Source organism: Psychroflexus maritimus (assembly GCF_011089875.1).
Lineage (GTDB): Bacteria > Bacteroidota > Bacteroidia > Flavobacteriales > Flavobacteriaceae > Psychroflexus > Psychroflexus maritimus.
The window spans coordinates 173,015-230,685 of the sequence record NZ_JAANAS010000001.1 but is presented as its reverse complement, the minus strand read 5'-3'; the positions used below and the strand labels follow the sequence as shown (position 1 = coordinate 230,685).

At 34.1% G+C, this 57,671-nt stretch carries 52 protein-coding genes (2 of these 52 running past the window's edge); 43 read left to right on the top strand and 9 right to left on the bottom strand.

Annotated elements, in window-relative coordinates; all coding sequences use genetic code 11:
• The 12 genes from ftsZ to G7034_RS00965 all read left to right on the top strand — a co-directional run.
• A protein-coding gene (ftsZ, locus tag G7034_RS01020) for a cell division protein FtsZ (RefSeq protein ID WP_166399090.1) crosses the window boundary here: on the top strand, window positions 1–1,852 show its 3' portion. The gene continues 290 nt to the left of window position 1, outside the view; the window shows 1,852 of its 2,142 coding nt (coding positions 291–2,142); the start codon falls outside the window, past its left edge; the stop codon is at window positions 1,850–1,852.
• 178 nt (window positions 1,853–2,030) lie between these two features.
• The gene (gene porW / locus G7034_RS01015) at window positions 2,031–4,649 is read left to right on the top strand and encodes a type IX secretion system periplasmic lipoprotein PorW/SprE (protein WP_166399089.1); all 2,619 of its coding nucleotides are present in this window, start codon (window positions 2,031–2,033) and stop codon (window positions 4,647–4,649) included.
• A gap of 4 nt (window positions 4,650–4,653) precedes the next feature.
• Entirely contained in the window at window positions 4,654–5,067 is a 414-nt protein-coding gene (locus G7034_RS01010) for a bactofilin family protein (RefSeq protein ID WP_166399088.1), read from the top strand.
• Window positions 5,018–5,257, top strand: coding sequence for an AtpZ/AtpI family protein (locus tag G7034_RS01005; RefSeq protein ID WP_166399087.1), 240 nt, complete (start codon window positions 5,018–5,020; stop codon window positions 5,255–5,257). The genes G7034_RS01010 and G7034_RS01005 overlap by 50 nt, the downstream gene beginning before the upstream one ends.
• A 21-nt stretch (window positions 5,258–5,278) precedes the next feature.
• Window positions 5,279–5,662, top strand: coding sequence for a hypothetical protein (locus tag G7034_RS01000; protein ID WP_166399086.1), 384 nt, complete (start codon window positions 5,279–5,281; stop codon window positions 5,660–5,662).
• Window positions 5,663–6,004: 342 nt separating this feature from the next.
• Entirely contained in the window at window positions 6,005–7,072 is a 1,068-nt protein-coding gene (atpB, locus tag G7034_RS00995) for a F0F1 ATP synthase subunit A (RefSeq protein ID WP_166399085.1), read from the top strand.
• Between the two features lie 24 nt (window positions 7,073–7,096).
• Window positions 7,097–7,318, top strand: a complete 222-nt coding sequence (gene atpE / locus G7034_RS00990; RefSeq protein WP_166399084.1) for an ATP synthase F0 subunit C — start codon at window positions 7,097–7,099, stop codon at window positions 7,316–7,318.
• A gap of 79 nt (window positions 7,319–7,397) precedes the next feature.
• On the top strand, window positions 7,398–7,892 hold the full coding sequence (gene atpF, locus G7034_RS00985) for a F0F1 ATP synthase subunit B (RefSeq protein ID WP_166399083.1): 495 nt from the start codon (window positions 7,398–7,400) through the stop codon (window positions 7,890–7,892).
• Between the two features lie 3 nt (window positions 7,893–7,895).
• Complete coding sequence (gene atpH, locus G7034_RS00980; protein ID WP_166399082.1) at window positions 7,896–8,423, top strand: ATP synthase F1 subunit delta; 528 nt, start codon at window positions 7,896–7,898, stop codon at window positions 8,421–8,423.
• A 34-nt stretch (window positions 8,424–8,457) separates the two neighbouring features.
• Window positions 8,458–10,044: a F0F1 ATP synthase subunit alpha gene (atpA, locus tag G7034_RS00975; RefSeq protein WP_166399081.1), complete on the top strand. Its 1,587-nt coding sequence runs from the start codon at window positions 8,458–8,460 to the stop codon at window positions 10,042–10,044.
• 32 nt (window positions 10,045–10,076) lie between these two features.
• Window positions 10,077–10,946, top strand: a complete 870-nt coding sequence (gene atpG, locus G7034_RS00970; RefSeq protein ID WP_166399080.1) for an ATP synthase F1 subunit gamma — start codon at window positions 10,077–10,079, stop codon at window positions 10,944–10,946.
• A 244-nt stretch (window positions 10,947–11,190) separates the two neighbouring features.
• Window positions 11,191–11,682, top strand: a complete 492-nt coding sequence (locus G7034_RS00965; RefSeq protein ID WP_187349843.1) for a UpxY family transcription antiterminator — start codon at window positions 11,191–11,193, stop codon at window positions 11,680–11,682.
• A gap of 106 nt (window positions 11,683–11,788) precedes the next feature.
• On the opposite strand, the gene G7034_RS00960 is transcribed toward G7034_RS00965, so the two are convergent.
• The 8 genes from G7034_RS00960 to G7034_RS00925 all read right to left on the bottom strand — a co-directional run bounded on the left by G7034_RS00960 (window position 11,789) and on the right by G7034_RS00925 (window position 18,934).
• Complete coding sequence (locus G7034_RS00960) at window positions 11,789–13,900, bottom strand: helix-hairpin-helix domain-containing protein (protein ID WP_166399079.1); 2,112 nt, start codon at window positions 13,898–13,900, stop codon at window positions 11,789–11,791.
• 42 nt (window positions 13,901–13,942) lie between these two features.
• Complete coding sequence (locus G7034_RS00955; protein ID WP_166399078.1) at window positions 13,943–14,671, bottom strand: metallophosphoesterase family protein; 729 nt, start codon at window positions 14,669–14,671, stop codon at window positions 13,943–13,945.
• A gap of 37 nt (window positions 14,672–14,708) precedes the next feature.
• A complete protein-coding gene (locus G7034_RS00950; protein WP_166399077.1) occupies window positions 14,709–15,848 on the bottom strand; it encodes an ATP-binding protein in 1,140 nt (379 codons plus the stop codon).
• Between the two features lie 140 nt (window positions 15,849–15,988).
• Complete coding sequence (locus G7034_RS00945; protein WP_166399076.1) at window positions 15,989–16,594, bottom strand: TIGR04282 family arsenosugar biosynthesis glycosyltransferase; 606 nt, start codon at window positions 16,592–16,594, stop codon at window positions 15,989–15,991.
• The gene (locus G7034_RS00940; protein ID WP_166399075.1) at window positions 16,587–17,084 is read right to left on the bottom strand and encodes a rhodanese-like domain-containing protein; all 498 of its coding nucleotides are present in this window, start codon (window positions 17,082–17,084) and stop codon (window positions 16,587–16,589) included. The genes G7034_RS00945 and G7034_RS00940 overlap by 8 nt, the downstream gene beginning before the upstream one ends.
• A 1-nt stretch (window position 17,085) precedes the next feature.
• Window positions 17,086–18,138 (bottom strand): arsenosugar biosynthesis radical SAM (seleno)protein ArsS, encoded by a 1,053-nt coding sequence (arsS, locus tag G7034_RS00935; RefSeq protein ID WP_166399074.1) that lies wholly within the window; start codon window positions 18,136–18,138, stop codon window positions 17,086–17,088.
• A 4-nt stretch (window positions 18,139–18,142) separates the two neighbouring features.
• Complete coding sequence (locus tag G7034_RS00930) at window positions 18,143–18,475, bottom strand: arsenosugar biosynthesis-associated peroxidase-like protein (protein ID WP_166399073.1); 333 nt, start codon at window positions 18,473–18,475, stop codon at window positions 18,143–18,145.
• A gap of 87 nt (window positions 18,476–18,562) precedes the next feature.
• Window positions 18,563–18,934, bottom strand: coding sequence for an SPOR domain-containing protein (locus G7034_RS00925; RefSeq protein WP_166399072.1), 372 nt, complete (start codon window positions 18,932–18,934; stop codon window positions 18,563–18,565).
• A gap of 455 nt (window positions 18,935–19,389) precedes the next feature.
• Between G7034_RS00925 and G7034_RS00920 the strand changes: the two genes are divergently transcribed.
• The 31 genes from G7034_RS00920 to G7034_RS00770 all read left to right on the top strand — a co-directional run bounded on the left by G7034_RS00920 (window position 19,390) and on the right by G7034_RS00770 (window position 57,081).
• Window positions 19,390–20,712, top strand: a complete 1,323-nt coding sequence (locus tag G7034_RS00920) for a c-type cytochrome (protein WP_166399071.1) — start codon at window positions 19,390–19,392, stop codon at window positions 20,710–20,712.
• Window positions 20,713–20,746: 34 nt separating this feature from the next.
• Window positions 20,747–23,815, top strand: coding sequence for a TAT-variant-translocated molybdopterin oxidoreductase (locus tag G7034_RS00915; RefSeq protein ID WP_166399131.1), 3,069 nt, complete (start codon window positions 20,747–20,749; stop codon window positions 23,813–23,815).
• A 33-nt stretch (window positions 23,816–23,848) separates the two neighbouring features.
• Window positions 23,849–25,348 (top strand): NrfD/PsrC family molybdoenzyme membrane anchor subunit, encoded by a 1,500-nt coding sequence (nrfD, locus tag G7034_RS00910; RefSeq protein WP_166399070.1) that lies wholly within the window; start codon window positions 23,849–23,851, stop codon window positions 25,346–25,348.
• Window positions 25,349–25,350: 2 nt separating this feature from the next.
• Complete coding sequence (locus G7034_RS00905) at window positions 25,351–25,872, top strand: DUF3341 domain-containing protein (RefSeq protein ID WP_166399069.1); 522 nt, start codon at window positions 25,351–25,353, stop codon at window positions 25,870–25,872.
• Between the two features lie 108 nt (window positions 25,873–25,980).
• Window positions 25,981–26,487: a c-type cytochrome gene (locus tag G7034_RS00900; RefSeq protein WP_166399068.1), complete on the top strand. Its 507-nt coding sequence runs from the start codon at window positions 25,981–25,983 to the stop codon at window positions 26,485–26,487.
• Between the two features lie 25 nt (window positions 26,488–26,512).
• On the top strand, window positions 26,513–27,790 hold the full coding sequence (locus tag G7034_RS00895; RefSeq protein ID WP_166399067.1) for a quinol:cytochrome C oxidoreductase: 1,278 nt from the start codon (window positions 26,513–26,515) through the stop codon (window positions 27,788–27,790).
• A gap of 21 nt (window positions 27,791–27,811) precedes the next feature.
• Window positions 27,812–28,858, top strand: a complete 1,047-nt coding sequence (locus G7034_RS00890; protein ID WP_166399066.1) for a cytochrome c oxidase subunit II — start codon at window positions 27,812–27,814, stop codon at window positions 28,856–28,858.
• Window positions 28,859–28,876: 18 nt separating this feature from the next.
• On the top strand, window positions 28,877–30,694 hold the full coding sequence (locus tag G7034_RS00885) for a cytochrome c oxidase subunit I (protein WP_166399065.1): 1,818 nt from the start codon (window positions 28,877–28,879) through the stop codon (window positions 30,692–30,694).
• Between the two features lie 111 nt (window positions 30,695–30,805).
• On the top strand, window positions 30,806–31,831 hold the full coding sequence (gene ruvB / locus G7034_RS00880) for a Holliday junction branch migration DNA helicase RuvB (RefSeq protein ID WP_166399064.1): 1,026 nt from the start codon (window positions 30,806–30,808) through the stop codon (window positions 31,829–31,831).
• Window positions 31,832–31,833: 2 nt separating this feature from the next.
• Window positions 31,834–33,159 (top strand): cytochrome P450, encoded by a 1,326-nt coding sequence (locus G7034_RS00875; RefSeq protein WP_166399063.1) that lies wholly within the window; start codon window positions 31,834–31,836, stop codon window positions 33,157–33,159.
• Window position 33,160: 1 nt separating this feature from the next.
• Entirely contained in the window at window positions 33,161–34,093 is a 933-nt protein-coding gene (gene queG / locus G7034_RS00870) for a tRNA epoxyqueuosine(34) reductase QueG (protein ID WP_166399062.1), read from the top strand.
• 64 nt (window positions 34,094–34,157) lie between these two features.
• Window positions 34,158–36,455: an NADP-dependent malic enzyme gene (locus G7034_RS00865; protein ID WP_166399061.1), complete on the top strand. Its 2,298-nt coding sequence runs from the start codon at window positions 34,158–34,160 to the stop codon at window positions 36,453–36,455.
• A 76-nt stretch (window positions 36,456–36,531) separates the two neighbouring features.
• On the top strand, window positions 36,532–37,113 hold the full coding sequence (ruvA, locus tag G7034_RS00860) for a Holliday junction branch migration protein RuvA (RefSeq protein WP_166399060.1): 582 nt from the start codon (window positions 36,532–36,534) through the stop codon (window positions 37,111–37,113).
• A 7-nt stretch (window positions 37,114–37,120) separates the two neighbouring features.
• Complete coding sequence (sov, locus tag G7034_RS00855; protein ID WP_166399059.1) at window positions 37,121–44,395, top strand: T9SS outer membrane translocon Sov/SprA; 7,275 nt, start codon at window positions 37,121–37,123, stop codon at window positions 44,393–44,395.
• A 15-nt stretch (window positions 44,396–44,410) separates the two neighbouring features.
• Window positions 44,411–44,791: a glycine cleavage system protein GcvH gene (gene gcvH / locus G7034_RS00850; protein ID WP_166399058.1), complete on the top strand. Its 381-nt coding sequence runs from the start codon at window positions 44,411–44,413 to the stop codon at window positions 44,789–44,791.
• Entirely contained in the window at window positions 44,763–45,167 is a 405-nt protein-coding gene (locus G7034_RS00845; RefSeq protein ID WP_262886459.1) for a VanZ family protein, read from the top strand. Before gcvH ends, G7034_RS00845 begins: the two co-directional genes overlap by 29 nt.
• Before the next feature lie 37 nt (window positions 45,168–45,204).
• Entirely contained in the window at window positions 45,205–45,933 is a 729-nt protein-coding gene (locus tag G7034_RS00840) for an energy transducer TonB (RefSeq protein ID WP_166399056.1), read from the top strand.
• An 83-nt stretch (window positions 45,934–46,016) separates the two neighbouring features.
• Complete coding sequence (locus G7034_RS00835) at window positions 46,017–46,742, top strand: energy transducer TonB (protein WP_166399055.1); 726 nt, start codon at window positions 46,017–46,019, stop codon at window positions 46,740–46,742.
• 63 nt (window positions 46,743–46,805) lie between these two features.
• On the top strand, window positions 46,806–47,303 hold the full coding sequence (locus G7034_RS00830; RefSeq protein WP_166399054.1) for a hypothetical protein: 498 nt from the start codon (window positions 46,806–46,808) through the stop codon (window positions 47,301–47,303).
• Between the two features lie 275 nt (window positions 47,304–47,578).
• Window positions 47,579–48,499, top strand: coding sequence for a heme o synthase (gene cyoE, locus G7034_RS00825; protein WP_246166698.1), 921 nt, complete (start codon window positions 47,579–47,581; stop codon window positions 48,497–48,499).
• Entirely contained in the window at window positions 48,490–49,077 is a 588-nt protein-coding gene (locus G7034_RS00820) for a cytochrome c oxidase subunit 3 (RefSeq protein ID WP_166399053.1), read from the top strand. The genes cyoE and G7034_RS00820 overlap by 10 nt, the downstream gene beginning before the upstream one ends.
• A gap of 45 nt (window positions 49,078–49,122) precedes the next feature.
• Window positions 49,123–50,106, top strand: a complete 984-nt coding sequence (locus G7034_RS00815) for a cytochrome c oxidase subunit 3 (protein ID WP_166399052.1) — start codon at window positions 49,123–49,125, stop codon at window positions 50,104–50,106.
• A gap of 24 nt (window positions 50,107–50,130) precedes the next feature.
• Window positions 50,131–50,493: a cytochrome C oxidase subunit IV family protein gene (locus G7034_RS00810; protein ID WP_166399051.1), complete on the top strand. Its 363-nt coding sequence runs from the start codon at window positions 50,131–50,133 to the stop codon at window positions 50,491–50,493.
• Between the two features lie 70 nt (window positions 50,494–50,563).
• Window positions 50,564–51,223, top strand: coding sequence for a hypothetical protein (locus G7034_RS00805; RefSeq protein WP_166399050.1), 660 nt, complete (start codon window positions 50,564–50,566; stop codon window positions 51,221–51,223).
• 1 nt (window position 51,224) lies between these two features.
• On the top strand, window positions 51,225–51,908 hold the full coding sequence (locus tag G7034_RS00800; protein WP_166399049.1) for an SCO family protein: 684 nt from the start codon (window positions 51,225–51,227) through the stop codon (window positions 51,906–51,908).
• The gene (locus G7034_RS00795; protein WP_166399048.1) at window positions 51,905–52,432 is read left to right on the top strand and encodes a DUF420 domain-containing protein; all 528 of its coding nucleotides are present in this window, start codon (window positions 51,905–51,907) and stop codon (window positions 52,430–52,432) included. The genes G7034_RS00800 and G7034_RS00795 overlap by 4 nt, the downstream gene beginning before the upstream one ends.
• Window positions 52,425–52,658: a hypothetical protein gene (locus G7034_RS00790; protein WP_166399047.1), complete on the top strand. Its 234-nt coding sequence runs from the start codon at window positions 52,425–52,427 to the stop codon at window positions 52,656–52,658. Before G7034_RS00795 ends, G7034_RS00790 begins: the two co-directional genes overlap by 8 nt.
• A 5-nt stretch (window positions 52,659–52,663) precedes the next feature.
• Window positions 52,664–53,017, top strand: coding sequence for an arsenate reductase family protein (locus tag G7034_RS00785; RefSeq protein WP_166399046.1), 354 nt, complete (start codon window positions 52,664–52,666; stop codon window positions 53,015–53,017).
• Window positions 53,010–53,921: a DMT family transporter gene (locus tag G7034_RS00780; protein ID WP_166399045.1), complete on the top strand. Its 912-nt coding sequence runs from the start codon at window positions 53,010–53,012 to the stop codon at window positions 53,919–53,921. Before G7034_RS00785 ends, G7034_RS00780 begins: the two co-directional genes overlap by 8 nt.
• A gap of 263 nt (window positions 53,922–54,184) precedes the next feature.
• Window positions 54,185–55,498, top strand: coding sequence for an NAD(P)/FAD-dependent oxidoreductase (locus G7034_RS00775; protein WP_166399044.1), 1,314 nt, complete (start codon window positions 54,185–54,187; stop codon window positions 55,496–55,498).
• A gap of 2 nt (window positions 55,499–55,500) precedes the next feature.
• Window positions 55,501–57,081: a 4Fe-4S binding protein gene (locus G7034_RS00770; protein WP_166399043.1), complete on the top strand. Its 1,581-nt coding sequence runs from the start codon at window positions 55,501–55,503 to the stop codon at window positions 57,079–57,081.
• A gap of 83 nt (window positions 57,082–57,164) precedes the next feature.
• On the opposite strand, the gene ligA is transcribed toward G7034_RS00770, so the two are convergent.
• Window positions 57,165–57,671, bottom strand: partial view of an NAD-dependent DNA ligase LigA gene (gene ligA / locus G7034_RS00765; protein ID WP_166399042.1) — the 3' portion only. The gene runs 1,491 nt beyond the window's last position; 507 of the gene's 1,998 nt are visible here — the last part of the coding sequence; its start codon lies beyond the right edge, outside the window; it ends in the stop codon at window positions 57,165–57,167.

The following is a 57,671-nucleotide window of genomic DNA, read 5'->3' as shown; positions in this document are numbered from 1 at the left end:
TGATATCAAAAACCTATTAAGCACCAATACTAAAATGGTTTTCATTACCGCCGGTATGGGCGGTGGAACGGGTACAGGAGCGGCACCAATTATTGCTAAGCAAGCCAGAGAAATGGATATCCTTACTGTTGGAATTATTACCATTCCGTTTATGTTTGAAGGAAAAACAAGAAACGAACAAGCACAGCTTGGTGTAGAAAAACTAAGAGATGAAGTTGATTCATTAATTGTGATTAACAATAATAAGCTAAGGGAGGTGTATGGCAACCTTGGGTTTAAAGCTGGTTTTTCTAAAGCAGATGAGGTTTTAGCCACTGCTTCTAGAGGTATTGCAGAAGTAATTACGCATCATTATACCCAAAATATTGACCTGAAAGACGCCAAGACAGTATTGAGCAATAGTGGTACAGCTATTATGGGGTCTTCCGTAGCTTCTGGATCCAACCGAGCTATGGATGCTATTGAAAAAGCATTAGATTCTCCACTCCTAAATGATAACAAAATTAAAGGAGCTCAAAACGTTCTTTTATTAATCGTTTCGGGTACTGATGAAATTACCATTGATGAAATAGGAGAAATTAATGACCATATTCAAGCGGAAGCTGGAAATTCTGCCAACATTATTATGGGGGTAGGAGAAGATGAAAGCCTTGAAGATTCTATCTCAATAACCGTAATAGCCACGGGTTTTAATACGGAGCAGCAAGATGTGATTGTTAATACTGAAACAAAAAAAATTGTTCATACCCTTGAAGATGAACAGAAGGCTGAGTTGAAATTGGATCCTAAAAAGACTTCGGTTTCTTCTAATTTTAACAAGACTGCCAGACCTGCTCCAGAAAACAACTACCCCAAAAAGAAAATTGTTCATTCCTTAGAAGAAGATAATTTTGAAAATGATAATCCACTTCAAAATCAAGAGAATAAGTCGGTAACATCAGAGGCAGAAACAAATCAGAATAATGAAATATCATCACTAAATGAGGACGATTTATTAGCTACTACTTCTGCTATGCGAGAAATTGAAGTTGATGCAGAAGAGGTACATCTTGAACTAAATGATTTTGAGATAGAAGATGTAAATCCAAATAATCAAGAGGCAAAAAACCAAGCTAATGAGAATAATGATTTTGCGGATGAGTTGCCTTTAACCTTCGATTTTCCCATACAACAATCAGTGAATAAGCAGACTGAAAAAACTGCAAATAACGAATTGGAAGACACCTCTCAAAAAGATAATAGTAAAACGGATGAAACTAATAATTCAACCATCCAACACCTGAGCTTAGATGACAGTCTTGAGGATTCAACTATTAATGATATTGAGGTAAAAGACGAAATAGTGGTAACTTCAGAAGCCAACAATCTATCGCTGTCTAATAACGAAGCAAAGCTTTATAATTTAGACGATTATGAGGACTTAGAAAATCACCTGAATCAAGCCCAGCCTCAACAAGCTTCAGAGCCTAAGCAAGAAGCTGAAGAAACTTCTGAAGAAGAGTTTAGCTTTGAGGTGAAAAAGGAGCTTAAAAAAGAAGTTAAAAAGGAGGATACCAATGCTACGGAAGAGGTTTCAAATGAAATCGACCCTTTCAGTAGCTCTATTCAAGATTTAAAAGCTTCAGCAGCACAGCGAAGAGCAAAACTAAAACGCTTTAATTATCAATTCAAAAATAATCAGCAAAATATTGATGAAATTGAAAAACAACCAGCATATAAACGTGCAGGAGTAGAAATAGACCACTCAAGAAAAACTGAAAACAAACGCTCAAGGACTAGTTTGCAACAAGATGAAAATGGAAATGTAAATTTTAGATCAAATAATTCCTATTTACATGACAATGTAGATTAATAGCTTTATAAATTGGTTGATTTTAGAAAACAAAACTCTTCTTTTAGAGGGGTTTTGTTTTTTAAATTGCTACAAGCTAATTAAAGCTTTGAGCTATTTGTTTTAAATACATTACTTTTGCGCTATTGCAATAAGTTTTAAATTTAAAAGTTATACAACTAAGAGGCTGCAAATTATAATGTATAGTAAAGAAAAGTATAAATTAGGAATTATTATTTTTGTGCTAGTTTCTATTTCGGCTTGTTCTACGCAAGAAGACAAGTTTATGAATAGAAACTTCCATGCCATGACTACTTACTACAATGTTTTATATCATGGTAATATTGAAATGGAACTTGGTGTTGAGGAAGTTAAACGCTCACATTCAGATCATTTTTTTGATATTCTTCCTATTGAACGCATGGCCGAAGTACCACCAGAGAGAAATGATACCGTGCCATTGCTTGAGTCGTTTGCTAAAGCTGAAGCTAAAGCAGCAAAAGGAGTGCGTAAACATTCTATGTTTTTAGGGGGTAGAGAATACAATTTTCAAATTGATGAAACTTATTTATTACTTGGTCAGGCAAGGTATTATGATCAGCGTTTTATTCCCGCAAAGGATGCTTTTTCTTATATTAAAAATCACTACCCCAATTCCGAAATTTTAGTTCGCTCAGAAATATGGCTTCAGAAGACAAACTTCAGAATGGGTTTTCCGGAGCTAGCTTTAAAAAACTTACATCAGATTTTAGCAGAAAACAATGAGCTTGAGCCTGAAGATTTAGCCGAAATACAGGCTACATTAGCTAGTATTTATTTAGCTTTAGTTGATGAAGAAGATGAAGAAGCAGAAGCGCTAAATCAGCAATACTATGCTTCAGCTATTGATGCCTTAGCTATGGCTGTTGAGCATGTGAGTGAGTACGAAGAAAAAACAAGATGGCAATTTATTCGCTCTCAATTATTCAATAAGCTAGGCGAAAAAGACTCGGCTTATGCTAATTTTCAAAAAGTAATTGAATTTAAACGAAGACCTAAAACAAAGGGAGAATATTGGTTCAATAGAAAGTATTGGGTGCATTCATTAACAGAACAATTCAAGATAAAAGATTATCAGCCAGAGCAAGACTCAATAGTTAAAGAAACCTTTGAAGAATGGGCCTTAGATTGGGAAAACAGACACCATTTAGATCATTTTTATTTTGAATATGCACAACATTATTCAAAAGTTGATTCAATTGATTTGGCTATTCAGTATTACAACAAGTCCTTGCGTGAGCCAGGTGACAATCAATACAGAATTTCTAGGAATTATTTAAATTTAGCCAATATCTATTTTGACAAGGCTTCTTATAAAACAGCAGGGGCTTATTATGATTCTACTTTAACCAACTTAGATGATAGCACAAGAGAATTTAGATTAATACAAAAAAAGCGAAATAACTTAGAAGACGTAATTAAGTTTGAAGACATTGCAGAAGAAACCGATAGCATTATTCAATTGGTAAATATGACAGACCAAGAGCGTTTATCTTTTTTTGATAAACATACTCAAAAACTCAAAGAAGAAGCTGAAGAACTTTTTGCGCAACAAAATAAACAGGATCGATTAGCGGCTCAACAACCTCCCGATATTCCTGGTTTTGGTGGTACTTCAGCCGTAGGAAAGAAAGGAGAACAAACCTTTTATTTTTACGATGAGAATCAATTAAAATCTGGTTTGGGGAAATTTAAGCGTAAATGGGGAGCTATTGAATTTGCTGATAATTGGAGGTTTGACCCTAAAAAGAAAGGAAAGTCAAAAAGTGAAGATGATGAAGAGGAGGAAGAAGATGATTTTTTTAATTCGCCTGAATTTGATCCACAATCCTATATTAGTCAAATCCCAGAAGACAAGGTTGTAATTGATAGTATAAAAGGTCAACGAAATTATGCTTACTTTCAATTAGGCGTAATTTACAAGGAGAAGTTTAAAGAGTTAGCCCTTGCTGAAAAGAGGTTTTTGAGATTAGTTGATTTTGAAGGTGTAGAGGAAAAACTTCTGCTTCCTGCAAAATATAACCTATACTTGATTTATAAGCTTATTCCCGACCAAGAAAAAATGGACCTATGGAAAGCTAATATAATTAAGGACCATCCCGATAGTAGGTATGCAGAAATTCTTCTTAATCCAAGAAGTATGCGGGATGGAGAAAATAGTCCTAATACTATTTATTCAAGACTCTATAAAGAATTTAAAAATCAAAACATAGAATACGTTATAGATGAATGTAATTACTGGATAGATGAATTAATAGGTACGGCAACGGTGCCAAAGTTTAAAATTTTAAAAGCCATGGCTGTTGGAAGACTTTACGGCCATCAGGAATACTTAAAAGAACTAGATGAAGTAGCTATTGATCATTCTCAGACCAAAGAAGGAAAGAAAGCTAAAGAAATGCACACCGAAGCTAAAAAAGCATTCAAAAATCAGAAATTTATAGCAGAAGAACAAGAAGATAAATTCAACTTGGTCTTTAGGTTTCCTAAAGAGGATTACAATAAAGCTTATTTAAGAGAGGTTTATGCTACTATAAAAGCCGGTTTGAAAGAACTAGAATATGGTCATCTAAAAGTATCTGTAGATGTTTACGACAAGGATGTGATGTTTATATTGGTTCGCGATTTAACAAGTAAATTAGGAGCCCAAGGTTTAGGTGATATCTTGCTAGAAAATGGGTTTACAAATCAAGATTGGGAATATTTTAGTGTAGAAAAAACCAATTATACTAAAATACAAATTTATAAAAGCTTAAATTCGTACCTAGAAAATCAATAAGAAGATGTTTAAAGAAAAAAGTAAAAACACATTAGACGTGACAAAAGAACAAAACAAAATAGCTCAAGGAACAACTTTTAAAGGTGATATAGCATCCAAAGGAAGTTTTAGAATTGAAGGACAAATAATAGGGAATATTGTTACTGAAGGTAAAGTAGTAGTTGGTGAAACTGGCTATATAGAAGGTACATTAAATTGTGATAGCGCAGATTTTGAAGGAAAGTTTTCGGGGCAAATGAAAATAAATTCAATTCTTAGCTTACGTTCAACCGCCCAAATTGAAGGGGAAGTGGAAACCGAAAAACTGAGCGTAGAACCTGGAGCTGTCTTTAATGCGGCTTGTAAAATGAAAGGAGTTAAGAGTTTAAATGAGCAAAAAGAAAAAAAATCTAAAGGAAAACAAGAAAAAACCGCTTAAAAACTGGTTGTTTTTTTCAGGAATAGCACTTCAAATGCTAATTGTTATAGGCGGTTCTGTTTGGTTAGGGATTTATTTAGACGAATCTCAAGCTACTAATTTCCCAATCTTTACTTTAGCTTTGTCTTTGCTTGGAGTGTTTATTGCTTTATATCAGGTTATTAGTTCGCTCAAAAAGTTCCTCGACTAATTAAAATTATTAGTTTTACCTATGAAAAATATTTATGTTAAACAAGGCATAATACTTTTTGTTATGCACCTTGTGCTAATGTTAATCACCTTGCTTTTAGAAAATACTGTAACCGAATTCTTTTACAGCGTTCCGTTGGTGTTTTTATTCTTTTTTATTTCTACTTTAGCTGTGGTATTTTTAATTACCTGGGTTAACCAAAACTTTAAAGATTATGTAGGCTTTGCTTTTATGGGCTTGCTTCTTGTGAAAGGATTGGCATGTATTCTGTTTTTAATTCCAAGTTTTTTATCAGAACCTAAACCCAATTTTAAGGACTTAATGCTGTTTTTTATACCTTATTTTATTTTTTTAACTTACGAAGCAGTTTTTTCAATTCGATTAATTAATAGGTCTGAAAATTAAATTAATTCTAGGCCTAGCTTTTTAGAGCAATATACATGGAGCTTGATTCATTGGTTTTTACTGTAATTTCTGCAATAGAATCAAATTATACATTCTTTTACTTCCACTGTTTAAAAGTAAATAATACGAAATATTAATAATTCAGGCTGTTTCTGTAAAACTTAAGCCTTTTTATAAAAGGAAAGACGGTTACATTTAGAATGAGAATCAAAAACGATGTAAACGCATTAAAATTTGAAATAAGATTTGATTAAAAAAAAACAGAAAAAGTTTATTAATTTAATTTTTTATAAACTACATTTGCACGAAATTTTAAGTAATATATTTAAGTAGTTTTTAACTATGTCAACAAAATCGATTTCGAAATTGTTTTTAATTTTTGTCCTGTTTTTTGTTCAAAATTTGAAAGCATTTACTCAAGAAGAAGGGTCTGATTTTAATCCTACCGATATGATTATGCATCACATCCAGGATTCTTATGATTGGCACTTTTTCGATTTAGGTGAGACCTCCGTTACTTTGTCTTTGCCTGTTATATTAAAAACCGATCAAGGTTGGATTACCTTTATGTCTAGTGCGTTTCATCATGATTCTGAAGGAGGTGTTGTTGTTGAAAAAGAGGGGCAGCGTGTTGTTAATTATCATGAAAAGGCTTACGTTTTAAATGAAGGAGAAACCGCTTTAGAATTTGGTGAGGATCATTATCCAAATAACGCTGTAAGGCCACTAGATTTGTCTATTACTAAAAATGTAGCTTCAATATTTCTTTCAGTAATTGTATTGTTGTTATTGTTTCCAAGATTAGCTAGTCATTATAAAAAATCAGATAAAGCGCCAAAAGGTTTAAATAACGCCTTAGAAACTTTGGTGATTTTTGTAAGAGATGATATTGCTAGACCTCAAATAGGAGAGAAAAAGTTTATGAAATTTATGCCGTTTTTGCTTACGGTTTTCTTTTTTATATGGGTAACCAATCTTTTGGGTTTACTTCCTGGTGCAGCCAATGTCACTGGGAGTATTTCGGTAACAGTTGCTTTAGGTTTAATTACGCTTCTATTGATGATATTCAACGGAACTAAAGATTACTGGAAACATATTTTTTGGATGCCAGGTGTGCCTGTTCCAGTGCGAATTTTGTTGGCGCCCATTGAGTTAGTAGGTTTGTTTATAAAACCTATTGCTTTGATGATACGTCTATTTGCTAACATTACGGCTGGCCACATAATTATATTGAGTTTAATAGGTTTAATTTTTATATTATCAAGTGCGGGAGTAGCTTTCATTTCAGTTCCATTTGCCTTGTTTATTAGCGTTTTGGAGTTGTTGGTAGCTTTTCTGCAAGCCTTTATATTTACCATGCTATCGGCATTGTTTATTGGAATGGCAGTAGAAGAACATGAACATCATTAATTTTAATTTTAATATTTATTTACTATGGAAATGTTACACGTAGGATTAGCCGCTTTAGGAGCTGGATTAGCAGTTGTAGGAGCTGGACTAGGAGTTGGAAAAATTGGAGGTGCTGCAATGGAGGCCATTGCAAGACAGCCTGAAGCCACTTCAAAAATTCAAACTGCAATGATTATTGCAGCAGCACTTGTTGAAGGGGTTGCTCTTTTTGGAGTAGTAGCCGCTTTATTAGGTGTTTTAAAGTAATTAATTTTTTCTGCTCATTTTTGCGGTTGGTAAAAATGAGCAGAATTATTAAAAAGATTAAAATTTAATTGAAAATTATATGGATTTAGTTAAACCTGAGTTTGGGCTCTTTTTTTGGCAATTAGTAACTATTGTTATTTTAATTTTTCTTTTAGCAAAATTTGCATGGAAGCCTATTTTAAAAGGTATCAAAGCGCGTGAAGACAATATAAATGAATCGCTTAACGCAGCAGAAGATGCAAAAAAAGAAATGATTAGTCTTCAGGACAAGAATCAAGATATGATTAAAGAGGCACGTGCCGAGCGTGACCAAATGCTTAAAGAAGCTCAAGCAGCAAGAAAGCGCTTGCTAGAAGAGGCTAATACACAAGCTGCTGAAAAAGCTTCACAAATTGTAGCTAAGGCGCAAGAAACTATAGAAGCAGATAAAAAAGCAGCCCTCGCTGAAATTAAATCTGAAGTTGCTCAGTTGTCACTTCAAATTGCTGAAAAAATAATTGTTGCTAATTTGAAAGATGACAAATCGCAGCAAGAATTAGTTGAAAATATGTTGAAAGATGTTAAGTTGAACTAACAAATGGGTAAAGCAGCAGAAAGATACGCCAAAGCATTTTATACAACTACCGAAGATAAGAATGTTGTGAATGAAGTATTAGCTGATATGAAGCTAATTAAAAATACAATGCTCGAGAATAAAGAATTAAAATCTGTGATTAATAGCCCTGTAATTGATTTACATAAAAAGAAATTAATTTTAGAGGCTGTTTTTAGTGAAGCAAATAGCAATAGTATGCAGCTAATTGCTTTTTTGTTAAATAAAAAGCGAATCAATCTTTTGCTAGAGGTAGCTTCGTCTTATATTTCAATTTACGAAAAGAACAATAATATTAATCGAGCTAAAGTTGTTCTTGCAAAAGAATTAACCCATGACATGTTTACCAAAATTCAAGCTAAAGTTAATGCGCTTACTGGTAATGATGTTGAAATTCAAACAGAAATAAACCCAGCCATTTTAGGCGGTTTTGTTTTGACAATTAATGACCTTCAATACGATGCTAGCGTAGTGGGGCAGCTAAATAAATTTAAAACACAATTAGTAAATTAAAATTGGTATAACTACCTGTTTAAGATAAAGAGTTATGGCAGAAATTAAACCTGCTGAGGTATCAGCAATCTTGAAGAAACAACTTTCAGAAACCAATTCTGAAGCAAGCTTAAATGAAGTTGGAACCGTTTTACGTGTTGGTGATGGTATTGCTAACGTTTACGGACTTTCAAATGTTCAATACGGTGAGCTTGTAGAATTTGCAAGCGGAATGAACGGAATGGTCCTTAACCTTGAAGATGATAATGTTGGGGTTGTTCTTTTAGGCTCTTCTACTGAAGTTAGCGAAGGCGACGTTGTAAAACGAACAAAACGTATTTCATCTATTCAAGTAGGTGAAGGGATAGTAGGTAGAGTAGTTGATACTTTAGGTCAACCAATAGATGGTAAAGGACCAATCAAAGGCGAAACTTACGAAATGCCCATTGAACGAAAAGCCCCTGGTGTAATTTATCGTGAGCCTGTCGCTGAACCTATGCAAACTGGAATTAAATCTATTGATGCTATGGTTCCTGTTGGTAGAGGGCAGCGTGAACTTGTTATTGGCGACCGCCAAACAGGGAAAACAGCGGTTTGTATTGATACTATTTTAAATCAAAAAGAATTTTACGATGCTGGAGAGCCTGTGTATTGTATTTACGTGGCTGTAGGCCAAAAAGCTTCTACAGTTGCAGGAATTGCAAATCTTTTAGAAGAAAAAGGAGCACTCGCTTATACAACTATAGTTGCGGCCAATGCTTCCGATCCTGCTCCAATGCAAGTTTATGCCCCATTAGCTGGTGCAGCTATTGGAGAATACTTTAGAGATACAGGAAGACCTGCTTTAATTGTTTATGATGATTTATCTAAGCAAGCTGTTGCTTATCGTGAGGTTTCCCTACTTTTAAGAAGACCTCCAGGACGTGAAGCCTATCCAGGAGATGTATTCTACTTACACTCAAGATTACTAGAGCGTTCTGCAAAAATCATTAATGATGATCAAATTGCTTCAGAAATGAACGATTTGCCAGAGTCTCTTAAAGATAAAGTAAAGGGAGGAGGTTCATTAACAGCTTTACCTATTATTGAAACTCAAGCAGGCGATGTTTCAGCTTATATTCCAACAAATGTAATTTCGATTACTGACGGACAAATCTTCTTGACCTCAGATTTATTTAACTCTGGAGTTAGACCAGCTATTGATGTTGGTATTTCGGTATCACGTGTTGGTGGTTCAGCGCAAATTAAATCGATGAAAAAGGTAGCAGGTACACTTAAGCTTGACCAAGCTCAATATAGAGAGCTTGAAGCTTTTGCTAAGTTTGGTTCAGACCTAGATCCAGCTACCTTAAATACCATTGAAAAAGGAAAACGAAATGTTGAGTTGCTTAAGCAAGCAGAATCTGATCCTTACCCGGTTGAAGAACAAGTAGCTATTATCTATGCTGGAACGAAAAACTTACTTCGTGATGTTCCTGTTGATAGTGTGAAAGAGTTTGAGAATGATTATTTGACTTATCTTAAATCAAATCACAGAAACGAGTTAGACGTGCTTAAGTCAGGTAAAATTAATGACGATATTACTACTGCCTTAGAAAAAGCTGCCCACGAAGTAGCTGCCAAGTTCAATGATGATTTATAAAATAATCATTGCCTAACTAATTATAATTAAATATGGCAAATTTAAAAGAATTAAGAAACAGAATTAGCTCGGTTAGTTCAACCATGCAGATTACTAGTGCTATGAAAATGGTATCGGCTGCTAAGTTGAGTAAAGCACAAGATGTTATTACTAAGATGCGTCCTTATGCTGAAAAACTATCTGACTTATTACGTGACTTAAATAATAATACAGATTTATCTCACCTTGAAAACCCTTATACCAAGGTTAGAAAAGTTGAAAATGTGCTTTTTGTAGTTATCTCCTCCAACAAGGGGTTAGCGGGAGCATTTAATACCAATATTGTTAAGAAAGTTAAGTCTTTAGCTACTTCAGAATACAAAGACAAGAATATTGCTCTTTCTGCAATTGGAAAAAAAGCTCACGAAGTATTAGAAAACAAAAGCTACATAATTGATGGCGCGCATAACGATTTATTAAATACACCTACTTATGAACATGTAGCCGAGTTAGCCGCTGAGTACATGCGCGATTACAAATTAGAAACCTACGACAAAGTTGTATTAATCTATAATCACTTTGTAAATGCTGGTACTCAAGTTGTGAAAGCAGAGCAATTATTGCCTTTAGAAAATACGACTAAGAAAGAAAGTACAGATAATTTATCAGATTATATCTATGAGCCTGATCAAAAGGAAATTATTAACGACCTTGTACCTAAGGCTTTAAAAATGCACTTGTACAAAGCTATTAGTGATTCTGTTGCTGCTGAACATGGAGCCCGAATGACTGCTATGCACAAGGCTACAGATAACGCTACAGAGCTTAGAGATGATCTTAAATTATCCTATAATAAGGTTAGACAGGCCGCCATTACTAATGAAATTTTAGAAATTGTTGCTGGAGCTGATGCTTTAAATTAAGTTACTTTATAAAAGTATATAAAAAGCCATTTCAACAGAGGAATGGCTTTTTTTATACGATGCGAAATACAATCACAACCTTAGTTTCGGTGGCTAAGTGAAGCCCTTCATCTATCCTCAAAGTATGTGACTATCTAGCGATTGTTTTGTAATTAAATTCCCTACGAAAAACCTTGTTAAATAAAATGCTTTAAGATTTCTTAATTTTTGATATTATCTTTAAGTTTGCCTTCAAAACCAAGCTTTGAAAAAATTAATTAAAGAGGAAAATAACTGGTACGTACTTTATTCGCGTCCTAACGCAGAAAAAAAATTAGCTACACTTCTATCAGATCGGGGAATTGAAGCTTATTGTCCAACTCGTACTGAAGTAAGGCGTTGGTCTGACCGAAAGAAAAAAGTCCAGGTTCCTGTTTTACCATCTATGGTATTGGTTAATATTAAATTTTCTCAGAAAAATGAAGTTTTTGATGTTCCCGCTGCCGTTCGTTTTCTTTACTGGGCCAAAGTACCGGCTATTGTTACCAATGAGGAGGTTGAGGCGCTAAAAGAATCACTGTCTTCTAAAAAAACAATTAGTTCTAAAACCGAGAAAATACAACCTGGACAAAAAATAGACTTAAGTCCGTTGGGTTTTGAAGGGCATCACGGTAAAGTTAAATACGTATCTGGTAATCAATGTTGGGTTATTTTAGAGAGCATTGGCTATGTGGTAAAAGTTACTTTGAAAGAGTAATCTTATAACCTGAATTCAAACTTTTTGGAATATTGTATTTCTCAATCAGAAAATACATAGAAAAATGAAAAAGCTGGATGAAATTATTTGATGGTTAAGTTTAGTTCTATTTCAATAATTTCAATCCTATTCTCTTACGTTCAGCATCAATAGCTATGATTTCTGTTTTTACTTGCTCATTCAAATTGATTATTGAATTTATATCCTTTACATAGTCTTTTCCTAAATTCGATTTATGTATTAACCCATTTTCTTTAATGCCTAAATCTACAAAAGCACCAAATTCTGTAACATTTATTACTCTACCATGTATAATAAGACCTAGGTATAAATCGTTTATTGTCTTTATTTTTTCATTGATTTGAGATTGCACAATTTCTGCTCGAGGGTCTCTACCTTGTTTTTTTAATTCTTCAATGATTTGATGGAATGTGTACCCATCTATTTCTTCAAATTTTTTGGACTCAAGCTGATTTAAACTTTCTTGGTTATCTACTAAATCTTCTATTTCAACTCCTATTTTCTTAGCCATTAGTCTTACCCATTTATAAGATTCTGGATGAACAGCTGTATTGTCAAGTGGATTTTTGCTCTTCTTTATTCGTAAAAAACCAGCGGCTTGTTCAAATGCTTTTTCACCTAACCTAGGAACATTTTTAAGTTCTTCAATGCGTGTAAATTTTCCAATTTTATTTCTATGTTCAATAATTTTTTTTGCCAAACTAGGGCCTAAACCCGAAACAAAACTAAGTAAGTAAGCTGAAGTAGTATTTAAATCTACTCCTACTTGATTAACACATGAAATCACTGCGCGTTCTAGTGCTTCAGCTAATTTTTTTTGATTCACTTCATGTTGGTACTGACCAACTCCAATAGATTGAGGCGGTATTTTAACTAATTCAGACAAGGGGTCCATTAATCTTCTGCCTATTGAAACAGCTCCTCTCACACTTACATCATAATTACCAAATTCTTCTCTTGCTAAACTACTTGCACTATATACTGAAGCTCCATCTTCATTCACAAGATAAGTACCAATTTCTTTATCCATGTGAATGCTTTTTACCATTTCTAAAGTTTCCCTTCCAGCTGTTCCATCACCAATAGCTATTGCTTTAATGGCAAACTTCTTCAGTAGAGATGCAAGAACTTTCTTAGCTTCTTTTGTTTTATTTTGTGGCGGATGCGGATATAAGGTGGTGTGATGTTTAAGTTGTCCAGTAGCATCTAAACAAACTATTTTACATCCAGTTTTAAACCCGGGATCCATAGCTAAAACATTGTAATTGCCTAAAGGCGGGGCAAGTAGAACCTGACGTAAATTTTTGCTAAATATTTCTATGGCTTTGTGGTCGGATTCTTTTTTTTTCTTTTTTAAGCTTTCATTGGTTAATGAGGGTTTTAAAAGTCGTTTATAACAGTCTTTAAATGCGCTCATTAGGTAAGTTTTCGTAGTTGAATTTTGTTTGATAAAAAAACGATTTCCTAAAGCTTTTACTTCTGCTTCATCAAGTTTTATTTGTAAACTAATTATTCCTTGGTCATCTGCTCTGTGAATTGCTAGAAACTGATGAGAGGCAATATGCTTTAAAGGCTTTTTAAATTGATAATAGGCCCTAAATTTTTTATTCGTATCATTTTTTTCTTCTTTAAGCTTTGTAATTAATACTCCTCGATTTAGAAATTTTTTTCTCAACACTTTTCTTAGTGCAAGGTGCTCGTTCATCCATTCGGCTACAATTTGAAGCGCTCCTTCAATAGCCTGTTTGGTATTAGTTATTTCTCCTTTTATAAATGATTGAGCCGTTTCATTTATAGAATTGCTTTTCTGAGCCATAATGAGTTTGGCTAAACCTTCTAAGCCTAATTCCCTTGCCTTGTCGGCTTTTGTTTTTCTGCTTTTTTTAAAAGGTAAATACAAGTCTTCTAATTCTGAAGAAGAATAACAATGTTCAATTTTATTTTTTAAAAGCGGAGTAAGTTTACCCGCCTCTTCAATGGTGTTTAGGATGGTTTTTTGACGTTTTACTATTGAAATAAACTGTTCATTAAGTTGTTTAATTAATTCAACTTGTACTTCGTCTAAACCTTTTGTGGCGTCTTTTCTGTACCTGGCTATAAAAGGAATAGTTGCTCCATGTTCAAGTAAGTTTAGGCAACTTTTTACTTGAGCTAAATGAATGGACGTATGTTGGTTGATGTATGCTTGAGAAGTCATTTTTGAAATGGTTTAGAGGTCAATTATAAACAAATATTGAGTTTAATTTCTTCCTTTTTCGTTCGGGTAATAGGTGTAAACAGGTTTGCTTTGAAATATTTTTTTTGATTTCACTTCTAAAGCTGTTAATGGGCCTTTAAAGGCAGCTCCTGTATCTACATTCCATACATTGGCATAGTTTACCGGCTCTTCTTTTCCAATTCTTGTAGTAGGGGTGTGACCGATATAAATTTCATGAAACAGCTGAAGTCTTTTAGGATAATATTTATCCTTTGGTTTCAATTTGGAATCCATAGCCATAACCATTTCCCAAAGTGTCCTGTCCCAATAAACAGTGTTGGCATAAAACTCCAGTGCTGGCCCGTGCAAATTTGCAAAACCTGCATGAACATATAAATTGTTAGATTCGTCAATATGAAAGTTTTCTAAGGAGTCTAAAAAATTTATATGCAGTTCTTTAAGCTTTTTTGAAGTGTTCTTATAGGCTAATAATGTGCTTTTTCCTCCGTGGGCTAACCATTTTTTGTTTGCTTGCTTGGTTTTTAGCCAATTAGCTACTAAATCGTCGTGATTTCCTCTTATAAAAACACAGTTTTGTTCTTGTTTAAGTTCAATTAAAAAAGAAATAACTTCAGCAGAATCTGACCAGCCATCAACATAATCTCCTAAAAATATTAATTGGTCTTCAGGAGAGGCTTTTATTTTATCTAAGAGCGCTTGAAGCGCTTTTAATCCTCCGTGAATATCACCAATAACTAGTTTTCTTCTCATAGTAAGATTTTTCATACAAATAAATTATATGCTAGGTTTAATTATACCTAAGTTTTCTTAAAATTCTCATTTTTTCTTTTTGACGCTGATAAGCTTCTGGACTATATTTTTTTAAGAAGGGTTTTACTTCTTCTAGTTGTGTTAAAGCATCTTCAAAGTCATTTAAATAACAGATAAGGTAAAGTGATGGAAGGTTTAATAAGTGATTGAGTTCATGCGTTACTAGTTTTTCATTATTTTTCATTTTTTCAAAAAGTGAATTGTTGATATTGTAAAAATGAAACAATGTCTTTTTGTCAAATTTTGGTGCTTTAAATACTACTTCTGAAGTGATTTCGTAGGCCATGTTGTTGGTAAAGTCTATTCTTACTTTTTCTAAGGGGTAGTATTTGAAATCACGCTCTAAACCTAAATGAACATATTCAAGAATCTTAAAGTAGTTCTTGCCAATTTCAATTTCTACTTCATCATAATCTGAATAAAACAACTTTACTTGTTCATTTATTAATTCAATATTTACCCGTGAATAGAAATTTCTATCTTTCGTTTTTTTTCTTTTACCTGCCCAGCACAAAACAAAATACTCTTTAAAGACTTCGTAATTAGGTTGGTAGTTTTGATTTTTTTTCATGAAATCAAAGACATTGTCTAGGGTATATTTTATGGTGTTGTTGGAATGTTTCTCTATGGAATCAACAAAGTTTTTATTGAAAGATTTTATTTCTATGTCAAAAGCTTTGGGTTTGCTTATGCTGCCTTCACGCATAAATACTGTTCCTCCATAGTATTTCCATATATTTTTTCTCAAGGAACAAATACTGAAATCGTTTTTTGGTCTTATACTAACTAAGCCCACTACTTTTTTATCTTTAAGATGTGGAAAAGGAATGTTTTCATAAGCTATAAGGGGTGGGTTTTCAAGATAAGCGTTAACTAGGTTTTGAATTTTAGAATCATCAAAAAAATCAACACCCAAAATTTCATTGTCGTCATCCCTCACCCCAATAACTAAATAAGCATTGTTTTCAGGGTTGGTATTAGAAAGGCTACAGACGTGCTTTAAAAATTTTGCTTTTCCCTCTTGACTTCCCAAGTCTAAACGTAATTTTTTGTCATAAAAACTGTTTTCGTCATTATGGGCTAGCAAGTTTTTTATAAGTAAACGCTTATTAAGCATCAGTTTTTTCTAAAGAATTTGAGTTAAAATTCCTTGCTATAAAAGCAACAAATTTTGTGTTTATCTGAAGTAGCTAATGTAGTAAAAATCAGTTATAAAGAAGAACAAAATAAATTATTTAATCTTCATCTTTCTGTTTTTTAGAAACCTATCTTTTTTAAATCGTAAGTTGATTTTTCTAGGTCTTCTAAATTATCAATATCATTCTTATAGTCTAATAATTTTACCTGATAAGCTTCACAATCTTCTAAGGTGTTTGTAAGTACGCTATCGGTGCTCCATTTTTTTAAGGTAAAAGCTTCATTTATAAGCCTTTTCATGCCAATTAAATAGTAACCACCGTCATCTGCTGGTCCAATTACTAACTCATTAGTAGTCAGTAGTTCAAAGCCTTTTTTTAAGTCGGTAGTTTCTAAATCTAGTAAATCTGTACCAATTAGCACAACTTTTTTGTAGTCTTGTTCAAATGCCCATTCAAACGCTTTTTTCATTTTTTTACCAAGGTGGCCATTAGCTTGTATTTTTTTTTGATACTGTTTGCTCCATGCATCGTTCCAATCTATGAATTCGTTATAAAACACAGCTATTTGATAGGGTGTTTTTGAAAGGGTGTTACGGGTGTGTTCAAGTAAATGTTTATAAACGTAAAGCGCTTTTTTTTGACCAATACTTTTAGCTAAACGTGTTTTACATTTACCAAGTATAGGGTTTTTTGTAAATACAATCACCAGGTTTTCATTATTCATAAACTACTTCTGCTTGAATTAGATAGCTGCCCCATTTTCTGGAATATCCGTGCACTTTATTGGTGGGTTTATTTTCCTTATTAACCACGGTAAATCCTTTGTTTTTCCATAAAAAAATGCCCCCATATAGGTTGTATGTTTCTACTGCAAAATCTTCTTTAATCGTTCTAGCTATTTCTTCTGAACGAACACCAATCGAGCAATACACCACTATTTTTTTGTTTTTTTCAAGTGAAAGTTGCTTTAGTCTTTCAGCTGAAAAATTTTCATAACCCACCCAAACTGATTGATCTAATTTACTCACTTTAAATTCTTCAATAGCTCTTGCATCAAGAATTAGATAATCCTTGTAATTTGCCTGTAACTCTTCAACAGAAATTATAGGTATATCATTTTTTAGATACTTTTTCAAGGCCTCGTCTAGCTCTTGCGAATATACGATTTGAAAAGCACTAAAAAGGATTAGTAAAAAGCTTAAATAGGTTTTCATTTTAGGTAATATTTCCTTGGCAAGAACTTCCTGCACCAGCGGTGCAACCATAACAATGTTGGTGGATTTTAATTGCTCTATCTTGAATTTTTGTCTCGTTGTAATTGTTGATGTGCTGAATTTTTGAATCAATCTTCATTTCTAGCATCTGATTAAAATCACAATCGTACAAAAATCCATCCCAACTTACCGAAAGTGTATTTCTGCACATGACATTTATTACGGCTGCGGGATTAAAGGCTTCAACTAAACTAAACATGTAATCTTCATAATTTTCTGAAGCAATTAGATAATCTAAAAATCTTGATATTGGCAGGTTGGTAATAGCAAAAAGTTGATGAAAATGAATGTCAAAATTGGCGATTAATTTTTCTTTAAAATCACGCTGCATAACTTCTTGGTTGGTAGGTAAAAAGGCTCCTGAAGGGTTGTAAACCAAATCTAGTTTTAAGGAAGAATTAGGCATTCCGTAGCCTACCTCATTTAGCTTTTTTAAGGCTTTAATTGATTTGTTGAATACGCCTTTCCCACGTTGGTGGTCTGTTTTATCTTCTGTCCAATGCGGCATTGAACTTACCACATGAACTTTATGTTTCTTAAAAAAATCGGGTAAGTCCTTGTATCTTTTGTTCGCCTCGATAATGGTTAAATTAGAACGGACAATAAAATCTTTGATTCCCGCCTTTGATGCTTCTTCCACAAACCACCTAAAGTGTGGATTCATTTCTGGGGCGCCCCCAGTTAAATCTAAGGTATGAGCTTCTGTTTCTTGAATAACTTTTAGGCAAGATTTCATGGTTGATTTTGTCATGATTTCTTTCCGGTCTGGTCCAGCATCAACATGGCAATGAGCGCATACTTGATTGCACATATACCCCAAATTAATCTGCAGAATTTCTAATTTATTTGGCTTTAATGGAAACTGATTTTCTTCACTTAATTTTGTTTTAAAAGTGGGTAAATCGTCTTCAAAAACGCCATTGCTTAAAAATTTGAGTTGCTCATTGGCTTTCGCCATCAAGTTTTCTCTAGCTTTTAATGATTTTTTGGACATGCTTTTAATGACTTAATTTTTTGTATTTTTTCATCATTTGTGTGGCGTGTACAAGGTTGGCACCAGCTTCCATAGCCGCGCCAGTATGCACAGCTTCCATCATCTCTTCTTTAGTGATCCCTCGCTGTAAACCATCTTTGGTATAAGCATCAATACAATAAGGGCATTTCACTACGTGAGCTACGGCTAAGGCAATTAGTGATTTTTCCCTTCCTGTTAGTTTACCTTCTTCAAAAACTTTTGAATAATAATCGAAAAATTTTTCACCTAATTCTTCAGACCATTCGGTGATTTTACCAAAATTTCTAAGGTCTTTTTGTTCGTAGTAATCAGCCATCTTTATTTTTTATTTCAAATATGCTATTATATATTAAAAATAAAGAAGCAATTATTCACTTTAACGTAGAATTTAATAGAAACTGAATTAGCCTCTTCCGGGTTTTAATATCAAAGCATTATCAAATTCCTCAATAATTACCTTTAAGGCACGATCTGCTTCTAAACGATTTCTGTAGTGGCCTACCCAAACTTTATAATTGGGCGTCTCAAAAATCATCTTACTATCCCAAACAAAGTCTTTGTTGTTGTCAAATTCTTTCTTCACTTTTTTGGCTTCTTCTAAGTTGCCAGAAAAAACCTGAATCTTATAAGATTCTTTGATTTGATGATTGCGTTCTAATTCTTTTCTTATTTGAATGATTTCTTTTAATTCTTCTTCTTCAACTTCATCGTAAGACTGCCCAAAAGCAAAATTTAGAGTTAATAAAAGCAACACTGTTAAAGGATATGATTTCATAGTTTTATTTCAATATTTTACAAAGTTAAGATTTAATTTTTATCTTTTTGAGTAAACCTAACTTTTAGAAGATTGGCTTAATTAGAATAAACAATAATACCAAATGAAAACGAGCATTATTATTGCATGGATTTCCGTCTAAATAAGTATTTTTTTAGATTAGTTTTTGTCAAATTCGTGTCGCCTTATAAAGGCGCTAAGATTTTTTTGAAATGTTAATTTTCTGAAGATTTTTTTATTTTCTTTTTATTTTTTTCCAAGTTTCTAGAATACAGCATATTGTGACTACCTGTCTAAATTTCATAAAAAAACACCCTTATTTAGAAACGTTTTAAATTGTTTTTTAACAAATGTCCTAGCCCTTAAATTTGCCTTTTTATCTTATTTTTGTGACCAATTTTTTAGTCCAAAATAGGATTAACTTGAACTTGTATAAAATGTTAATAACTCGCAATATGAAAAAGGTGTTATTTCGCCCTTCGAAATTGAAGAATTTTTTATTACTCTTTTCTATTTTTTTTGTGCTTGGGTTAAACGCTCAAGAAGAAGCTGCTGAAGAAAGCGGTCCTAAAGTTATAGAGGCTGTGCCTGATGCAGACCCAGCTAAGGGTAAGGAGCTTTTTAATTCGCTTTGTGCGGCTTGCCATAAGCCTTACAAAAAAGCAGTTGGTCCAGCTTTGCATGGTGTTTCAGAGCGTAGAGATTTAGATTGGATTCAGCGCTGGACTGTTAATAGTAGAGAGTTAATTGATTCTGGTGATTCTCAGGCGGTAGCTATTTATGAAGAATATAATAAACAGGCGATGCCAGCTTTCCCTCAGTTGAGTAAAGAAGATGTAAATGATATTGTAGCTTATGTTGAACAACCAAAACCTGAGCCAAAGACATCAAAAAAGGATGATGTAGAAGGAGCTGTAGCTGCTGGTGGCGGTGGAGCATCAACTGAAGTGATTTTAGGTATTTTGGCTTTTGTTTTTCTAATGCTTTTGGTGGTTTTGGTTTTAGTTAATAAAACTTTACGCCGATTTGCAGAAGCTAATAACGTAGAATTATACAAGAAAAAAGAAAAATCTAAACCAATTTGGGTAGCCTTTGCTGAAAATCAATTTTTAGTGTTAGTAAGTGTTGTGGTAGTTCTCTTAATGTTGGCTTATGGTGGTTATGGGTATTTGATGCTGGTGGGAGTAGATCAAGGTTATGAGCCTGTTCAGCCTATTCATTATTCACATAAAATCCATGCTGGCGAAAATGAAATAGAGTGTAAGTATTGTCACTCTTCGGCTAGAAAATCTAAACACTCAGGTATTCCTTCTTTAAATGTTTGTATGAATTGCCACAAGCAAATAGCTGAAGTTTCTGAAGAGACGGGTAACGAAGAATATTCTAAAGAGTTTTATGATAACGAAATTCAAAAACTTTACGATGCAACAGGTTGGGATCCAGATAGTCAATCTTACACTGGAGAAACAAAGCCTGTGAAATGGGTAAGAATTCACAACCTGCCAGATTTTGCTTATTTTAACCACGCACAACACGTTACTGTCGGGCAAATTGAATGTCAGACATGTCATGGTCCAGTGGAGGAAATGGAGGTTATGTATCAGCATTCTTCATTAACAATGGGTTGGTGTATTAATTGTCACCGAGAAACCAATGTAAGAATGGATGATAATCCTTACTATGAAAAAATACACGAAGAACTTTCTAAAAAGTACGGTGTTGATCAACTTACGGCTGCTGAAATGGGTGGCTTAGAATGTGGTAAGTGTCACTATTAATTTATTTATGAACGAAGAAAATTTGAATCAAGATATGTCATCAGAAAAGAAATATTGGAAAAGTGCAGAGCAACTTAAGGAAAATAGTCCTGTTGTTGATGCGCTTGAGCAAAATGAGTTTGTAGAGCATATACCTACTGATGAGTTTTTAGGAGATAAAGAAAACCTTGAAGGCTCAAAAACCTCACGAAGAGATTTTCTTAAATATGTTGGATTTAGTACCGCAGCAGCTTCTTTAGCTGCCTGTGAAGGACCCGTTATCAAATCGATTCCTTACGTTGTTCAGCCTGAGCGTTTGGTTCCTGGCGTGGCCGATTACTACGCAACTACCATTGCCGATGGTTTTGATTTTGCTAGTGTTTTAGTTAAAACAAGAGAGGGAAGGCCAATCAAAATAGAAAGTAACAAAGAAGCTACGTCTTTAACTGCTGGAAAGCCTAGAGTTCATGCTTCTGTGTTGTCGCTTTACGATATCAAGCGCCTTCAAAATCCTATGATTGATGGACAAGCTTCTAAATGGTCAACTTTTAATAAAGAAGTTCGTGCTAAATTGGAAAATACTTCCAATAAAATAGTATTGCTAACACAAACTTTTGCTTCTCCTTCTACACAACAATTGATAAAAGAGTTTTCTGAAAAATATACCAATGTAGAGCACGTGGTTTACGATAGTGTTTCGGAAACTACCGCGCTTGATGCTTTTGAAAGTAAGTACGGACTAAGGGCTTTGCCTAACTATGATTTAACCAATGCAGAAAGTATAGTTGGTATTGGAGCCGACTTCTTAGGCGATTGGCTAGGCGGAGGATTTGATGAGGCTTACTCTAAATCTAGAGTGCCAAAAGACGGAAAGATGTCTAAGCATTATCAATTTGAAGCTAATATGACTTTGTCTGGAGCTAATTCAGATGAACGATTTGCAACTAAACCATCTGCCCAAAAACAAATCTTAGTTGAAATTTATAACCAAGTTGTTAGCCGTGTTGCGAGCACTAATTTAGGTGATGCACATAAAAAAGCAGTGGCTAAAGCAGTCAAGTCTTTGAAAAAAGGAGGTAAAAACGCTGTTCTACTCTGCGGAATTGATGATTTGGATGCTCAAATGATGACTTTAGAGATCAATGAAGCTTTAGGAAGTCAGTTGACTAACCTTGCTAATCCAAGAATGATTAGACAAGGCGATGCTAAAAAAGTAGCACAGCTTGTTAAAGATATGAATGCTGGCTCAGTTGGAGCGCTTATTATGTGTGGAGTTAACCCTGTATATACTTTGCCAAATTCAGATGAATTTATCTCTGGAATTGAAAAAGTTGATACCACAGTTGATTTTTCCTTAACAATGGATGAAACTGCAAAAGTTTCGACTTACGTTGGGGCTCTTCCACACTATCTTGAAAGCTGGGGTGATGTTCGCTTAACTTATCAAGATTATTCGCTTATTCAGCCAACAATTAAGCCTATTTTTAATACAAGACACTTCCAAGAGTGTTTGCTTGATTGGACTGATAATTCTTTAGCTTATTACGATTATATAAAAGCAGGTTTTTCTAATAGACATGAAGGCGTTTCATGGAATCGTACATTGCACGATGGATTTTACAAAGTCTCTGAAGATTTTGTGCCAACTGAAGAATCTCCTGCTTTTAATGCAAATTCTGCAGCTTCAAAGCTAGTTAAGTCCGATGCTCAAGAACTTGAGTTGACTTTATACACTAAATCAGGTCTTGGTGATGGACAGCAGGCTAATAATCCATGGCTACAAGAATTCCCAGACCCAATTACGCGTACTTCTTGGGATAACTACTTAACTATTTCAAGAGCTGATGCAGAAAGCCTAAAATTAATCAATGAAAATGTATCTAATGGTGCATTAAATGGAAGCTATGCAAATGTTAGTGTAGGAAATACAACACTTCAAAACGTTCCTGTTTACATACAACCAGGACAAGCTAATGGATCTGTTGGTTTAGCCTTGGGATATGGGAAAAAAGAATCTATTCAAGAAGAAATGCAGGTGGGGGTAAACGCTTACCCATTGTATAATCAATTCAGCAAAGTGCAAGAAGTGAAGATTGAAAAAGCTTCAGGAATGCATGAATTTGCTTGTATTCAGCTGCACAATACCATGATGGGTAGAAAAGACATTATCAAAGAAACTACCTTAGAAATATTTAATACAAAAGATAAAGACTATTGGAATAAAACACCTCAGGTTTCTTTAGATCACCAAGAAACACCTGTAGATTCTCCTGATGTTGATCTTTGGAATGAATTTGATCGTTCAATTGGACATCACTTCAATCTATCTATCGATTTAAATGCTTGCACAGGTTGTGGAGCTTGTGTAATTGCTTGCCATAGTGAGAATAATGTGCCAGTTGTAGGAAAATCTGAAATTAGAAAGAGTAGAGATATGCACTGGTTGCGTATAGACCGTTACTATTCTTCTAATGAAACATTGATTGGAGATTACGAAAAGAAAGATAATATTAAAGGACTTTCAAGTGCATTATCTGAATTTGGTGAATTAGAAAAGCCTTCTGAAGAAAATGTAGAAGTTGTTTTCCAACCTGTAATGTGTCAGCATTGTAATCATGCGCCTTGTGAAACTGTTTGTCCCGTAGCGGCCTCTGCTCACGGAAGACAAGGTCAAAATCACATGACTTATAACAGATGTGTAGGAACAAGGTATTGTGCTAATAACTGCCCTTATAAAGTAAGACGATTCAATTGGTTTAGATACAACAAGAATGATGAGTTTGATTACCACATGAATAATGATTTAGGAAGAATGGTATTAAACCCTGATGTTACAGTTCGTTCAAGAGGGGTAATGGAAAAATGTTCAATGTGTATTCAAATGACTCAATTAGCAATTTTAGAAGCAAAAAGAGAGGGAAGACCTATTAAAGATGGAGAATTCCAAACCGCTTGTTCTAATGCTTGTGACAATGGTGCGATGGTGTTTGGAGATATAAATGATAAAGAAAGCCTTGTTGCTAAAAAGAAAGAAGACGATAGAACTTATCACTTGTTAGAGTACCTCGGTACCAAACCAAATGTTTTCTATCACACAAAAATTAGAAACACAAACGAAGCTTAATTAATTAATTAGAATAACTTATAATAGTAAATTATGTCTCATTACGAAGCACCTATTAGAAAGCCTTTAGTTACAGGAGATAAGTCCTACCACGATATTACCGTGGAAATTGCGCGTCCTGTAGAAGGTAAGGCTAATAAATCATGGTGGATAGTATTTTCAATTGCTTTAATTGCCTTTTTATGGGGATTAGGGTGTATAGTTTATACGGTATCTACTGGAATTGGAACTTGGGGTCTAAATAAAACCATTGGCTGGGCCTGGGATATTACCAACTTTGTTTGGTGGGTAGGTATCGGTCACGCTGGTACACTTATTTCTGCTGTACTTCTCCTCTTTAGACAAAAATGGAGAATGGCCATTAACCGTTCTGCAGAGGCAATGACTATATTCTCTGTTGTGCAAGCAGGTCTCTTTCCAATTATTCACATGGGGCGCCCATGGCTAGCTTATTGGGTACTTCCAATTCCCAATCAATATGGGTCTTTGTGGGTTAATTTTAATTCACCGCTTTTATGGGATGTATTTGCTATTTCAACTTATTTGTCGGTTTCATTAGTATTTTGGTGGACAGGACTTCTTCCTGACTTTGCTATGCTAAGAGATCGTGCAGTAAAGCCATTTCAAAAACATATTTACGGTATTCTTTCCTTTGGATGGAGTGGTAGAGTTAAAGACTGGCAACGTTTTGAAGAAGTTTCTTTGGTATTAGCTGGATTAGCTACACCACTTGTACTTTCTGTACATACTATTGTATCTTTTGACTTTGCTACTTCGGTAATTCCAGGATGGCATACCACTATTTTCCCACCTTACTTCGTAGCTGGGGCAATTTTTTCTGGTTTTGCTATGGTAAATACGCTTCTTATTATTATGCGTAAAGTTGTTAGTCTTGAAGATTATATTACTGTTCAGCATATAGAGTTAATGAATATTGTCATCATGATTACAGGTTCAATTGTAGGGGTGGCCTATATTACCGAATTATTCATGGCATGGTACTCAGGAGTTGAATACGAGCAATATGCCTTCTTAAATAGAGCAACAGGGCCTTATTGGTGGGCTTATTGGGCTATGATGACGTGTAATGTTTTTTCTCCACAATTTATGTGGTTTCCAAAATTAAGAAGAAGTATCATGTTCTCTTTCTTTATTTCGATAGTTGTAAATATAGGGATGTGGTTTGAACGATTTGTTATTATTGTAACTTCTCTACACCGTGATTACATGCCGTCTGCTTGGACTATGTTCTCACCAACCTTTGTTGATATAGGAATTTACATCGGAACGATTGGATTTTTCTTTGTTTTATTTTTACTTTATGCAAGAACGTTCCCGGTAATTGCTCAAGCAGAGGTTAAATCGATAATGAAATCTTCAGGTGAAAAATACAAGAAAATTAGAGAGGAAAAAGGTGATGATGCTAATTTGTATGAAATGCCTGAACCAAAAACACTTCCTGATTTTAAAAAATTAATAGCAGAAGCAAATTCGAAGAACGATTCTTCTGATGCAAACTCTAAAAGCGAATAATTATGGCATCTAAAGTTTTAAATGTATTCTATAAAGATGACGATATTTTGATGGAAGCTGTAAAAAAAGTGCAGTCCAAAAACTATCGCATTGAAGAAGTATTTTGCCCTTTTCCTGTTCATGGATTAGATAAATTACTTAAAGTTAAGCACACTCGCTTAGCCATAACCTCATTCCTTTACGGTTTGGTAGGTATTTCTGTTGCCTTAACAATGATGAATTATATAATGATTATTGATTGGCCACAAAATATTGGAGGTAAACCAAGTTTTAGCTTAATTGAAAATTTACCCTCATTTATACCTACTGCTTTCGAAATGACTGTGTTTTTTGCTGCTCACTTGATGGTTATTACTTTTTATATGAGAAGTAAATTATGGCCTTTCAAAAAAGCCGAAAACCCTGATCCTAGAACTACAGATGATCATTTTTTAATGCAAGTTAGCGTTGGTAATAATGATATACAAGAAGTAGCAGAGTTTTTAAATACCACTGGTGCGGTAGAAATTGATTTAAAAAAATAACGAATAAATATGAAGCGCTATAGTAGTTTAATATATGTATTGATGTTTAGTTTTATCCTGACTTCCTGTTTCGATAAAAGTAAGCCTAACTTTCAATATTTTCCTGATATGTATGAACCAATTTCTTATGAAACTTATGGTGAGTATAGTATCTTTCAAGATGGTCAGCAAGCCTTAGAGCCTGTTGCTGAATCTATTTCAAGAGGCTGGTTGCCTTATGATTATGAAGATTCTGCTGAGGGCTACGACTTAGCTAAAGCAGAACTCAAAAATCCGCTACCTTATACTGAAGAAAATTACAATAAGGGGGAGGAAATGTATGCTATTTATTGTGCCACTTGTCATGGTGATAAAGGCAATGGTAAAGGCTACCTTGTTGAACGGGAGAAGATTTTAGGTGTTCCTAGCTATGATGATGTTGGTAGGGCAATTACCGAAGGAAGTGTTTATCACGTAATGTATCATGGCATCAATACCATGGGATCTTATGCTTCTCAAATGAGCAATGAAGAGTTATGGCAGCTTACTCATTATGTGATGACCCTTAAGGATCTTTTAGAAGATAAAGAACAAAAAGAATTTGTGGAGGATGTTGAAAATCCTGTAGTAAGATAACTAATTATAAAGACAATTTGTAACTATGTATACAATATCAAAAAATCTTAAGCTAACAGCTATCATTCTTATGGTAGTAGGTGCAATTGGATTAATCTATGGATTTATAAATGTGCCTTCCTCTGTTGAAGAAGTTCATGAAATATTAGCTTCAAGTGATGCCCACGGACATGCTGATGAAGCTCACGCTCATGATGATGAACATGCAGAGCATGTTTTTCATCAACTGCAGAATAAACCTTGGGCTTCAATTTATACTGCAGCTTTATTCTTTTTTCTAATAGCAGCTGGAGCTCTTGCTTTTTATGCTATTCAAAACGCTGCACAAGCAGGTTGGTCCCCAATTTTATTTAGGGTTATGGAAGGAATTTCTGCCTATATTTTTCCAGGTGGTGTTATTGTCTTCGTGCTGTTGGTTTTATCCTCCTTGCATCTTAACCATCTTTTTATTTGGATGGATGCTGATGTAGTAGCTCATGACGAAATAATTGCCAATAAAACCGGCTATTTAAATATACCTTTCTTCTTGATTAGAGCTGCTATTTATATTGTTGGATGGGCATTCTTTTACAGCCGTTTAAGAAAAAACTCAATTAAACTCGATGAAGGATTTGACCCAGCTTTGTTTAAGAAGAATTTTAAATTATCTGCTGGATTCTTAGTGTTCTTTATTGTTACTGAATCTATGCTTTCTTGGGATTTTATTATGAGTATAGACACGCACTGGTTCAGTACATTATTTGGATGGTTTGTATTTGCTAGTATGTTTGTTTCAGGAATTACAGTTATTGCTTTAGTAACTCTTTATTTAAAATCTAAAGGTTACTTAGAACAAGTTAATAATAGTCATATCCACGATTTAGCTAAATTTATGTTTGGAATTAGTATATTTTGGGAATACTTGTGGTTTTCGCAATTCTTGTTGATTTGGTACGCTAATATTCCTGAAGAAGCAGTGTACTATGTGCAACGTATAGAACAATACCCACTTTTATTTTTCGGAACTTTCTTTTTGAACTTTCTTTTACCTATGTTAATTTTAATCAATACCGAGTTTAAAAGAATTCCGTGGATTGTATCTTTGGCAGGTGTAATTATTTTAGTTGGTCATTACATTAATTTTTACGTGATGATTATGCCTGGAACTGTTGGAGAATCTTGGTCGTTCGGTGCTGCTGAAATCGGTTCCGTATTACTTATAGGAGGTCTTTTCTTATATGTTATATTTAACGCCCTTACAAAAGCTCCATTAGTAGCTAAGAATTTTCCATTACTTAAAGAAAGTAAACATTTCCATTATTAATAACTTATAGAACTATATAAAATGACAGTTTTTCTTATCATAATTGTTGTAGCACTTTTAGGAGTAACTTTTTGGCAAATTTCTAAGATTTTAGAATTGTCGAAGCCTGCCGATGCAGATGATTCTCAAATAGCCGACAACAAAGACAATAATACACAAGGGAAAATTATGCTTGCTTTTATGGTATTCTTTTACCTATTAATGGCTTATTCTTTCTGGAATTACAGCAAACTTTATTTACCTGAAGCAGCTGCAGAGCATGGTGCTGATTATGACCGCTTGATGTTTATATCTATTGGTATAATTATGGTCGTACAAGTTTTTACGCAAGCCCTACTGCATTGGTTTAGCTATAAATATCGAGGAAAAAAAGGACAAAAAGCCCTTTTTTATGCCGATAATGATAAACTAGAATTTATCTGGACTATTATTCCTGTGGTTGTACTAGCTGGACTTATTATCTATGGATTATTTAGCTGGTCTGAAATCATGAATCCTGAAGAAACAGAAGATACATTAGTAGTTGAAATTTATGCTTACCAATTTGACTGGAGAGCTAGGTACTCTGGCGAAGATAAAACGCTAGGTAAAGCTAATGTAAGGTTTATTGAAGGTGTTAATCAGCTCGGTGTTGACGAATCCGACCCTTATGCTGCTGATGACGTTATAGTTAACGAGTTACATTTACCCGTAAATCGTTCGGTTTTGTTTAAGTTTAGATCGCAAGATGTTTTACACTCTGCCTATTTTCCTCATTTTAGAGCACAAATGAATGTGGTACCTGGTATGGTAACAGAATTTGGTTTCACACCCACAACAACTACTAAAGAAATACGAAATACAGATTATATGGTTGATAAAGTTTCAACTATTAACGATATTCGCAAAGAAAGAGAAGACTTGGATGATGAAGAAAAAAACTATGAGTTTGAATACTACCTTCTTTGTAATAAAATATGTGGTGTTTCTCACTACAATATGCAAATGAAAATAGTAGTTGAAGAAGAAGAAGAATTCCAAGAATGGCTCTCTGAGCAACAGACTTTTGGCGAATTAATGAATAATTAAAAAGAAAACTAATTAAATATGTCTGCAGTATCTCAAGCACATGTAGAGGATCATTCACATGATCATCACCACGAACAAACTTTTATTGAAAAGTACATCTTTAGTACAGATCATAAAATGATTGCAAAACAGTATTTAATTACTGGTTTGATTATGGGTTTCATAGGAATTGCTATGTCCCTCTTATTTAGAATCCAATTGGCTTGGCCTGAAAAATCTTTCTGGATTTTTGAAGCTTTACTTGGTAGATTTGGAAGCGATGGAGTTATGGATCCTGGGGTTTATCTTGCCTTAGTAACTATTCATGGTACTATCATGGTCTTTTTTGTTTTAACTGCAGGCCTAAGTGGTACGTTTAGTAATTTACTAATTCCACTTCAGATTGGTGCAAGAGATATGGCTTCTGGCTTTTTGAATATGGTTTCTTACTGGTTATTTTTCATTTCTTCAGTAATCATGCTGTCTTCATTATTTGTTGAATCTGGACCTGCCTCTGCAGGATGGACCGTTTACCCTCCTTTAAGTGCTTTACCTGAAGCAATATCAGGCTCTGGTATGGGAATGACATTGTGGCTTATATCAATGGCTATTTTTATTGCTTCCTCACTCTTAGGTTCTCTAAATTACATTGTAACAGTTTTAAATCTTAGAACTGAAGGAATGTCTATGACTAGACTCCCTCTTACGGTTTGGGCTTTCTTTGTAACAGCAATTATCGGTACTGTATCTTTCCCTGTTTTATTATCAGCAGCATTGTTGTTAATTATGGATAGAAGTTTTGGCACCTCATTTTTTTTAAGTGATATTTATATTCAAGGTGAAGTTTTAAGTCATCAAGGTGGATCACCAGTTCTTTATGAGCACTTGTTTTGGTTCTTAGGTCACCCTGAGGTTTATATTGTTTTACTTCCAGCCCTTGGTATTACCTCTGAAGTAATAGCTACCAATGCAAGAAAACCAATCTTTGGTTACAGAGCTATGGTCGCTTCAATATTAGCTATCGCCTTTTTATCAACAATAGTTTGGGGACACCACATGTTTGTTTCGGGTATGAATCCATTCTTGGGTTCTGTTTTTACATTTACTACTTTATTAATTGCCATTCCTTCGGCGGTAAAAGCATTTAATTATATTACCACCCTCTGGAAAGGTAATTTACAGATGAATCCTGGTATGCTATTTTCCATTGGTTTAGTTTCTACTTTTATCACTGGTGGTTTAACAGGAATTATTTTAGGTGATTCTACACTTGACATTAATGTTCATGATACTTACTTTGTAGTAGCCCACTTCCACTTAGTAATGGGTATATCTGCATTGTATGGGCTATTTGCCGGAGTTTATCATTGGTTCCCGAAAATGTTTGGAAGAATGATGAACAAAAACTTAGGTTATGTTCATTTCTGGATTACTGCTGTAGGTGCTTACGGCGTCTTTTTCCCAATGCATTTTATTGGAATGGCTGGTTTGCCTAGACGTTACTATACAAATACTGCTTTTCCTTATTTTGACGACTTAGCAGATGTGAATGTCTTGATTACCTTATTTGCCTTTTTAACTGCATTTGCACAGTTGTTCTTTATTTATAATTTTATTCACTCCATATTCTACGGCAAAAAAGCTTCTCAAAATCCTTGGAGAGCAAATACGCTTGAATGGACTGCACCTGTTGAGCATATTCATGGCAATTGGTATGGTGAATTACCAAAGGTTTATCGTTGGTCTTATGACTATAGCAAAATGAATAAAGAAGAAACCGATTATGTTATTCCTGGTCAAGATTTTATTCCTCAAAATGTTCCTTTACATGACAATGAAGAAGAATTAAATCACTAGTTTAAGCAATAATATTTTAAAAAAGCCTTTTGGATAACAAAAGGCTTTTTTTCTTTTATATCATTTTATCAAACACAAATTTTCTACTTTTGTAATGCTTATATTTGTATCATGAATGAACATTTAGACCCTACTGGTGAATCTTTCTCTAATGAAGATTTTGAAATAGATAAAGCTTTGAGGCCACTTTCGTTTGATGATTTTGCTGGTCAGCAACACGCTTTAGAAAATCTTCAGGTTTTTGTAAAAGCTTCAAATCTTAGGGGAGATGCCTTAGACCATACTTTGCTTCATGGCCCGCCAGGGCTTGGTAAAACTACACTAGCTCACATTCTTGCCAATGAACTAGAGGTTAATATTAAAGTAACCTCAGGACCTGTGATTGATAAGCCTGGCGATTTAGCTGGTTTGCTCACTAATTTAGAAGAACGTGATGTGCTATTTATTGATGAGATTCATCGATTGTCCTCTGTAGTAGAGGAGTATTTGTACTCAGCAATGGAAGACTACAAAATTGATATCATGATTGAAAGTGGTCCCAATGCTAGAACCGTTGAAATTAATTTAAATCCTTTCACATTAATCGGTGCTACCACTCGTTCCGGATTACTTACCTCTCCTATGCGAGCAAGATTTGGTATTTCTAGTCGCTTAGAGTATTATTCCACAGAATTACTAACGCATATTATTCAGCGAAGCGCCGGAATTTTAAATGTTCCTATAGAGCAACAAGCAGCCATCGAAATCGCTGGTAGAAGTCGCGGTACTCCTAGAATAGCCAATTCGCTTTTAAGAAGAGTAAGAGACTTTGCTCAAATTAAAGGCAATGGTAAAATAGACATGAAAATAGCTAAGTATTCTTTAAATGCATTAAGTGTTGATGCTCATGGATTAGACGAAATGGATAATAAAATTCTTCGCACTATTATAGATCGATTCAAAGGTGGTCCCGTAGGAATTTCAACATTAGCTACAGCAGTAAGCGAAAATGCAGAAACCATTGAAGAAGTTTATGAGCCTTTTCTTATTCAAAAAGGCTTTTTAATGCGAACTCCACGAGGTAGAGAAGCTACTCAAGAGGCCTATAAACACTTAGGTGTTGTTAAGCCTAGTACCAATCAAGGAGGATTATTTTAATTATGCAAAAAAAAATACCAGAAGTTTCAGTCTTTCAGTTTTTAAGAAATTCTACTCAAATTTTAAAAAACCCTTTGCCTTTTCATAAATCTAATTTTGATAAACATGGTGACTTATTTCAATTAAACTTAGGATTAGGAAAATCTGTATTGTTTTGCAGGAATCCTGAGTTGGCTTTACACGCCCTTCAACAAGATCAAAAAAACTTCAGAAAGTCAGCTATTCAAACTAAAGACTTAGTGAAATATGTGGGCAAAGGATTACTTACTAATGAAGGGGATGATTGGAAAAAACAACGAAAGTTACTTCAACCTACGTTCTATAAAAAAAATATTTTCTCTCTGCTTCAACTTATGCGGCAAACCATTGAAAAAGAAATTGAGAATCTTCCTAAGAATCAAGAATTTGATAGTTTTCCATTTTTTAGCACTTTAGCTTTTAAGGTAGTTGCCAAATCTTTATTTGGAGACGCTATTTCTGATAGTGAGATTGCACGACTTCAGTTGATCACAGAGGAAGCTCAACTTATGCTTGTTAAAGAATTAAGACAACCTTATAAAAGATGGTGGTTTAGTTTAAGCGGTGAACTAAAAGATAAAATTCAACTTACCAATGATGCCCGCCATTTAATCCTTGACATTATTGCTCAACGAAAAAAACAACCCACTCAAAATAAAGACTTGTTAGATTTGTTGTTACAGTCAACTTATGAAGATGGTTCGGTGATGACTGAGAACCAACTTTTAGATGAAATTTTAATTCTGTTTATTGCGGGTCATGAAACTACTTCTAATGCACTTACTTTTACTACTCAGTTGGTGGCTCAAAATCAAGATGTTTATGCTGCTATAACTGCTGAAATAAATAAAATTTCAGCCAAAGAAGGCGATTATTTAATGAATATAGTTGGTTCAAGTGAATATTTATCAAACACAATCAACGAATCAATGCGTTTATATCCTCCGGTGTATTTTATAGATCGTGTTAACAATGAAAGTTTTTCCTATAATGGTTTCGATTTTCCTTCAGATACAACATTTTTGTTTTCACTTTATGCTATGCATAGAAAAGAAAACTTATGGGAAGACCCACTGAAATTCAAACCAGAACGCTTCAGTCAAGCTAAAAATTTCTCAAAACAATTTTTCCCATTTGGGGCGGGACCAAGAAAATGTATTGGAAATAATTTTGCAATGTATGAAATGACTTTAATCTTTCATTTTATGTTTAAAAAATTTGAATTAATACCTCATTTTGAAGATATTGAAATAACACCATTAATCAGCTTAAAACCTAAGAATGCCATCATTTCATTAAAACTAAAATAAAATGAATACCCAAAGGAAACAAGAGCTATCAAACACCATTAAGCAAAAAGCTAAAAAGTTGGGCTTTTTATCGTGTGGTATAAGTAAAGCAGAATTCCTTGAAGACGAGGCGCCTCGTCTTGAAAAGTGGTTAAATGAAGGCAAACATGGGCAAATGAAATACATGGAAAACCACTTTGATAAACGCCTTGATCCAACAAAATTAGTAGAGGGAAGTAAGTCGGTTATTTCTTTGCTTTATAACTATTATCCACAAGAGCTTCAGCAAGAAGACACCTACAAAATTAGTAAATATGCTTACGGAAGAGATTATCATTTTGTAATTAAAGATTTACTTAAGCAGTTAATGCAGGAACTTCAAGCAGAAATAGGAACTATTGAAGGAAGGGCTTTTGTAGATTCTGCTCCAGTTTTAGATAAGGCTTGGGCTAAGAGAAGTGGCCTAGGCTGGATTGGTAAACATTCTAACCTGCTTACTAAGCAAGTAGGTTCATTTTATTTCATTGCTGAATTAATTGTTGATTTAGATTTAGCTTATGATACACCAGTTACAGATCATTGCGGAAGCTGTACAAAGTGCATAGATGCGTGCCCCACCCAAGCTATAGTTGAACCTTATGTGGTGGACGGAAGCAAGTGTATATCTTATTTTACTATTGAACTCAAAGATGAATTGCCAACAGAAATGGCCAATCAATTTGAAGATTGGGCTTTTGGTTGTGATATTTGTCAAGATGTATGCCCTTGGAATAAATTTAGTAAACCACACAATCAACCTTTATTTAATCCAGACCAGCGCTTACTTAAAAATTCTAAAGAAGATTGGAAGGAAATAACAAAGGAGGTTTTTAATGAAATTTTCAAGAAATCTGCCGTAAAAAGAACTAAATTTGAAGGCTTAAAAAGAAATATAAAGTTTATCAATCAAAAATGATTAAAATTTTATTTTGCCGATAAATTTCTCAAGCTAATAAAGACACCGTTTTAAATTATAACTTATGGATGTAAGTAAAAAAAGACTGAGAAGACACGCGTTAGTCTATCATTCTAAACCAAAACCAGGAAAAATTGAAGTAGTCCCAACTAAGAAGCACAGTTCACAACGGGACTTAGGTTTAGCCTATTCGCCTGGGGTTGCTGAGCCTTGTAAAGAGATAGCCAAAGATGTTGAAGAAGTATATAAATACACTAACAAAGGAAATTTAATAGCCGTAATATCTAATGGAACTGCTGTTTTAGGGCTTGGAGATATTGGTCCAGAAGCATCTAAACCGGTAATGGAAGGAAAAGCGCTCTTGTTTAAAATTTTTGCTGATATTGATGTCTTCGATATAGAAGTAGATGCAAAAGATCCAGAAAAATTTATTGAAACTGTAAAAGCAATTGCTCCTACTTTTGGAGGAATTAATTTAGAAGATATAAAAGCCCCTGAAGCTTTTCAAATAGAAGACCGATTAAAGGAAGAGCTAAACATTCCAGTGATGCACGATGACCAACATGGAACCGCAATCATTTCTGGAGCAGCCTTGCTTAATGCGCTAGAATTAGCAAACAAAAACATAGAACAAGTAAAATTGGTTGTGTCAGGAGCAGGTTCAGCCGCAATGGCTTGTACAGATCTTTATGTTTTGCTAGGAGTTAAACCAGAAAATGTAGTGATGTTTGATAGTCAAGGTGTGCTACACAAAGAGCGTCAAGACTTATCTGAGCGTCAAATGAACTACGCTACTGCCAAAAAATATACCTCCTTAGCAGAGGCTATGAAAGCCGCAGATGTGCTTTTGGGTTTATCTGTGGGAGGAATTGTAAGCCCCGAAATGCTTAGGTCAATGGCCGATGATCCAATTGTTTTTGCAATGGCTAATCCAGACCCAGAAATTGATTACCAAACCGCAGTAGATACTAGGGAGGATGTAATCATGGCTACAGGCAGAACAGATTTTCCCAATCAGGTAAATAATGTGTTAGGATTTCCGTTTATCTTTAGAGGAGCTTTAGATGTTAGGGCTACCAAAATTAATGAAGAAATGAAAATGGCAGCTGTGAAAGCCATTGCAGAGTTGGCTAAAAAACCAGTTCCTGAAGAAGTAAATATTGCCTATGCAGAAACTCGATTAGCTTTTGGTAGAGACTATATCATACCCAAACCTTTTGACCCAAGATTGATTGGAGAGATTCCTCCAGCTGTTGCTAAAGCAGCTATTGCTTCTGGCGTAGCTCAAGGAACAATTGAAGATTGGGATCAATATGCTAAAGATTTGCTTGAGCGAATGGGTAATGAAAACAAAATAACACGCTTACTTCATAACCGAGCTAAATCAAACCCTAAAAAAGTTGTATATGCAGAAGCAGATCACCTTGATGTTTTGAAAGCAGCTCAAATTGCTTATGACGAGGGCATTGCTATCCCCATTCTGTTAGGACGTAGAGAGGTTATTTTAGAACTAATGGATGAATTAGATTTTGAAACCGATAAAATTCAAATTATTGACCCTAAATCTGATGAGCAAAAAGAGCAACTTAAGAAATACGCTAAAGCTTTGTGGATAAAAAGACAACGTAAAGGGATTACATTGTTTGATGCCGAAAAATTAATGCGAGAACGTAATTACTTTGCTGCTATGATGGTTGTTGAAGCTGATGCAGACGCCATGTTAACAGGCTATTCAAGAGCCTATCCGTCTGCTTTAAAACCAATTTTAGAAATTATTGGTAAAGAGCATGGAGTCTCTAAAGTGGCTGCAACTAACTTAATGAACACTTCTAAAGGACCTGTATTTATTTCTGATACTTCAATCAACATAAGCCCTAATTTTGAAGAGTTAGCTAAAATAGCTCAAATGACAGCCTACACGGTTAAAATGTTTGGTTTAGAACCCAATGTGGCTATGGTGTCTTATTCTAATTTTGGTTCTTCCAAAAACCCAATGGCCTCAAAGGTTGCAAAAGCGGTAGAATACTTGCATGAGAATCATCCAGAGATTAATGTTGATGGAGAATTGCAGGCAGATTTTGCTTTAAACCGAAAAATGAGAGCAAATAATTTTCCTTTTACTAAATTAAACAATAAAAAAGTAAACACTTTGATTTATCCTAATTTGGATGCAGCTAATTCAACTTATAAATTGCTTAAAGAGGTAAATGAGGCAGACTCAATTGGTCCAATTTTGTTAGGTATGGATAAACCTGCTCACGTGTTTCAGCTAGGAGCAAGTGTGGAAGAAATGTTGAATATGACTGCGGTTGCTGTAATTGACGCACAACAAAAAGCAAAGCGAAAAACAAAACACGAATAAACCGCCTGATTTTCTTTTATGATAGTTTTTGCTTTCAATTTTTTTGTTACTTTTGGTCACTTCAAAATGAAACGAAATGATCACTCAAATAGCTGGAAAATTAGTTGAAAAAAACCCAACTCATGTAGTAATTGACTGCAATGGAGTTGGGTATTTTTTAAATATATCATTATATACTTTTGAGCAAATTCCTAACGAAGAATTTTTAAAACTCTATACTCATCTTCAAGTTAGAGAAGATGCCCATACCTTATATGGTTTTTATACTCAGCCAGAAAGAGAAGTTTTTAGAAAATTGATAAGCGTTTCTGGTATAGGTGCGAGCACCGCTAGACTTATGTTTTCTTCCTTAAGCCCTGAAGAAATTATCCAAGCTATAGCTCAAGCTGATGTAGATACCATTAAAAGTATAAAAGGAATAGGAGCAAAAACAGCCCAAAGAGTTATTATAGACTTAAAAGATAAGATTACTCAAGTTGAAACTTCTTTAGAAAAATTAACATTTAAAGACAATACTCATAAGGAAGAAGCGTTATCAGCACTAGAGACATTAGGATATACAAAAAAACAAGCAGAAAAAGTAGTTGCTAAAATTGTTAAACAAACTCCTGATGCTTCTGTAGAATCAATAATAAAGTTAGCTTTAAAAAACTTGTAATCAATTGATGTTTAGAGTGATAAATTCATTAGGAAAGCTTTGCTGTAAGATTGCATTTTTGTTCTTTGTTCTGTTTTTCTCTGTTGCCCAGCTTCAGGCTCAGGAAGAAGAAGAGACTGAGCAGGATTCTTTAGAAACAAGTTACACACTTGGAAATGTAAAACTTCCAAAACTAAAAAGCGTTCAAGAATCCTACACCTATGACCCCATCATCAATCGCTATATTTTTACCGCACAGATTAATAATGTTGATATAGATTACCCCCTAGTTTTAACTCCCGAAGAATATGAAGACTTAATTCTTAGAGAGGAAATGAAAAACTATTTTAAGCAGAAAGCAGATGCCGCTAAAAAAGCAGAAGAAGGTGATGAAGATAAAAACTTGATACCTGCTTTTTATGTTAATAATGGTTTGTTTGAACGCATATTTGGTGGAAATAAAATTGAAATCACTCCTAGAGGTCAGGTTTCTATGGATTTAGGTGTTTTGTATTCTAAACAAGATAACCCTTCCATTTCTCCTAGAAACCAAAGTAATACCACCCTAGATTTTGATCAGCGTATTAATTTGAGCATGGATGGGCAAGTGGGTGAACGTGTATCCATTGCTGCTGAATATAACACCCAATCTACATTTGATTTTCAAAATCAAATTCGTCTAGAATATGAACCTGATGAAGATGACATTCTAAGAAGCATTGAAGTAGGTAACATTAATATGCCGCTCAATAGCTCCTTAATTCAAGGCGCTGAAAGTTTGTTTGGGGTGAAAGCACAACTTCAATTTGGTAAAACAACAATCACAGGAGTTTTTTCTGAATTAAATTCTGAACGCCAAAGTGTCAATGTAGAAGGAGGTGGAACAGTAGAAGAATTTGATAAATTTATTCTTGAATACGATGAGAATAGACACTTTTTCTTAGCGCAACGATTTAGAGACGAATATGATAAGGCCTTGCTTAACTATCCTTTTATTAATAGTCAGTTTCAAATTACACGTGTCCAAATTTGGGTCACTAACCGAACAAATAATCCTCAAAGTTTTCAAAATGCTAGAAACATTGTTGCTATTCAAGATATAGGAGAATCAGATGATACAAAAATGGGCCTATTTCAGGATAATAATGGAAATTCTATTCCTTCTCCAGTTCCAAACTTTATTACACAACCCAATAACCTGCCCGATAATAGAAATAACTTATTTAATCCCACAGCAATCACAGGAGCAGGTTCTACTATTCTAAATTCGCAGATTAGAGATATCTCTACTGTTGGACAAGGCTTTGGTCCAGCCAACCCAGCGGTGAGCGAAGGAAGGGATTATGCAGTCCTAGAAAATGCAAGACAGCTAAGCTCAAATGAATACACTCTTTATCCGCAACTGGGTTACATTAGCTTAAATCAACGAATTAATAATGATGAAATTTTAGCAGTTGCTTATGAATATACTTCTAATGGTAAAGTATTTAAAGTAGGTGAATTTGCAAATGATGGTGTAGATTCTTCGCAACCTATATCGGACCCAAACCAAGACCCTGACCAAGAAGAAGAACAAAATATTTCCTCCAACCAAGCCTTAATTGTGAAGATGCTTAAAAGTCCAATTACCAACATAACAGAACCAGTTTGGGATTTGATGATGAAAAACATCTACAGTATTGGAGGTTTTGATATTGAGGAGGACAGGTTTCGATTTAATCTTTTATATACAGATCCACAACCTGTTAATTTCCTTCAGCAACCCCCAGAAAGTGCTTTGCCTTTACCTGATGAAGTCAATGAATTGAATTTACTTCAATTATTTAATTTTGACCGACTTAATGCCGGCGGTAACTTACCCGGAAGTGATGGTTTTTTTGATTTTATTCCAGGTGTAACTATAAACCCTCAAAATGGTTTAATTATGTTTACTAAAGTTGAACCTTTTGGTGAGTTTTTATTTGAAGAGTTGCAGGATGAACTTACTGAAGATTATACAGACCAAGATACTTGGAATGAAAATCAAGAATTCTATGTCTTTCAAGCCCTTTATAACACTACTAAAACACAAGCCATGCAACAAGAAGCTGAACGAAATAAATTTCAGCTTAGAGGGCAATACAAAGCCTCTAGTCAGGAAGGAATTCCTATTGGAGCAATGAATGTACCGCGAGGTTCTGTGCAAGTTACTGCTGGAGGAAGACAACTTCAAGAAGGAGTTGATTATACCGTTAATTACGAGCTTGGATTGGTCCAGATTTTAGATGATGCTTTATTAGCTTCAGATACACCTATTCAGGTTTCTACTGAAAACAATGCTGTATTCGGAAGACAGACTAAACGGTTTACGGGTATAGACGTTCAACACGAATTCTCTGAAGAGCTTTTGATTGGAGGTACTTTCCTCAACATGAATGAAAGACCACTCACACAAAAAGCTAACTTTGGAAGTGAGCCGGTTAATAATACCATGTATGGTGTCAATTTTAATTATAACACAGAGGTTCCTTTTTTAACCCGAATGGTTAACAAATTACCCAATATCAATACCGAAGTAGAATCTAATTTTTCCCTTAGAGGTGAGTTTGCTTATTTGAGTCCAAGTACACCATCTGCCGATAACTTTAGCGGAAGAGATGCTTCTTATGTTGATGATTTTGAAGCATCGCAAACTACAATTTCTGTGCTTGGTGCAGATGCTTGGAGACTCTCAAGTGTACCTGTTGGCTATAGAGGGCCTAACGACATAAATGGCAACTTTGATGGAAACGATCAAATTAGTACAGGCTACTATAGAGGAAAATTAAATTGGTACAGTATTGACCCAATATTTTACAGCACTCAGCGCCCACCAGGAATGACTGACGATGATTTATCGCATTGGTATTCTAGGCGAATACTGATTAATGAGATTTTTCCTAATAGAGATATTGTACCAGGACAATTTCAAACTATCTTCTCTTTAGATTTGGTTTATAAACCTGACGAAAGAGGTATGTACAACTACAATCCAGCCGGCGCTGGAGATAATTCACTTCCAAATCCAGAACAAAATTTTGCCGGGATAATGCGAGGTATGGAAACCACAGACTTTGAGCGAGCCAATGTAGAGTTTGTTGAATTTTGGTTAATGGATCCCTTCATTTACGAAGAAAATCAAAACAATCCAGGAGGAAAAGTTGTTCTTAATTTTGGAAGTATTTCAGAAGACATTCTCAAAGATGGAAGAAAGCAATTTGAAAATGGACTTCCAGAGGACGGAGGAACCCAAAACACCATTACCACAAATTTTGCTAAAGTACCTTCCAACCAATCTTTAGTTTATGCCTTTGATACAGAGGGAGACGATCGTGTAAATCAAGATGTTGGATTAGATGGTTTTAATAATGCCCTAGAAACACAACAATTTCCTCAATTTGCTAATTTTGATGATCCTGCAAGAGATGATTATCAATTTTATTTACAACGTGAAGGAGGGATTTTAGAGCGTTACGAATTATACAACGGTATGGAAGGAAATAATCCCGTAGGTGTAGGACAAAACAATCGTGGAAATTCTGCCCAGCCCGATGTAGAGGATGTAGATCGTGATAATACCATGAATACCATAGATAGTTACTTTGAATACGAAGTGCCTATTTATCCAGGTATGAGTGTAGAAAATAATACAAGTAGTGTTTCAGGTGTAAATAGTGACTATATAACTGATGTTAAGGAAGTGGTTACCACCGCTCCAAACGGAGCCGAAATACCAGCTCGATGGGTTCAGTTTAGAGTTCCCTTAAGAACATCGCCAGAATTTTCCGTAGGTGGAATTTCAGATTTAAGAGCGGTGCGTTTTATGCGTATGTTCTTAACCGAATTTCAGCAGGAAACTGTATTAAGGTTTGGAACAATGGATTTAGTGCGTGGGGATTACTTGACCTATGACCAACCAGTTGTTCCCAATGGTACAGACCCCATTACCAACTCTGCAACTACCCTTGAAGTGGCTCCTGTAAGCGAGGAAATAACATCGCGTTATGTAACTCCGCCTGGTGTAATTAGAGAACAAATGGTGAATAACAATGTAGCGATTAGAGAAGATGAACAATCCTTAGCCTTAACTACAAAAAACCTACAACCTAACGACTCTAGAGCTGTTTTTAAGAACTTCCAGATTGATATGCGGCAATATAAATACTTAGAAATGTTCCTGCACGCAGAGGCACTACCGCCTCCAGAAGTTCAATTGGAAGATAATGAAATGGTTGCGGTTATTAGAATGGGAATTGATTTTACCAATAATTTTTATGAAATAGAGGTGCCTCTTAAGGTTTCAGACCGTCAGGCTACTGCAGAGCGAGAGGTGTGGCCTTTAGAAAACGATATGGAAGTTCCGTTAGAGTTACTTCAACAAATTAAATCAACTGTAATTGGTAGTGACCAATTTAGCTCATTAGATTTAAACTTTTTTGATGAAGACGGAAACCCCGCACCCGATTTTACAGAGGCAGGAAATATTAGGGTAGGAATAAAGGGAAATCCCAGTTTTGGAAATATTAGAGTCTTAATGCTCGGACTTAGAAATGCTTCAGATAGAGATATTTCTGGTTCGGTCTGGTTCAACGAATTAAGAATTTCTGAACTTAGAAATCAAGGCGGTTGGGCGGCTATTTTAGATATGGATGCTAATGTAGCCGATTTTATGAATGTTACAGCTTCAGCAAGTAAAAATACAATTGGTTTTGGTGGTATAGAAGAAAAACCTAACCAAAGAAGCAGGGAAGATGCACAACAATATGAAGTAGTAACAGGTATAAATATTGGTCAATTACTTCCGGAAGATTGGGGAATTAAAATTCCATTTAATTACAGTATTGGAGAAGAATTAATTACCCCTCAATTTGACCCAATTTTATTAGACATTGAGCTTGAAACTTTACTTGCCAATACAGAAGATGCCAATGATAGAGAAGAATTTCAACGAAGAGCAGAAAGCTATACCAAACGCCAAAGCCTTAGTATTATTGGCTTAAGAAAAGAGCGAGTAGGCGAAGGGAATGTGCCTATGCCCTGGGATATTGAAAATTTTACCTTTTCAGGAACTTATAATCAGACCAACCATAGAGATTTTGAAATTAGCAGAAGTTTAGATCAAAATATAGATTTTAATGCTAACTATGGTTTTAACTTTACTCCCCTAGAGTTTGAGCCTCTAAAAAATGTAGGTTTTTTTGATAAAAGTGAATACTTTGATTTGTTTAAAGATTTCAACCTTAATTTGTTGCCTAATAGTATTACCGCTAGTACAAGTGTGTTAAGACAATATAGCGAAGTTAATTTTAGAGAGTTTAATTTGCCTGAAGATAGCCTAGGTCTTCCAACCTTATTTCAAAGAAACTACTTTTTTGATTTGCAGTACGCCATTGATTGGAGTTTAACTCAAAATCTAACCTTCAATTTTAATGTAAACAATAATCGAATAGTTAGAAATTACTTGGATGAAAATCTTAATCAAGACCCGAGAGTGGGTATTTGGGATGGTTTTTTTAATACCGGAGAAGCTAATAACCATCTTCAGAATTTACAAATGAATTATAGTATTCCCTTTGATAAAATTCCTGCGTTAGAATTTATTCAAGCAGATTATTCATACACAGGAACATTTCAATGGCAACGAGGTTCAGAGATTTTAAGAAACTTAGAAGGAATTCCAAACATTGGAAACACTATTCAGAATTCTCAGGTGCATCAATTAAACACAAACTTGAATATGGCAAGTTTGTATAATTATTTAAACTTAAAAAAACGAAAGGTTGACAAAGGTCAGGGGCAACGTCAACAACAATTGAACCGAAGAGGAGGAGACCGAAGAAGAGCATCAGTCTCTGCTAAGGTAAGCGATAATCCAAAAAAGGATGATAATAATTTAAAAGACAAATTGAATTTTGGAGACCACTTTTATAATTTAGGAGTTAGCCTTATTACGATGATAGAAAGGCTTCAGCTCAATATGTCTGAAACAAGAGGTATGTTCTTACCAGGGTTTACCCACGATATAGGTTTTGGAACGTTGCAGCCTTCACCACTATTTACTTTTGGAAGTCAGCGGGATATTAGAAATAGAGCGGCATTGAATGGTCAATTAACAGAATTTCAAGGTTTTAACGAGCAATACAATAGAACTCTAAACAAACAACTAGATTTTAATGCAGGCTTAAAACCTATGCAAGGCTTAACTATAGATGTTATGGCTAACCGCATGTATTCAGACACCTATACAGAAAACTTTAGAGTAGATAGAGAAAGCCTTCAATACCAATCGCTTACTCCTAATACCTTTGGGAATTATAGTATCTCAACCATGTTGATTAAAACTGCTTTTTCTGAAAGTACTAGAACAAATTCGCCTGTTTTCCAAGAGTTTAGAGACAATAGATTGGTAATAGCAAGAAGATTAGCAGAAAATGCTGGGATTAATCCAAATAATCCAGAAAATTTAGATGAAAACGGTTACCCAAATGGTTTTGGTAGATCAAGTCAATCGGTGCTTTTACCCGCATTTTTGGCTGCTTATATGGGAGAAAATCCCGAATCTGTAAGTCTTGGTGCTTTTAGAGAAACCCCTTTACCGAATTGGAACTTAAAGTACACCGGTTTGATGAAAGTAAAGTGGTTTAAGGATAGGTTTAATCGTTTTTCTGTTCAGCATGGTTACCAATCTATGTACACCATGAATATGTTCCAATCCAATTTGCAGTATGATAGAAGAGACCCTTTTGGTCAATTCAATAAAGACTCTAATGGAAACTTCAGAAATGAATTGTATATTGCGAACGTAAATTTAACCGAGTTGTTTTCACCATTAATTCGATTAGATTTTGAAATGAAGAATTCAGTGAGCGTACTTACTGAAATTAGAAGAGATCGTTCTTTGTCATTGAGTTTTGATAACAACCTTTTAACCGAAATGCAAGGACAAGAATACGTAGTAGGTTTAGGTTATCGAATTAAAGACTTACGAATAGTAACTCAATTTGAAGGAAACAGAAGGGTGTTAAGTGGAGACCTAAATTTGAAATTAGATTTAGCATTAAGGCAAAATGAAACCTTAATTAGAGCGCTGGATGTTGATAATAATAGAACTGTGTCTGGACAGAATATTTGGCAAATTAATTTTACAGCAGACTATATGCTGTCTAAACAATTGACAGTTATTTTCTTTTATGATCACATTTTTACGGAAAACGCAATTTCTACTATTTTTCCACAAACAACAATTAGATCTGGATTGACATTAACTTACAACTTTGGAAATTAATATAACACTTATAAAATGAATATACCACAGGATTTAAAGTACACAAAAGATCACGAATGGGTGAAAATTGATGGAGACATTGCAACAGTTGGAATTACCGATTTTGCTCAGGGAGAATTGGGCGATATTGTCTATGTTGAAGTAGAAACTTTAGACGAAACCATAGTTAAAGATGAGGTTTTTGGAACAGTAGAAGCTGTAAAAACAGTTTCCGACTTGTTTATGCCTTTGTCTGGTGAAGTTATTGAGTTTAATGAAGGACTTGAGGAGGAACCTGAAGTTGTGAATGAAGACCCTTATCAGGAAGGCTGGATCATCAAGATTAAACTTTCAAATGCAGATGAAGCTAACGATTTACTAGACGCAGATGCGTATAAAACACATATTGACGGATAAAATTTTTTGGATAGTTTTTAGCTTAATAATTAGCTTGTCAATAATTTATTTATCTTTGATGGAAACCGATAAACTTCCCTCGGTTTCCATTCCTTATATCGATAAATACGTCCATTTCATTGAATATGCTGTATTTTTTGCAAGTTGGTTCATGTATTTTTACTTCGCTTTAAGAAAGTCGTTTTATCATACTTTTATTTTTTCCTTTCTGATTTCAGTTTTTTTTGGCATTATAATTGAAATACTTCAAGACAGATTAACTACTCACCGTAGTTTTGATTATGGAGATATTTTGTTTAATAGCCTTGGAGCTTTATTTTCTGGAATAGTTCTCTTTATTCTTTATACTATTTCTAAAAAGAAACCCGGTAAGTAGTTAAGGTCAATTTTAATAACCTAAAATTCCTTATCTAATGAAACTTAAAAAGAAAGAAAACTTAAACGCAAAATCAAAATTGTATTTTTTAGTGAGTCTTTGTTTTGTGCTATTTATTAGCCTTATTCTTATTGAAAACAAAACTTACTATGTAAAAGAATTTCCTGAAGATGAGTATTTTCAGATCAATAAAAGTATAGCAGATGAACCTGCAATGTCAAGCGTTAAAAAGGAGGTGAAAATGCCTAAGCAAAGCAAGCCTGAAGTTTTAAATCAGCCACCTCTTGTAGAGGAGGATTTAACTCAAAAAAGACCTGACCCTGATGATGTTGAAAGCTCATTGTTTGATTTGAATTTAGACGACAACATTGCTCATATAGACGATATAGACGACCTTCCCAAAACCGAAATAATAGAAACCTTACCTTATGCTAGCGTGAGTAAAGCGCCTGTTTTTCGCGGTTGTGAACAATTTACCAGTTCTGTAGATCAAAAAAATTGTATGCATCAAAAAATTGCACAAATAATTTCAAAAAAATTACGTCCTTATCTATCAAAAGAAGACAATGGAGTTAAGATTTATGTGCAATTTACGGTAAACCATGACGGTAAAGTTATTGATGTATTTACAAACTCTATTTCAGAGAAGCTCAACTTAAAAGCAAAATCAATTATTCAAAACTTACCTGAATTCACTCCAGCTGTTCATAATCAAGAAAATGTTAAGGTAATTTATTCTTTGCCTATTATAATTAAAGTGAATTAACTAAAACTTAAAATCAATTTTTGTGTTCAAAACTTTCAATTCCCAAAAAAAATAGTAATTTTAACGCTTGAAAAAAGATAAATATGAAACCAAAAAAATCGGAAAAAGCAAATATTGGTAAAAAGAGTTTTTTATTCTTCCAATTAGGTCTAGTTTTTATGTTAGCGCTCTCTTATGTTATGATAGAGTGGAAAACTTACGATAAGACAGAGTACCAAGAGGAGATTGTTGAGATGAACCTCTTAGACGATGAAGAAGTGCCTATTACGGAAATGATTCAAGCTCCACCACCACCTCCACCACCGCCACCAGCACCAGAAATTATTGAAATTATTGAAGATGATTCTGAAGAAGAGGAGGTTGAGATTGAAGAAACTGAAGTTGATCTTGAAGATGAAATTGTAGAAGTTGATGAAGTAGCAGATATAGGTTCTGATGATGTAATTGAAGAAGTTCCTTTTTCTAGTATTTCTGATGTGCCTGTTTTTCCTGGATGTGAAAAAGAAAAGACAAACGAAGCTAGAAAACAATGTATGCAACAAAAAATTCAAGACTATGTGAGCAAAAAGTTTGATACTAGTATTGGTAGAGATTTAGGTCTTTCTGGCATTAACCGTGTATATATTTCTTTTGTGATAGACCAAAATGGAAATATTGTGAATGTACGTGGTAGATCTCAGCACCCAAGACTTACCAAAGAAGGTGAGCGAGTGGTTAGCAAGTTGCCTGATATGAAGCCCGGTAAACAAAGAGGAAGAGCAGTAAGAGTTTCTTATAATCTCCCAATTGTTTTTCAAATACAAGATTAATTATAAATATACCTAAAAACCCGAGATAATCAACCTCGGGTTTTTTTAAATTCCCCTTATACAATGAGAAGATTAATTTTATTGACCTTAATAGGTCTTTTTTTTATCCAAGTACAAGCTCAAGTTAACGAGCGTAATCAAATACATGAATTGCCAAAGTTTGAAATTTGTGAAAGCGACCAACGTGATTCAAATGCTTGTTTTAAATTAGAGTTTATCAAATTATTAAAAAAAAGCTACCATTCAGAAGAGCTTGCCTATGACCAAATTTATAATAAAAATTTTGAAGCCTTGGTTAAAGTTAACCGAAAAGGGCAGTTTTCAGTTTCAGGTTTTTCTACCGCAGAAAGTCAAATTTTTGTTCCTTTCCAAAATGCAATAGTGGATTTACCAAAAGTTAAACCAGCTTTAAATGCGCTAGGCAGACCTATAGAATTGAAATTTAAAATAGAGATTCATCTTGAAAGAACACAGATTAAGGCTAAAAACGCGCTTGAAATAAACATAGATTTAAACTTTCAATATGATGAAGAAGCTGCTGAAAGCTTTCAAGTTAATTAATTACTTTTCTTAAATTAAGAACTAAAAGTAAGCATTTATACGAAGTATAATTTGTTGGTTCAAGTGCTTCATCTTTAGTCTTAAATAAATTCATCTATTTGATTAAATTCTATTGGTGAAACAATAATCTAAATTTTTTGGTTGGTTTTTCATTAGTTTTCAAAAAACTTGGTTCAACTTAAATCTAATCTAAGAATAAATACTTGCCTAAAAATTAATTTATAGACTAAATATTAACCAATTTTTCTAATTAAAAAAGCTATTAAAAAGTATCTTTGCAAAAAAATAAATCGTTGTCTAGAGATTTGGCCTTAGCAAGTAATATTACTTTTTTATCAGATTTTAAAGAGCTCACTAAAATGCGTTTAGCTATTAGTGTAGTTTTTTCGTCTATTGCTGGCTATTTCTTAGGAGCAGATCAATTTTCGCTACTGAATATCTTTCTTTTAGCCGCTGGAGGATATGCTATGGTAGGTGCTTCCAATGCATACAACCAAATTATTGAGCGCGATTTAGATAAGAAAATGAATCGAACAAAAAACAGACCTATTCCCGCTGGTCGTTTTACGGTTAATCAAAGTTTTGCTATAGCAAGTTTTTTAACGGTTTTAGGATTAATTTTACTTTTTATAATTAATCCAAAAACGGCACTATTTGGCGCTATCTCTATTTTTATTTATGTGAGTATTTATACCCCCTTAAAAACCAAAACTCCACTTTCAGTTTTTGTTGGTGCATTTCCTGGAGCAATTCCTTTCATGTTAGGATGGGTAGCTGCTACAGGTGAATTTAGCATAGAAGCAGGAACACTTTTTATGATTCAGTTTTTTTGGCAGTTTCCGCATTTTTGGGCTTTAGGCTGGTGGTTGTATGATGATTATAAGAAAGGCGGTTTCTTTATGTTGCCCACAGGTAAACGAGATACTTCAACTGCGCTCCAAATTGTTCTTTATACCATTTGGACGTTAATTGTTACCTTGATTCCTGTTACTGGGCTTACAGGTAAATTAGAATTGTCTTATATAGGAGCTGCTTTAGTACTATTACTTGGTTTAGTTATGTTGTACCACGCTGTACAACTCTACCAAAAAAGAACAGAAAAAGCAGCCAAAAAGTTAATGCTAGCCAGTGTTTCATACATAACTTTAATTCAAATTGTTTACGTTGCAGATAAATTTATAAGCGAATGGGTATAGAAAACAGACCGTACAAAGAAAAATTTGAAAGGTCAAGAAAGATGATGTTGTGGTTTGGTATAATTAGTTTATCCATGACCTTTGCAGGCTTAATGTCGGCCTTTATTGTAAGTAGTGCAAGACCAGATTGGGATGATGATTTTAGATTACCTGATGAGTTTTTTTGGAGTACAGCTATCATTATATTGAGTAGCATAACACTCATGTTTGCTAAAAAGCAGATTAAAGCAGGGAAAAAATCACAAGCCAATTTATCTCTATTAGTCACTTTTGTGCTAGGACTGATTTTTGTGATTTTACAATTCATTGGGTTTAATGCTATCATTGAATTAGGATACCGATTTACAGGGGCTGCAAGTAATGTTACAGCGTCCTATATATATTTAATTGTGTTTTTGCACTTGGTACATATTTTGTCAGGCTTAGTAGTGCTTAGTGTAATGATTTTTAAGCAGTTTAAAGGGAGGTACACCAAAGAGCATAGACTTGGTTTTGAGATTGGTGCCACATTCTGGCATTTTGTTGATGTACTCTGGTTGTTATTATTTTTGTTTTTTTCCTATTTTTATATTTTTTAAGAAGAAATAATTAATTATTTTTGCGCTAACTTAAATTAAAAATTTATGGATTCTACTGCTGTTGAACAGACTGGTACAGAAGGAAAAAACTGGGGAGGTGGAAATCAACCTCTAAAAGCCAGTTATGGAAAGTTAATGATGTGGTTTTTTATTACTTCAGATGCATTAACATTTTCAGGCTTTTTGGCCGCTTATGGCTTTACAAGATTTAAATTTATAGACGAATGGCCTATAGCAGATGAAGTGTTTAATCACTTCCCTTTCCTCCACGGAATTGACGCACCCATGTACTACGTAGCTTTAATGACTTTTATTTTGATTTTTTCTTCAGTAACTATGGTTTTAGCAGTAGATGCAGGCCATAAATTGCAAAAATCAAAAGTTACTTTTTATATGGCGCTTACCATATTAGGTGGTGCCGTTTTCTTAGGCTCTCAAGCCTGGGAATGGAAAAATTTTATTAACGGAGAATATGGAGCTGTTGAAACTAAATCAGGAAAAATATTGCAGTTTGTAGATAATGATGGCAAACGCGTTGCTATACAGGACTTTGCTCCACAGCACGAATCTTACAGAGAGCAGCATAAAGGAAATAAAGGTGCCTGGTACATAAGCGAAAGTAGTATTCCTCAATACCACATTGATGATGTAAAAGAGGCTTTTAAAAATGAAGAAAACCTCTTAGTGCGTACAATGCAACTTAATGAGCAAAAAGAGAAAACAGTTTTGAATAGACAAGAATCGCTTAAATATCTTGAAGATAGAGGTGTTGACCTCATCTTTGGAGCAAATATGAGTAAAAATGAATATGGAGCTCCGTTATTTGGTGGATTCTTTTTCTTTATTACAGGTTTTCATGGTTTTCACGTCTTTTCTGGGGTAGTTTTACTAATCATTACATTCTTTAATGTTCTAATTGGTACCTATGAAAAAAGAAAAAGTTATGAAATGGTAGAAAAAGTTGGACTTTATTGGCACTTTGTAGATTTAGTTTGGGTATTTGTATTCACTTTCTTTTACTTGGTTTAATTTTATAAAAATATTTTTTAGCTTATGGCACAAGACGCATCAACTCATCACGAAGGAACAACCAAAAGAATATGGTCTGTATTTATAATCCTTTCTGTCCTAACTATAGTAGAAGTAGTATTAGGTATATTTAAACCTCATTTTCTGGTTTTTACAGAGGTGGTTTCCATGTCTTTACTTAACTGGATATTTATTATTCTTACTATTTACAAAGCTTATTTTATTACTTGGGCTTTTATGCACATGGAACACGAATCACCTGGACTTAGAAGAACAGTTGTTTGGACAGGCGTTTTCTTGATTTGTTACCTAATTGCAATTTTGCTAATTGAAGGGAATTATATTCATGATGTATATACCAATGAATTTATGACTTGGGATTTTTAATTTCTAAAACACTACATAAAACTTACATAAAAAAGGCAGTTGAACAACTGCCTTTTTTTATTTTTGCAACATGAAAAAATTTAAAAAATTTACGGTATTAGCTGTCCTTTTTGTTCTGCCACTTGTAGCTTACTTGTTTTTTTCAAGTGGGGTTAATAATTTTGGACGTTTACCTGTACTAGAGGAAAATGTGCTGCTAATTAAATCTTCTACAGATCAAGTTACTAATCAACCAATTGCTCTAGAAGATAAAATTAATATTTTTACCTTTTTAGGAGGTGATGTTGAAGTAAAATCTGTATTCGCATTTAACCTGAAGGAAAAAATTTATGATAAAAATAGAGAATTTCAAGATTTTCAGGTAGTTAGTTTTATTTTGGAAAACCAACTTGAAGAAGCCAAGCGCTTTATTGATGAAATAAACAAAACCTCAGAAGCTTACGCGTGGAAGATTATTGTTTTATCACAAAACGAACTCACAAAGCAGTTTAATAAACTCAATTCTAAGCATGAATTAGATACTAATTTTTCTTCTGCTGAAGCTTTTATAATCGACAAAAAAGGTAATCTTAGAGGAAGATTAGATGACGAAGACGAAGGCTTAAAGAAAAGCTACAATACAAAATCGGTAGCCGAATTAAACAATAAAATGGTAGATGATATGAAGGTAATACTTGCTGAATATCGACTAGAACTAAAGAAATATAAAGAAGAGAAAACAGAAGATTGACATGAAAAATTATTCGTACATAGGAATTTCATTTATTGTTTTAGTTTTCGGAATATGGGCGGTTAATGAATTTAGTAACCGAGCAAGTGCTAATGAGTTAGCTTATTTAACTGTACAAGATGATGAAGGCAATGAGGTTAAAAGGAAAGTTCCTGAATTTAGCTTCACCAATCATAAAGGAGAAACAATTACCCATGAAGATTATCAGGACAAAGTTTATGTAGTAGAATTCTTTTTTGCTACCTGTCCAACAATTTGTCCTATCATGAATGAAAATTTAGTAGAAGTACAAAATGAGTTTTACGGTAATATGAATTTTGGTATTGCTTCTTTTACAATCAATCCAGAACACGACACCCCTGAAGTTCTTAATAAATACCGCGAAAAATACGGAATACAACATCCTCATTGGCACCTTCTAACAGGTGATAGAAACCAAATTTATGAATTAGCCCGAAATGGATTTAATGCTTATGCAGCTGAAGATAAAAATGCTCCTGGTGGATTTGAACATTCAGGTTTTTTTGCCTTAGTAGATAAAAAAGGTTATTTAAGATCTCGACATGATGAGCATGGAAATCCTATTCTTTATTATCAAGGTGCAGTTCCGCTTAAGGGCGATAGTAATCCTGGAGACGAAGAGCAAATAAGTATTTTAATTGAGGATATTAAAAAATTATTATGATGAATAAACTAGCAGAAAAAAAATATACTAAATTAATCTGGGTACTTTCAATCATTATACCCATTGCTGTAGCTGTTCTTTTTACAGTGAGAATTCCAAACGTAGAAAGATTAGGTTTTTTGCCACCTACTTATGCAAGTATTAACGCATTAACTGCTTTATTATTAATACTCGCTTTAGTAGCTGTTAAGAAGAAAAAATTTAAGTTACATGAAAACTTGATGAAAACATCAATCGCTTTATCAGTTCTTTTCCTTGTTATGTATGTAGCTTATCACATGACCTCAGATTCAACGACATTTGGAGGAGAAGGCTCAATAAAATACATCTATTATTTTATCTTAGTTTCTCACATTTTGTTGTCGGTTTGCATCATTCCTCTAGTCCTTTTTACTTATCTAAAAGCAATTACAAAAAACTTTGAAGCACATAAAAAACTTGCTAGAATAACTTTTCCTATCTGGTTATATGTTGCTATTACTGGCGTTATAGTTTATTTTATGATATCTCCTTATTATGTATAGAAAAAAACAAATATACCAATTACTAGGCTTTGTACTAATTTTATTAGTAGCCTCTAACCAAGGCTTTGCACAATGTTCAATGTGTAGGGCGGTGTTAGAATCTGAAGCAGATCAATCTACTGCAGAAGGAATTAATAATGGAATTTTATTTTTAATGGCCTTCCCTTACCTTCTTATTGGAGGACTAGGTTATTATATTTATAAAAATTATAGCTCTAAAAGTTAGTTACTATGCTTAACGTATTTTACCTATCTACTTGTTCTACATGTAAACGCATTCTTTCTGAAGTTGAATTACCCGCTGAACATAAATTAGTTGATGTAAAAAGCAACCCAATTTCAGCTGAAGATTTAGCTAAAATGTACGCCCTAGAAGGTACTTACGAAGCCCTGTTTAATAAACGTGCACAGCTATATAAACAACGCGATTTGAAATCAAAAAACCTTTCTGAAGAAGATTATAAAAACTTACTTTTAGAACATTATACCTTCTTGAAACGTCCAGTTTTTCTCTTTCAAGACCAAATTTTTGTTGGTAATGCTAAAAAAAACCTCCAAGAACTCAAGTCGTATTTAGATGACTAAACGTTGGTGGGCAGTCTTAGCCGCTTTAGGCGCAACCTCAATTTACGGTGTAAATCATACGGTTGCTAAATCTTTAATGCCTACTTATATTGAACCTTTTGGTTTGATTTTGTTGCGCGTTACAGGTGCTTTTCTGTTATTTTTAATAATTAGTTTTTTTGTTCCTAGCCAAACAATTGAGCGCAAAGATTGGAAACGAATTTTTGCAGCAGCTGTTTTTGGAATGGTAATTAATATGCTTATGTTTTTTAAAGGACTAAGCTTATCTACACCAATTAATTCTTCTGTAATAGTTACCATTTCGCCTATTTTAGTCTTTATTTTATCAGCCATTTTAATTCGTGAAAAAATAACTTGGCTTAAGGCCTCCGGAGCAATATTAGGATTATTAGGTGGTTTGAGTTTAGTTTTTTTTGGCCCTCAAATTACTTCTGATGCGCCAAACATCCCAGTAGGAAATACGTTGATTCTTATCAATGCAACTTCTTACGGAATTTATTTAATTTTGGTAAGACCGCTTACTAAAAAATATTCCTCCATCACTTTAATGAAATATTTATTTTTAATTGCAAGCATAATTAACCTTCCTATTTGTTTTACTGAATTTAAGCAGGTAGATTGGATCAATTTACCTTTTGATGCCCTATGGCGTATGAGCTTTGTGGTGATTGGAACCACCTTCTTAACTTATTTGCTAAATATCTATGCTTTAAAACAACTTTCGGCATCAACCCTTGGTGTTTTTGTTTATTTACAACCGGTTATTGCTATTGTTTACGCTATTTATGCTGGTATTGATCAGCTTGACTTACTTAAAGTTGTAGCTGCAAGTTTGGTCTTTGTTGGGGTGTTCATGGTTTCTAAAAATCCAGCTCAAAAGAGGAAGGCGCTTAAAAAAACTTGATGCTATAGTTTTTAAAATTCAACTGATTAATCTTAATTTAATAACACAGCGTTAGGGATGGAAGCGGCAGCTTGGTAAGTTAAAAATAGTGTTTTTAGAGCTTTGCCAAAGCGACCTTAGAAGCTCTTGGCAAGGCTAACTAAAAACTTATTTTTATGAACCAACTAAAGCGAACAGCCCGTTTAAACGCCAAAGAAAAAAAGGAAGAATTGGATGAGGAAGTCAGAAGAAGTTTCTTAACTTAGTCTTTTATTATAGGATTTATGAGGGCTCAAGAGCATATTGTTATTATAGGAAATGGAATTGCTGGAACAACCTTAGCAAGGCATTTGCGAAAGAATTCTAATAAGAAAATTAGTCTTATTTCTGATGAATCTCCTTACTTTTTTTCTAGGACGGCGCTTATGTATGTGTATATGGGGCACATGAAATGGAAACATTTACAGCCCTACGAAGCCTCTTTTTGGAAAAAAAATAAGATCGAATTAATTCAGAAGCGTGTTAGGGCTGTTGAAACAGATTCTAATAGGCTTATTTTTCAAGATCAAACCAGCATAACTTATAATCAATTAGTCTTGGCAACAGGCTCAATTCCTAAGAAATTTGGATGGCCAGGTCAAGAACTTAGAGGAGTTCAAGGCTTATATTCAAAACAGGATTTAGAACTTTTAGAACAACAGGCTCCTAGCAATCAGGTATGTAAAAGAGCAGTAATTGTTGGTGGAGGGCTAATTGGGGTTGAACTTGCTGAAATGTTACATTCACGAAATATACCAGTTACCTTTTTGGTACGGGAAAAACAGTTTTGGAATACTATTTTGCCCGAACATTCTGCTTCTTTAATTACTAATCACATTCTAAATCACGGAATTGATTTAAAACGCTCTACCGAATTAAAAAGTATTCTACCATCAAGTCAAAATAGGGTAAAATCTATTCTTACCAAAGACCAGGAAGAAGAAATTAAATGCGACTTAGTTGGTTTAACAACCGGCGTTCAGCCAAATATTGAATTTGTGAAACCGTCTAAGATTGAAACCGATACCGGAATTTTAATTGATGCTTATTTCAAAACGAATGTGTCTAATGTTTATGCCATAGGAGATTGCGCTGAACGTAACTATTCATTAGGTTATCGGCCAAAAGTTGAGTCGGTTTGGTACACTGGCAGAATTATGGGTGAAACCTTAGCCCAAACCTTGTGTGGAAACCCAACCACCTACACTCCAGGACATTGGTTTAATTCGGCTAAGTTTTTTGCTATTGAATACCAAACTTATGGTTGGGTCTTTTCTACTCCAAAAAAAGGAAATGTTCACTTCTATTGGAAACACGAAAATGAAGAGAAAGCTATAGAAATAGAATATGAACAATCTACGGGGAAATTCTTAGGAATAAATACTTTTGGCATACGCTTGAGGCACGAATTTTTTAATGAAGTTTTGAACAAAAATAGAACAGCCGATTATGTTATTCAACATTTAAGTAAAGCAAACTTTGACCCTGAGTTTTTTGCTTCGTATGAAAATCAGATACAAAAAAAATGGCAGCAAGATTCTAACTTACACACAAATTAATTATGGCTATCGAAAACATTTCAGTTACAGGAAGAAGTCCAGAAAGCTTTTCGCTTCAACAAAAAGCTTTTTTATTTATTGGTTTTTTAGGCCTTTTTCTCGCTTTAATTAGTGTGTTTAATCAGTTGGAAAATAATACCCTTGGTTGGATGTTGCTTTCAATTGCGTTAATGAGTCTTGGTATAATTGGTTATGCAAGAGAATTGTATAAAGCTAAGGAGCCAGGAATTAAAAATGATAATGTTTTTTTTAAATCGCTAACAAATCGGGGTATTTGGGCTTATGCTTTAGGTATTTTTCTTACGGGATTTTATGTAGTCTTGTACTTTTATCCAGCTTATTTAGGTTTAAACGATAATACAGAAAATACAGGGTTAATCGCCTTTTTTGACCCATTAAGTAATTGGTTAAGTGGAAACCCAGCTAGCCAGTGGTTTGTTTATGGTGTTTTTTACACCTTAGCCGTTTTGCTCTTTGGTATTAAATTTTTGTGGAAGTATAAAAACAATAAATACCAACGTATTAGAACCTTTTCTGTACTATTTTTTCAGCTTGGTTTTGCTTTTTTAATTCCAGAATTCATGGCAAGGTTAAACTCAGATAAGTTTGCTTTACCTTATTATGATTTAAAGAATATTTGGCCTTTAAATTATTACAATTTTGAGCAGTATCGTGTTGATGAGTTTATAAGTGCAGGTGGAGTAGGGGTTGCGCTTCTTGTTTTTGGAGTTCTTTCAATTTTAGTTATTACTCCATTCCTTACTTATAAGTACGGCAAGCGTTGGTATTGTTCTTGGGTTTGTGGTTGCGGTGGATTAGCAGAAACGGCAGGAGATTCGTTTAGACATCTCAGTGATAAATCAATAAAATCTTGGAAAATTGAACGTTGGATGGTACACTTAGTGACGGTTTTTGTGGTGATAATGACCATGGCTGTTGTCTCTTCTTACTTAGGATATGAGTCAGAAAAATACTGGTTATCTCAACCTGTTTTTTTAGTTGGTAGTTCAGTTTTGTTAATTTTGATTTACGCTTGGGTACTTATTTATAGAAAAGATTCTTTTAACAAAGATGCTCTGCTTGCTGGAGGTGGTTTTTTATTAGCTATACTTATTTTGGTAGGATTACATTTACTTGGCTGGACACAAAATTTATTTTTTATTGAAGCAGAACCTTTGCGTTCTTCTTATGGATTTTTAATTGGCAGTATTTTCTCAGGAGTAATTGGTACGGGTTTCTATCCTATTTTAGGTAATCGTGTTTGGTGTAGATTTGGCTGCCCGATGGCTGCTATTTTAGGGTTTCAGCAGCGGCTTTTCTCAAAATTTAGAATAACCACTAATGGCGGTCAGTGCATTTCTTGTGGAAACTGCTCCGTCTATTGTGAAATGGGAATAGATGTAAGAGCTTATGCACAAAAAGGAGAAAACATTGTGCGTTCTTCTTGTGTTGGTTGTGGTATCTGTGCTTCGGTTTGTCCAAGAGGCGTATTGAAACTTGAAAACGAATCGCCTAAGAACCGCCTTAATGAAAATGAAATTTTATTAGGAAACGATATAGACCTTAAACAATATACGAAGTAGTTACTTTAATTAAAATTCGAAAGAATTAAATAGTGATCGATTAATCATTAAAAAGTAGGTATGAGTCGATTTTATTAAATGATTTATTCTAACATAGTTAAAAATTCTTCTTCGGTAATTAAGTGCACACCCAATTTTTCTGCCTTCTCTTTTTTACTTGGGCCCATTTGTTCTCCGGCTATGAGGTAAGAGGTTTTTTTAGACAAAGAACTGGTGTTTTTTCCTCCATTTTTCTCAATTAGTGATTTCAATTCTTTTCTTGAAACTTTTTCAAAAACACCAGAAATCACAAAAGTTAAATCTTTTAATTTGCTTGATGCTTGGTTTAATTCTTCTTCAGAAACTTGCATTTGAAGTCCGTAATTTGCTAACCGATTAACAATTTCTACATTCGATTTAACTTCAAAAAATTGAATTAAACTTTCGGCAATACGTTCTCCTATTTCGTCCACTTGAATTAAATCTTCAAAACTTGCTTGCATAAGTTTTGGCATGGATTTAAATTCTTTTGCTAATTTCTTGGCAACAGTTTCTCCAACGTATCTAATTCCCAAACCAAACAAAACCCTCTCAAAACTAATTTGCTTTGA

What these genes read in the sequence shown, in the direction of transcription:
- G7034_RS00845 (WP_262886459.1), top strand. Translation starts at nt 44,763, where the DNA reads ATGCGTATAAAACACATATTGACGGATAAAATTTTTTGGATAGTTTTT.
- G7034_RS00945 (WP_166399076.1), bottom strand. Translation starts at nt 16,594, where the DNA reads ATGAATAATGAAAACCTGGTGATTGTATTTACAAAAAACCCTATACTT.
- G7034_RS00820 (WP_166399053.1), top strand. Translation starts at nt 48,490, where the DNA reads ATGGGTATAGAAAACAGACCGTACAAAGAAAAATTTGAAAGGTCAAGA.
- G7034_RS00940 (WP_166399075.1), bottom strand. Translation starts at nt 17,084, where the DNA reads ATGAAAACCTATTTAAGCTTTTTACTAATCCTTTTTAGTGCTTTTCAA.
- porW (WP_166399089.1), top strand. Translation starts at nt 2,031, where the DNA reads ATGTATAGTAAAGAAAAGTATAAATTAGGAATTATTATTTTTGTGCTA.
- atpG (WP_166399080.1), top strand. Translation starts at nt 10,077, where the DNA reads ATGGCAAATTTAAAAGAATTAAGAAACAGAATTAGCTCGGTTAGTTCA.
- G7034_RS00875 (WP_166399063.1), top strand. Translation starts at nt 31,834, where the DNA reads ATGCAAAAAAAAATACCAGAAGTTTCAGTCTTTCAGTTTTTAAGAAAT.
- G7034_RS00960 (WP_166399079.1), bottom strand. Translation starts at nt 13,900, where the DNA reads ATGACTTCTCAAGCATACATCAACCAACATACGTCCATTCATTTAGCT.
- sov (WP_166399059.1), top strand. Translation starts at nt 37,121, where the DNA reads ATGTTTAGAGTGATAAATTCATTAGGAAAGCTTTGCTGTAAGATTGCA.
- G7034_RS00950 (WP_166399077.1), bottom strand. Translation starts at nt 15,848, where the DNA reads ATGCTTAATAAGCGTTTACTTATAAAAAACTTGCTAGCCCATAATGAC.
- G7034_RS00905 (WP_166399069.1), top strand. Translation starts at nt 25,351, where the DNA reads ATGGCATCTAAAGTTTTAAATGTATTCTATAAAGATGACGATATTTTG.
- atpB (WP_166399085.1), top strand. Translation starts at nt 6,005, where the DNA reads ATGTCAACAAAATCGATTTCGAAATTGTTTTTAATTTTTGTCCTGTTT.
- atpH (WP_166399082.1), top strand. Translation starts at nt 7,896, where the DNA reads ATGGGTAAAGCAGCAGAAAGATACGCCAAAGCATTTTATACAACTACC.
- G7034_RS00865 (WP_166399061.1), top strand. Translation starts at nt 34,158, where the DNA reads ATGGATGTAAGTAAAAAAAGACTGAGAAGACACGCGTTAGTCTATCAT.
- G7034_RS00815 (WP_166399052.1), top strand. Translation starts at nt 49,123, where the DNA reads ATGGATTCTACTGCTGTTGAACAGACTGGTACAGAAGGAAAAAACTGG.
- G7034_RS00895 (WP_166399067.1), top strand. Translation starts at nt 26,513, where the DNA reads ATGTATACAATATCAAAAAATCTTAAGCTAACAGCTATCATTCTTATG.
- G7034_RS01005 (WP_166399087.1), top strand. Translation starts at nt 5,018, where the DNA reads ATGAGCAAAAAGAAAAAAAATCTAAAGGAAAACAAGAAAAAACCGCTT.
- queG (WP_166399062.1), top strand. Translation starts at nt 33,161, where the DNA reads ATGAATACCCAAAGGAAACAAGAGCTATCAAACACCATTAAGCAAAAA.
- G7034_RS00930 (WP_166399073.1), bottom strand. Translation starts at nt 18,475, where the DNA reads ATGGCTGATTACTACGAACAAAAAGACCTTAGAAATTTTGGTAAAATC.
- ruvB (WP_166399064.1), top strand. Translation starts at nt 30,806, where the DNA reads ATGAATGAACATTTAGACCCTACTGGTGAATCTTTCTCTAATGAAGAT.
- G7034_RS00915 (WP_166399131.1), top strand. Translation starts at nt 20,747, where the DNA reads ATGTCATCAGAAAAGAAATATTGGAAAAGTGCAGAGCAACTTAAGGAA.
- ruvA (WP_166399060.1), top strand. Translation starts at nt 36,532, where the DNA reads ATGATCACTCAAATAGCTGGAAAATTAGTTGAAAAAAACCCAACTCAT.
- G7034_RS00770 (WP_166399043.1), top strand. Translation starts at nt 55,501, where the DNA reads ATGGCTATCGAAAACATTTCAGTTACAGGAAGAAGTCCAGAAAGCTTT.
- G7034_RS00900 (WP_166399068.1), top strand. Translation starts at nt 25,981, where the DNA reads ATGTATGAACCAATTTCTTATGAAACTTATGGTGAGTATAGTATCTTT.
- nrfD (WP_166399070.1), top strand. Translation starts at nt 23,849, where the DNA reads ATGTCTCATTACGAAGCACCTATTAGAAAGCCTTTAGTTACAGGAGAT.
- atpE (WP_166399084.1), top strand. Translation starts at nt 7,097, where the DNA reads ATGGAAATGTTACACGTAGGATTAGCCGCTTTAGGAGCTGGATTAGCA.
- G7034_RS00885 (WP_166399065.1), top strand. Translation starts at nt 28,877, where the DNA reads ATGTCTGCAGTATCTCAAGCACATGTAGAGGATCATTCACATGATCAT.
- G7034_RS00780 (WP_166399045.1), top strand. Translation starts at nt 53,010, where the DNA reads ATGACTAAACGTTGGTGGGCAGTCTTAGCCGCTTTAGGCGCAACCTCA.
- atpF (WP_166399083.1), top strand. Translation starts at nt 7,398, where the DNA reads ATGGATTTAGTTAAACCTGAGTTTGGGCTCTTTTTTTGGCAATTAGTA.
- G7034_RS00840 (WP_166399056.1), top strand. Translation starts at nt 45,205, where the DNA reads ATGAAACTTAAAAAGAAAGAAAACTTAAACGCAAAATCAAAATTGTAT.
- G7034_RS00835 (WP_166399055.1), top strand. Translation starts at nt 46,017, where the DNA reads ATGAAACCAAAAAAATCGGAAAAAGCAAATATTGGTAAAAAGAGTTTT.
- G7034_RS00925 (WP_166399072.1), bottom strand. Translation starts at nt 18,934, where the DNA reads ATGAAATCATATCCTTTAACAGTGTTGCTTTTATTAACTCTAAATTTT.
- gcvH (WP_166399058.1), top strand. Translation starts at nt 44,411, where the DNA reads ATGAATATACCACAGGATTTAAAGTACACAAAAGATCACGAATGGGTG.
- G7034_RS00785 (WP_166399046.1), top strand. Translation starts at nt 52,664, where the DNA reads ATGCTTAACGTATTTTACCTATCTACTTGTTCTACATGTAAACGCATT.
- G7034_RS00890 (WP_166399066.1), top strand. Translation starts at nt 27,812, where the DNA reads ATGACAGTTTTTCTTATCATAATTGTTGTAGCACTTTTAGGAGTAACT.
- G7034_RS00920 (WP_166399071.1), top strand. Translation starts at nt 19,390, where the DNA reads ATGAAAAAGGTGTTATTTCGCCCTTCGAAATTGAAGAATTTTTTATTA.
- G7034_RS01000 (WP_166399086.1), top strand. Translation starts at nt 5,279, where the DNA reads ATGAAAAATATTTATGTTAAACAAGGCATAATACTTTTTGTTATGCAC.
- atpA (WP_166399081.1), top strand. Translation starts at nt 8,458, where the DNA reads ATGGCAGAAATTAAACCTGCTGAGGTATCAGCAATCTTGAAGAAACAA.
- G7034_RS01010 (WP_166399088.1), top strand. Translation starts at nt 4,654, where the DNA reads ATGTTTAAAGAAAAAAGTAAAAACACATTAGACGTGACAAAAGAACAA.
- G7034_RS00800 (WP_166399049.1), top strand. Translation starts at nt 51,225, where the DNA reads ATGAAAAATTATTCGTACATAGGAATTTCATTTATTGTTTTAGTTTTC.
- G7034_RS00830 (WP_166399054.1), top strand. Translation starts at nt 46,806, where the DNA reads ATGAGAAGATTAATTTTATTGACCTTAATAGGTCTTTTTTTTATCCAA.
- arsS (WP_166399074.1), bottom strand. Translation starts at nt 18,138, where the DNA reads ATGTCCAAAAAATCATTAAAAGCTAGAGAAAACTTGATGGCGAAAGCC.
- G7034_RS00795 (WP_166399048.1), top strand. Translation starts at nt 51,905, where the DNA reads ATGATGAATAAACTAGCAGAAAAAAAATATACTAAATTAATCTGGGTA.
- G7034_RS00775 (WP_166399044.1), top strand. Translation starts at nt 54,185, where the DNA reads ATGAGGGCTCAAGAGCATATTGTTATTATAGGAAATGGAATTGCTGGA.
- G7034_RS00790 (WP_166399047.1), top strand. Translation starts at nt 52,425, where the DNA reads ATGTATAGAAAAAAACAAATATACCAATTACTAGGCTTTGTACTAATT.
- G7034_RS00955 (WP_166399078.1), bottom strand. Translation starts at nt 14,671, where the DNA reads ATGAGAAGAAAACTAGTTATTGGTGATATTCACGGAGGATTAAAAGCG.
- G7034_RS00805 (WP_166399050.1), top strand. Translation starts at nt 50,564, where the DNA reads ATGAAAAAATTTAAAAAATTTACGGTATTAGCTGTCCTTTTTGTTCTG.
- G7034_RS00810 (WP_166399051.1), top strand. Translation starts at nt 50,131, where the DNA reads ATGGCACAAGACGCATCAACTCATCACGAAGGAACAACCAAAAGAATA.